This is a genomic window from Synechococcus sp. UW179A (assembly GCF_900473965.1).
Classification (GTDB): Bacteria; Cyanobacteriota; Cyanobacteriia; order PCC-6307; family Cyanobiaceae; genus Synechococcus_C.
Genome location: NZ_UCNJ01000024.1, coordinates 114,419 through 168,956 on the forward strand (window position 1 = coordinate 114,419; position 54,538 = coordinate 168,956).

61 protein-coding genes (2 of these 61 cut by a window edge) are annotated in these 54,538 nt (G+C 58.4%); 36 read left to right on the forward strand and 25 right to left on the reverse strand.

Annotated elements, in window-relative coordinates; genetic code table 11:
* The 5 genes from mnmE to DXY31_RS11255 form a co-directional block, all read left to right on the forward strand.
* Positions 1–740, forward strand: the 3' portion of a protein-coding gene (gene mnmE / locus DXY31_RS11235) for a tRNA uridine-5-carboxymethylaminomethyl(34) synthesis GTPase MnmE (RefSeq protein ID WP_114993856.1). 622 nt of this gene lie to the left of the window's left edge; the window shows 740 of its 1,362 coding nt (coding positions 623–1,362); the start codon falls outside the window, past its left edge; it ends in the stop codon at positions 738–740.
* Positions 741–813: 73 nt separating this feature from the next.
* Complete coding sequence (gene nadC / locus DXY31_RS11240; protein ID WP_114993929.1) at positions 814–1,692, forward strand: carboxylating nicotinate-nucleotide diphosphorylase; 879 nt, start codon at positions 814–816, stop codon at positions 1,690–1,692.
* Between the two features lie 30 nt (positions 1,693–1,722).
* Complete coding sequence (argS, locus tag DXY31_RS11245; protein WP_114993857.1) at positions 1,723–3,516, forward strand: arginine--tRNA ligase; 1,794 nt, start codon at positions 1,723–1,725, stop codon at positions 3,514–3,516.
* Positions 3,516–5,030 carry a hypothetical protein gene (locus tag DXY31_RS11250; protein WP_114993858.1) on the forward strand — a complete coding sequence of 505 codons (1,515 nt, stop codon included), beginning with the start codon at positions 3,516–3,518 and terminating at the stop codon, positions 5,028–5,030. The genes argS and DXY31_RS11250 overlap by 1 nt, the downstream gene beginning before the upstream one ends.
* A gap of 8 nt (positions 5,031–5,038) precedes the next feature.
* Positions 5,039–6,019, forward strand: a complete 981-nt coding sequence (locus DXY31_RS11255) for an asparaginase (protein ID WP_114993859.1) — start codon at positions 5,039–5,041, stop codon at positions 6,017–6,019.
* Between the two features lie 27 nt (positions 6,020–6,046).
* Here the strand turns inward: DXY31_RS11255 and DXY31_RS11260 are convergent, their stop codons facing one another.
* Complete coding sequence (locus tag DXY31_RS11260; RefSeq protein WP_114993930.1) at positions 6,047–7,744, reverse strand: protein adenylyltransferase SelO family protein; 1,698 nt, start codon at positions 7,742–7,744, stop codon at positions 6,047–6,049.
* A 108-nt stretch (positions 7,745–7,852) separates the two neighbouring features.
* On the opposite strand from DXY31_RS11260, the gene DXY31_RS11265 reads away from it, so the two are divergent.
* Entirely contained in the window at positions 7,853–8,956 is a 1,104-nt protein-coding gene (locus DXY31_RS11265) for a histidinol-phosphate transaminase (protein ID WP_114993860.1), read from the forward strand.
* A gap of 8 nt (positions 8,957–8,964) precedes the next feature.
* Here DXY31_RS11265 and DXY31_RS11270 read toward each other — a convergent pair whose 3' ends face one another.
* The 7 genes from DXY31_RS11270 to DXY31_RS17050 all read right to left on the reverse strand — a co-directional run bounded on the left by DXY31_RS11270 (position 8,965) and on the right by DXY31_RS17050 (position 12,836).
* Complete coding sequence (locus tag DXY31_RS11270; RefSeq protein WP_114993861.1) at positions 8,965–9,708, reverse strand: MBL fold metallo-hydrolase; 744 nt, start codon at positions 9,706–9,708, stop codon at positions 8,965–8,967.
* A 26-nt stretch (positions 9,709–9,734) separates the two neighbouring features.
* A complete protein-coding gene (locus tag DXY31_RS11275; RefSeq protein ID WP_114993862.1) occupies positions 9,735–10,343 on the reverse strand; it encodes an aminodeoxychorismate/anthranilate synthase component II in 609 nt (202 codons plus the stop codon).
* 3 nt (positions 10,344–10,346) lie between these two features.
* Complete coding sequence (locus DXY31_RS11280; RefSeq protein ID WP_114993863.1) at positions 10,347–10,820, reverse strand: diacylglycerol kinase family protein; 474 nt, start codon at positions 10,818–10,820, stop codon at positions 10,347–10,349.
* The gene (gene ybeY / locus DXY31_RS11285; RefSeq protein WP_114993864.1) at positions 10,798–11,394 is read right to left on the reverse strand and encodes an rRNA maturation RNase YbeY; all 597 of its coding nucleotides are present in this window, start codon (positions 11,392–11,394) and stop codon (positions 10,798–10,800) included. Before ybeY ends, DXY31_RS11280 begins: the two co-directional genes overlap by 23 nt.
* Positions 11,391–11,591 (reverse strand): DUF3285 domain-containing protein, encoded by a 201-nt coding sequence (locus DXY31_RS11290; RefSeq protein ID WP_114993865.1) that lies wholly within the window; start codon positions 11,589–11,591, stop codon positions 11,391–11,393. Before DXY31_RS11290 ends, ybeY begins: the two co-directional genes overlap by 4 nt.
* A gap of 2 nt (positions 11,592–11,593) precedes the next feature.
* Positions 11,594–12,722, reverse strand: a protein-coding gene (gene prfB / locus DXY31_RS11295; protein WP_114993931.1) for a peptide chain release factor 2 whose coding sequence is annotated in 2 segments (ribosomal slippage) — positions 11,594–12,646 and positions 12,648–12,722 — 1,128 coding nt in all. Because the reading frame shifts where the segments join, the coding sequence is not laid out codon by codon here.
* Positions 12,645–12,836: a hypothetical protein gene (locus tag DXY31_RS17050; RefSeq protein WP_066909156.1), complete on the reverse strand. Its 192-nt coding sequence runs from the start codon at positions 12,834–12,836 to the stop codon at positions 12,645–12,647. The genes prfB and DXY31_RS17050 overlap by 78 nt, the downstream gene beginning before the upstream one ends.
* A gap of 28 nt (positions 12,837–12,864) precedes the next feature.
* On the opposite strand from DXY31_RS17050, the gene grxC reads away from it, so the two are divergent.
* The 4 genes from grxC (at position 12,865) to DXY31_RS11315 (ending at position 18,206) form a co-directional block, all read left to right on the forward strand.
* On the forward strand, positions 12,865–13,119 hold the full coding sequence (gene grxC, locus DXY31_RS11300) for a glutaredoxin 3 (protein ID WP_114993866.1): 255 nt from the start codon (positions 12,865–12,867) through the stop codon (positions 13,117–13,119).
* 23 nt (positions 13,120–13,142) lie between these two features.
* Positions 13,143–14,066 (forward strand): glutathione synthase, encoded by a 924-nt coding sequence (gene gshB / locus DXY31_RS11305; RefSeq protein ID WP_114993867.1) that lies wholly within the window; start codon positions 13,143–13,145, stop codon positions 14,064–14,066.
* Complete coding sequence (locus DXY31_RS11310) at positions 14,045–16,111, forward strand: S9 family peptidase (protein WP_244279725.1); 2,067 nt, start codon at positions 14,045–14,047, stop codon at positions 16,109–16,111. The genes gshB and DXY31_RS11310 overlap by 22 nt, the downstream gene beginning before the upstream one ends.
* Positions 16,112–16,274: 163 nt before the next feature.
* Positions 16,275–18,206: a S9 family peptidase gene (locus tag DXY31_RS11315; protein WP_244279727.1), complete on the forward strand. Its 1,932-nt coding sequence runs from the start codon at positions 16,275–16,277 to the stop codon at positions 18,204–18,206.
* Here the strand turns inward: DXY31_RS11315 and DXY31_RS11320 are convergent.
* On the reverse strand, positions 18,192–19,598 hold the full coding sequence (locus tag DXY31_RS11320) for an isochorismate synthase MenF (protein ID WP_114993869.1): 1,407 nt from the start codon (positions 19,596–19,598) through the stop codon (positions 18,192–18,194). The two genes, DXY31_RS11315 and DXY31_RS11320, sit on opposite strands and share 15 nt — an antisense overlap.
* Before the next feature lie 69 nt (positions 19,599–19,667).
* On the opposite strand from DXY31_RS11320, the gene menA reads away from it, so the two are divergent.
* The 4 genes from menA to DXY31_RS11340 all read left to right on the forward strand — a co-directional run bounded on the left by menA (position 19,668) and on the right by DXY31_RS11340 (position 24,069).
* Entirely contained in the window at positions 19,668–20,633 is a 966-nt protein-coding gene (menA, locus tag DXY31_RS11325) for a 2-carboxy-1,4-naphthoquinone phytyltransferase (protein ID WP_114993870.1), read from the forward strand.
* A 4-nt stretch (positions 20,634–20,637) separates the two neighbouring features.
* Positions 20,638–21,615, forward strand: a complete 978-nt coding sequence (gene menC, locus DXY31_RS11330) for an o-succinylbenzoate synthase (protein ID WP_114993871.1) — start codon at positions 20,638–20,640, stop codon at positions 21,613–21,615.
* A complete protein-coding gene (locus DXY31_RS11335; protein WP_114993872.1) occupies positions 21,615–22,880 on the forward strand; it encodes an AMP-binding protein in 1,266 nt (421 codons plus the stop codon). Before menC ends, DXY31_RS11335 begins: the two co-directional genes overlap by 1 nt.
* Before the next feature lie 526 nt (positions 22,881–23,406).
* Positions 23,407–24,069, forward strand: a complete 663-nt coding sequence (locus tag DXY31_RS11340; RefSeq protein ID WP_114993873.1) for a phycobilisome rod-core linker polypeptide — start codon at positions 23,407–23,409, stop codon at positions 24,067–24,069.
* Positions 24,070–24,074: 5 nt separating this feature from the next.
* Here the strand turns inward: DXY31_RS11340 and DXY31_RS11345 are convergent, their stop codons facing one another.
* The 3 genes from DXY31_RS11345 to DXY31_RS11355 all read right to left on the reverse strand — a co-directional run bounded on the left by DXY31_RS11345 (position 24,075) and on the right by DXY31_RS11355 (position 25,392).
* A complete protein-coding gene (locus DXY31_RS11345; protein WP_114993874.1) occupies positions 24,075–24,455 on the reverse strand; it encodes a ferredoxin in 381 nt (126 codons plus the stop codon).
* 148 nt (positions 24,456–24,603) lie between these two features.
* Positions 24,604–24,738: a photosystem II protein Y gene (locus DXY31_RS11350; RefSeq protein ID WP_114993875.1), complete on the reverse strand. Its 135-nt coding sequence runs from the start codon at positions 24,736–24,738 to the stop codon at positions 24,604–24,606.
* 198 nt (positions 24,739–24,936) lie between these two features.
* Complete coding sequence (locus DXY31_RS11355; protein ID WP_114993876.1) at positions 24,937–25,392, reverse strand: thioesterase family protein; 456 nt, start codon at positions 25,390–25,392, stop codon at positions 24,937–24,939.
* Positions 25,393–25,522: 130 nt separating this feature from the next.
* Between DXY31_RS11355 and DXY31_RS17845 the strand changes: the two genes are divergently transcribed.
* A complete protein-coding gene (locus DXY31_RS17845) occupies positions 25,523–25,804 on the forward strand; it encodes a DUF6790 family protein (protein ID WP_114993877.1) in 282 nt (93 codons plus the stop codon).
* A gap of 116 nt (positions 25,805–25,920) precedes the next feature.
* Here the strand turns inward: DXY31_RS17845 and DXY31_RS11365 are convergent, their stop codons facing one another.
* Positions 25,921–27,105 (reverse strand): NAD(P)H-quinone oxidoreductase subunit H, encoded by a 1,185-nt coding sequence (locus DXY31_RS11365; protein WP_114993878.1) that lies wholly within the window; start codon positions 27,103–27,105, stop codon positions 25,921–25,923.
* 44 nt (positions 27,106–27,149) lie between these two features.
* Between DXY31_RS11365 and rsmH the strand changes: the two genes are divergently transcribed.
* Positions 27,150–28,082 (forward strand): 16S rRNA (cytosine(1402)-N(4))-methyltransferase RsmH, encoded by a 933-nt coding sequence (gene rsmH, locus DXY31_RS11370; RefSeq protein ID WP_114993879.1) that lies wholly within the window; start codon positions 27,150–27,152, stop codon positions 28,080–28,082.
* Positions 28,079–28,627 (forward strand): DUF456 domain-containing protein, encoded by a 549-nt coding sequence (locus DXY31_RS11375; RefSeq protein WP_114993880.1) that lies wholly within the window; start codon positions 28,079–28,081, stop codon positions 28,625–28,627. The genes rsmH and DXY31_RS11375 overlap by 4 nt, the downstream gene beginning before the upstream one ends.
* Here DXY31_RS11375 and DXY31_RS11380 read toward each other — a convergent pair whose 3' ends face one another.
* Positions 28,628–29,398, reverse strand: coding sequence for a hypothetical protein (locus DXY31_RS11380; protein ID WP_114993881.1), 771 nt, complete (start codon positions 29,396–29,398; stop codon positions 28,628–28,630).
* A gap of 77 nt (positions 29,399–29,475) precedes the next feature.
* Positions 29,476–30,615 (reverse strand): cysteine desulfurase family protein, encoded by a 1,140-nt coding sequence (locus tag DXY31_RS11385; RefSeq protein ID WP_256359628.1) that lies wholly within the window; start codon positions 30,613–30,615, stop codon positions 29,476–29,478.
* 61 nt (positions 30,616–30,676) lie between these two features.
* Here DXY31_RS11385 and DXY31_RS11390 point away from each other — a divergent pair, with 61 nt between their 5' ends.
* The 4 genes from DXY31_RS11390 (at position 30,677) to DXY31_RS11405 (ending at position 33,581) form a co-directional block, all read left to right on the forward strand.
* Positions 30,677–31,192, forward strand: coding sequence for a hypothetical protein (locus tag DXY31_RS11390; protein ID WP_114993933.1), 516 nt, complete (start codon positions 30,677–30,679; stop codon positions 31,190–31,192).
* A gap of 123 nt (positions 31,193–31,315) precedes the next feature.
* A complete protein-coding gene (locus DXY31_RS11395; protein ID WP_114993934.1) occupies positions 31,316–31,993 on the forward strand; it encodes a response regulator transcription factor in 678 nt (225 codons plus the stop codon).
* Positions 31,990–32,949, forward strand: coding sequence for an RNA pseudouridine synthase (locus DXY31_RS11400; RefSeq protein ID WP_244279729.1), 960 nt, complete (start codon positions 31,990–31,992; stop codon positions 32,947–32,949). The genes DXY31_RS11395 and DXY31_RS11400 overlap by 4 nt, the downstream gene beginning before the upstream one ends.
* A gap of 56 nt (positions 32,950–33,005) precedes the next feature.
* Positions 33,006–33,581, forward strand: a complete 576-nt coding sequence (locus DXY31_RS11405) for a hypothetical protein (protein ID WP_137024973.1) — start codon at positions 33,006–33,008, stop codon at positions 33,579–33,581.
* A 34-nt stretch (positions 33,582–33,615) separates the two neighbouring features.
* Here the strand turns inward: DXY31_RS11405 and bchM are convergent, their stop codons facing one another.
* Together bchM and DXY31_RS11415 are read right to left on the reverse strand one after the other, a co-directional pair.
* Positions 33,616–34,329, reverse strand: a complete 714-nt coding sequence (gene bchM, locus DXY31_RS11410; protein WP_114993884.1) for a magnesium protoporphyrin IX methyltransferase — start codon at positions 34,327–34,329, stop codon at positions 33,616–33,618.
* A 24-nt stretch (positions 34,330–34,353) separates the two neighbouring features.
* The gene (locus tag DXY31_RS11415) at positions 34,354–35,508 is read right to left on the reverse strand and encodes an N-acetylglucosamine-6-phosphate deacetylase (RefSeq protein ID WP_114993885.1); all 1,155 of its coding nucleotides are present in this window, start codon (positions 35,506–35,508) and stop codon (positions 34,354–34,356) included.
* 66 nt (positions 35,509–35,574) lie between these two features.
* Between DXY31_RS11415 and purE the strand changes: the two genes are divergently transcribed.
* From purE to DXY31_RS11430, 3 genes are read left to right on the forward strand one after another with little or no spacing between them, the layout of a single operon-like run.
* A complete protein-coding gene (gene purE, locus DXY31_RS11420; RefSeq protein WP_371639386.1) occupies positions 35,575–36,129 on the forward strand; it encodes a 5-(carboxyamino)imidazole ribonucleotide mutase in 555 nt (184 codons plus the stop codon).
* Positions 36,129–36,749: an oxidoreductase gene (locus DXY31_RS11425; protein ID WP_114993886.1), complete on the forward strand. Its 621-nt coding sequence runs from the start codon at positions 36,129–36,131 to the stop codon at positions 36,747–36,749. Before purE ends, DXY31_RS11425 begins: the two co-directional genes overlap by 1 nt.
* Positions 36,750–36,768: 19 nt before the next feature.
* A complete protein-coding gene (locus DXY31_RS11430; protein WP_114993887.1) occupies positions 36,769–37,851 on the forward strand; it encodes an AI-2E family transporter in 1,083 nt (360 codons plus the stop codon).
* Here DXY31_RS11430 and cysC read toward each other — a convergent pair.
* Both cysC and DXY31_RS11440 read right to left on the reverse strand, forming a co-directional pair.
* Positions 37,832–38,479, reverse strand: a complete 648-nt coding sequence (gene cysC, locus DXY31_RS11435; protein ID WP_114993888.1) for an adenylyl-sulfate kinase — start codon at positions 38,477–38,479, stop codon at positions 37,832–37,834. The two genes, DXY31_RS11430 and cysC, sit on opposite strands and share 20 nt — an antisense overlap.
* A gap of 66 nt (positions 38,480–38,545) precedes the next feature.
* Positions 38,546–38,872, reverse strand: coding sequence for a translation initiation factor (locus DXY31_RS11440; protein ID WP_114993889.1), 327 nt, complete (start codon positions 38,870–38,872; stop codon positions 38,546–38,548).
* 38 nt (positions 38,873–38,910) lie between these two features.
* Between DXY31_RS11440 and DXY31_RS11445 the strand changes: the two genes are divergently transcribed.
* Positions 38,911–39,870: a class I SAM-dependent methyltransferase gene (locus tag DXY31_RS11445; RefSeq protein ID WP_114993890.1), complete on the forward strand. Its 960-nt coding sequence runs from the start codon at positions 38,911–38,913 to the stop codon at positions 39,868–39,870.
* A 39-nt stretch (positions 39,871–39,909) separates the two neighbouring features.
* Positions 39,910–41,160, forward strand: a complete 1,251-nt coding sequence (gene trpB / locus DXY31_RS11450; RefSeq protein WP_114993891.1) for a tryptophan synthase subunit beta — start codon at positions 39,910–39,912, stop codon at positions 41,158–41,160.
* A 16-nt stretch (positions 41,161–41,176) separates the two neighbouring features.
* On the opposite strand, the gene hrcA is transcribed toward trpB, so the two are convergent.
* Together hrcA and DXY31_RS11460 are read right to left on the reverse strand one after the other, a co-directional pair.
* The gene (hrcA, locus tag DXY31_RS11455; protein WP_114993937.1) at positions 41,177–42,169 is read right to left on the reverse strand and encodes a heat-inducible transcriptional repressor HrcA; all 993 of its coding nucleotides are present in this window, start codon (positions 42,167–42,169) and stop codon (positions 41,177–41,179) included.
* 138 nt (positions 42,170–42,307) lie between these two features.
* A complete protein-coding gene (locus tag DXY31_RS11460; protein ID WP_114993938.1) occupies positions 42,308–42,658 on the reverse strand; it encodes a rhodanese-like domain-containing protein in 351 nt (116 codons plus the stop codon).
* Positions 42,659–42,735: 77 nt separating this feature from the next.
* On the opposite strand from DXY31_RS11460, the gene DXY31_RS11465 reads away from it, so the two are divergent.
* The 9 genes from DXY31_RS11465 to DXY31_RS11505 are packed head-to-tail and all read left to right on the forward strand — an operon-like array spanning position 42,736 to position 50,383.
* Positions 42,736–44,373 (forward strand): DUF3352 domain-containing protein, encoded by a 1,638-nt coding sequence (locus DXY31_RS11465; protein ID WP_114993939.1) that lies wholly within the window; start codon positions 42,736–42,738, stop codon positions 44,371–44,373.
* A complete protein-coding gene (locus tag DXY31_RS11470) occupies positions 44,351–44,851 on the forward strand; it encodes a histidine phosphatase family protein (RefSeq protein ID WP_114993892.1) in 501 nt (166 codons plus the stop codon). Before DXY31_RS11465 ends, DXY31_RS11470 begins: the two co-directional genes overlap by 23 nt.
* A gap of 27 nt (positions 44,852–44,878) precedes the next feature.
* Entirely contained in the window at positions 44,879–46,069 is a 1,191-nt protein-coding gene (locus DXY31_RS11475) for a citrate synthase (protein WP_114993940.1), read from the forward strand.
* A 24-nt stretch (positions 46,070–46,093) separates the two neighbouring features.
* Entirely contained in the window at positions 46,094–47,248 is a 1,155-nt protein-coding gene (nuoH, locus tag DXY31_RS11480) for an NADH-quinone oxidoreductase subunit NuoH (protein ID WP_114993893.1), read from the forward strand.
* 56 nt (positions 47,249–47,304) lie between these two features.
* The gene (gene ndhI / locus DXY31_RS11485; protein ID WP_114993894.1) at positions 47,305–47,961 is read left to right on the forward strand and encodes an NAD(P)H-quinone oxidoreductase subunit I; all 657 of its coding nucleotides are present in this window, start codon (positions 47,305–47,307) and stop codon (positions 47,959–47,961) included.
* Positions 47,958–48,557 (forward strand): NADH-quinone oxidoreductase subunit J, encoded by a 600-nt coding sequence (locus DXY31_RS11490; protein WP_067096234.1) that lies wholly within the window; start codon positions 47,958–47,960, stop codon positions 48,555–48,557. The genes ndhI and DXY31_RS11490 overlap by 4 nt, the downstream gene beginning before the upstream one ends.
* 18 nt (positions 48,558–48,575) lie before the next feature.
* On the forward strand, positions 48,576–48,908 hold the full coding sequence (nuoK, locus tag DXY31_RS11495) for an NADH-quinone oxidoreductase subunit NuoK (RefSeq protein WP_114993895.1): 333 nt from the start codon (positions 48,576–48,578) through the stop codon (positions 48,906–48,908).
* A gap of 16 nt (positions 48,909–48,924) precedes the next feature.
* Complete coding sequence (locus tag DXY31_RS11500) at positions 48,925–49,866, forward strand: NAD(+) kinase (protein ID WP_114993896.1); 942 nt, start codon at positions 48,925–48,927, stop codon at positions 49,864–49,866.
* 10 nt (positions 49,867–49,876) lie between these two features.
* A complete protein-coding gene (locus DXY31_RS11505; RefSeq protein WP_114993897.1) occupies positions 49,877–50,383 on the forward strand; it encodes a CYTH domain-containing protein in 507 nt (168 codons plus the stop codon).
* A gap of 215 nt (positions 50,384–50,598) precedes the next feature.
* Here the strand turns inward: DXY31_RS11505 and DXY31_RS11515 are convergent, their stop codons facing one another.
* Positions 50,599–50,877: a LuxR C-terminal-related transcriptional regulator gene (locus DXY31_RS11515; RefSeq protein WP_066909057.1), complete on the reverse strand. Its 279-nt coding sequence runs from the start codon at positions 50,875–50,877 to the stop codon at positions 50,599–50,601.
* Positions 50,878–50,968: 91 nt separating this feature from the next.
* Here DXY31_RS11515 and DXY31_RS11520 point away from each other — a divergent pair, with 91 nt between their 5' ends.
* On the forward strand, positions 50,969–51,862 hold the full coding sequence (locus DXY31_RS11520; RefSeq protein WP_114993941.1) for a methylenetetrahydrofolate reductase: 894 nt from the start codon (positions 50,969–50,971) through the stop codon (positions 51,860–51,862).
* On the opposite strand, the gene DXY31_RS11525 is transcribed toward DXY31_RS11520, so the two are convergent.
* From DXY31_RS11525 to DXY31_RS11535, 3 genes are all read right to left on the reverse strand, one after another.
* Positions 51,843–53,021, reverse strand: a complete 1,179-nt coding sequence (locus DXY31_RS11525; protein WP_114993898.1) for an NDP-sugar synthase — start codon at positions 53,019–53,021, stop codon at positions 51,843–51,845. The two genes, DXY31_RS11520 and DXY31_RS11525, sit on opposite strands and share 20 nt — an antisense overlap.
* Before the next feature lie 44 nt (positions 53,022–53,065).
* Positions 53,066–53,965 carry a segregation/condensation protein A gene (locus tag DXY31_RS11530; protein ID WP_114993899.1) on the reverse strand — a complete coding sequence of 300 codons (900 nt, stop codon included), beginning with the start codon at positions 53,963–53,965 and terminating at the stop codon, positions 53,066–53,068.
* Between the two features lie 98 nt (positions 53,966–54,063).
* Positions 54,064–54,538, reverse strand: the 3' portion of a protein-coding gene (locus DXY31_RS11535) for an NAD(P)H-quinone oxidoreductase subunit 4 (RefSeq protein ID WP_114993900.1). 1,196 nt of this gene lie beyond the right edge of the window; 475 of the gene's 1,671 nt are visible here — the last part of the coding sequence; its start codon lies off the right edge, out of view; its stop codon occupies positions 54,064–54,066.

A 54,538-nucleotide genomic window follows, 5' to 3' on the forward strand; every position in this document is an offset into this window, starting at 1 on the left:
ACCAGCTGCTTCAACTGGTCGCCGATGGTGAGCGCAGTGTTGCTCTTCGCCAAGGATTGCGGGTGGCTCTTGTCGGCAGACCGAACGTGGGCAAGAGCTCACTGCTCAATCGGCTGAGTCGCCGTGAGCGAGCCATCGTGACCGATTTACCCGGCACAACGAGAGACTTGCTGGAAAGCGAAATTGTGTTGGAGGGCGTTCCGATCACGCTGCTCGATACCGCTGGCATCCGCAGCACCAGCGATGCGGTTGAGCAGCTGGGCATCGCACGCAGTCATGACGCCTTGGCCAGTGCCGACCTGGTCGTGCTTCTGTTTGATCTTGCTGACGGCTGGACCGCTGAGGATCAGGATCTGCGAGAGCAGATCCCCGCTGATGTGCCTTATCTGCTTGTGGGAAATAAGGCTGATCTCAGCGATGCTGCGTCTCCCGCTGATGTTCATCTGTCCGCCGTGACAGGGGTGGGGGAAGCGCAGCTGGTGCAGGCGCTTCTGGAGCGATGCGGCGCACTTAGCGATGGCTCCCTGTTGTTGGCGCTCAACCGGAGACAGGTTGACCTGGCACGGGTGGCGGCGGCGGCTCTTGATCGCAGTGAGCAGGTTGCCGCCGATGGACTGCCCTGGGATTTCTGGACGATTGATCTGCGTGAGGCCATTCGCAGCCTTGGCGAGATCACGGGGGAAGAGCTCACCGAATCAGTGTTGGATCGTATTTTTTCCCGCTTTTGCATCGGCAAATGAAGCGCTGCGGGTCAGGTTCGAATGTCGTGCCCGCATGATGGATCCAGTCGGTTGAGCGGGAGGTTCTGGAGTGATCAACGTTGAGCAGCCCCTAGCGACTCCCCGGCTTCAAGCGCAACTCCGGGACTGGCTGGCTGAGGATCTTGGCCGCGGCGATCTCACCGCGCCCGCCCTCGGACGTCGGCGTGCTCAGGCAAGTTGGATCGCCAAGCAGGACGGTGTGTTTTGCGGTGGCAGCCTTGCTCTGCGGTTGTTCCGCCTGTTGGATCCCGAGCTCGAGGCGGAGTGTCTTGTTGCCGAGGGTGCTGCAGTGCAAACCGGTGACAGCCTGCTCCGTCTCAATGGCCAGGCCAGTGCTCTTGTGGGTGCTGAACGGACGGCGCTGAATTTGGCGATGCGTCTCTCCGGTATCGCCACGGCTACGGCAGCACTGGTGAGAGAACTGCAGGGAAGCGGAGTGCGCCTGGCTGACACGCGCAAGACCACGCCGGGACTGCGTGAACTCGAGAAGTACGCCGTGCGTATGGGCGGAGGTCTCAATCACCGAATGGGCCTGGACGACGCAGCCATGCTCAAGGAGAACCATCTGGCCTGGGCGGGTGGCATAGAAGCTGCGATTGCAGCTGTGCGGGCCTCAGCTCCATGGCCGGCGAGGGTGATTGTGGAAGCCGAAACCGAGCAAGAAGCCTCGAAGGCCGTGATTGCTGGAGCCGATGGTGTGCTGCTGGATGAGTTCACGCCTGAGCTGCTGAGCAGCCTGGTGCCCAGATTGCGCCAGCTGGCCGTTGAGCGAACTGCCTCAGGGGCTGTGATTCTTGAAGCCTCCGGAATTCAGCCCGGTGATTTGCGCGCCTATGCCGCCACAGGAATCGATCTGATCTCCACCAGTGCTCCGGTTACGCGCAGCCGCTGGCTGGATCTGAGCATGCGTTTTGCACCCGCCGGGGGATGATCAGGGCTCGCCAAGCCCGTTGATCCCTTCATGCTGCGCATTGCCCACTCCCTGGATCAACAGTTGCGTGCGGCCATGGATAGTGCCTTCCCTGAGGCCGCCAACGAGTCGAGGCAGGCCGGGCGTCCGTTGGATCCCCAGCTTGTTGCTGCGAGCAAGCCCGAATTCGGGGACTTTCAGGCCAATGGTGCCCTGGCTTTGGCCAAACCACTCAGTCAGGCTCCGCGCCAGATTGCCGCGGCGATTGTGGAACAGCTGCAACACGACCCTGCGTTCACCGCGCTTTGCCTCGAACCCCAGATCGCAGGGCCTGGCTTCATCAACCTCACCATTCGATCGGAGTGTCTCGCTGCTGAGGTGGCATCTCGGCTCGGTGATGAGCGGCTTGGCGTTTCTCCTGTCAAGGATTCAGCGCCGGTGGTGGTGGACTTTTCCAGTCCCAACATTGCCAAGGAGATGCATGTGGGCCATCTGCGCTCCACGATCATCGGTGACTCTTTAGCCCGAGTGCTGGAGTTCCGTGGGCATCCAGTGCTGCGGCTCAACCATGTGGGCGACTGGGGCACCCAGTTCGGGATGCTGATCACCCATCTCAAGCAGGTGGCTCCCGAAGCACTCGACACTGCTGATGCCATTGACCTCGGCGACCTCGTCGCCTTTTACAGGGAAGCCAAGAAGCGTTTTGACGATGATGAAGTGTTTCAGACCACATCCCGCGAGGAAGTGGTGAAGCTGCAGGGAGGGGATCCTCTGTCGCTCAAAGCCTGGAGGCTCCTCTGTGACCAGTCGCGGCGCGAGTTTCAAAAGATTTACGACCGGCTCGACATCCGCCTCACCGAACGCGGTGAGTCGTTTTACAACCCCTTCCTGCCGTCGGTAATCGATGGGCTGAAGCAGGTCGGTCTGCTGGTCACCGACCACGGAGCAGAGTGCGTCTTCCTGGAAGGGGTCAGCGGCAAGGACGGCAAGCCGCTACCAGTGATCGTGCAAAAGAGTGATGGGGGCTTCAATTACGCCACAACCGACCTGGCGGCGATTCGTTACCGGTTCGCAGCGGCTCCTGATGGTGATGCAGCCCGACGGGTGATCTACGTGACTGATTCCGGACAGGCCAATCATTTTGCGGGAGTGTTCCAGGTGGCTGAGCGTTCCGGTTGGATTCCCGACGGCTCTCGCCTGGAGCATGTGCCCTTCGGATTGGTCCAGGGAGAAGACGGCAAGAAGCTCAAGACCCGGGCCGGTGACACCGTGCGTCTTCGCGATCTGCTCGATGAGGCGGTGGAGCGCGCTGAAGCGGACCTGCGTTCGCGCCTCAAGGAAGAAGAGCGCAGTGAACCTGAAGACTTCATCAACCACGTGGCCAGCACCGTTGGTCTGGCAGCGGTGAAATATGCCGATCTCAGTCAGAACCGGATCACCAATTACCAATTCTCGTTTGATCGGATGTTGGCCCTGCAGGGAAACACGGCCCCTTATCTGCTGTATGCACTGGTGCGAATCGCCGGAATCGCTCGTAAGGGTGGTGATCTGGATGTATCAACGGCTCAGCTGCAGTTCAGTGAGCCCCAGGAGTGGGCTCTGGTGCGTGAACTCCTCAAGTTCGATGCAGTGATTGCCGAGGTGGAGGAGGAGCTGCTTCCCAATCGTCTCTGCAGCTATCTATTTGAGCTCAGCCAGGTGTTCAATCGCTTCTATGACCAGGTACCGGTGCTCAAGGCAGAGCCAAAAGCGTTACCGTCAAGATTGGCACTATGCCGTTTAACCGCTGACACCTTGAAGGCGGGTCTGGGCTTGCTTGGGATTGCAACCCTGGAGCGGATGTGATGAGTCGCTGGTTGGCTCAACTCCGTCTGCACTCTTGGCCGCTTGCCCTTGGATTGCTGCTGTCGCTGGGGCTGCTCGTTGCCGAGCCAATCATTGTGGATTTCTTTCAGAAAGGCCACTACAACTGGGTTTCGCTGCACTCCTTGGCCATTGCCAAGCACAGCGATCTGGTGGGTGGGGGCGTGGGTTTTTCGTGTGCCGCGATTCGACCTGATGGCCAGCTCTGGTACGACTATTTCAATCGCTATCCATTGCCGTTTGCCCTGCTCAGTCACTGGGTTCTTGCTCCCTGGTCCGGCGATGCCGCCGCTTGGATGTATTCGGCTCGGCAGTGGATGAATCTGATCTTCATCGCAACGGGCGTGGCGTTGTGGTGGTGGTTGCGTGCCATGTGCTTTTCGCGTTCCGTTGCGATGGCAGCGCTTCTGCTCACCGGTGCTGCTCCAGTGGTGCTGCAGTACCGAAGCATGTTTCATTTCGATCAGCCGGCGCTGTTGGCTTATTCACTGCTGCTGCTGGTGGTGGTGCGCAAGCTGCTGGTGCCCCATCCCGATGTGCGTTGGTACTGGGGAATGCTGATGATTGCGGCCTTGTCTGGCCGTTCGGCCGTGGTCCTGATCTTTTCCCTGATTTTGCCGCTGACGTTGACCGTGTTCCGATCCCCCAAGCCGTCCGGTTCGATCTGGCTTGGTGTGCCACTCGCCTTCGGCTCGGTTTTGGTTGGAACCGCTTACAACGTGCTCTGGGAGATGCGACTCAACCAGGTCAGCTGGTCGCAGACCTCGGTGGTGCAGTCGGCATTCCGTCGTCTTGCTTTGAGTGGTGAAGGGTTTGAACCTCGTCACTTGGAGCGCACGCGTTGGTTAGGCGGAGCGCTTCCAAAAATGGCCTCCCATCTCAGTCAATATCTGTTGCCGCTTTTGACGGTGTTGGGGCTGCTGTTGTTGATCTGGTGTTTTGTGCGGTTGACCGCCCATTCGTTCCCAATAGGTGCTCCTCCAGCCGAAGGCTTGTGGTCCGTCAATTCCCCCCGTCAGCTCCTGCTCTGGAGCACAGGACTGACGTCACTGATCTGGGTGGTGGTGATGAAAAACCTATTTGTGTTTCATGTCTACGCCGGCATGGTGGTCCTGCCGTTCTTGCTGTTTTGCATGGCCGTTGTGCTGGAGCATATGGTCGTACTCACGTCTGGATGGGCTGAAATCAGCGCCCGGTCTCTGAATCAAGCACTGGTGTGTGCTTCCGTTTCGGTGTTTCTTCTGGTTCTTGTTCTGGGTCCCTCTGCGGCGCAGCGTCCTGATCAGGAGCGCAGGCTTGTGCTGGAGGGGTTTTTCAAGGAATTGGCTGAGTACCAAGCGTTATCCCCAGCTCTGCCTCTGGTGGTGAAAAACAATGATTGGTTCCCTCGGTCGCCCTATGCCCAGTGCGCGCTGCTTGATGGTCCGTTCCTGTTTGAGCCACCGAAACAAGGCACCCCAACACCTCAGCCACCGTCGTTTCCCTCCAAACTCTGAATGAACTCGTGACCGCTCTACCGAAGCTGCTGCTGCTCGCCACCGGGGGCACCATCGCCGGACGAGCGAGTGACGTGACTTCCTTGAATCACTACTCAGCAGGTGTCATCACTGCTGAGGAGTTATTGCAATCGCTGCCCCAGCTGAAGCGGCTTGCTGCAATTGAGGTGGAGCAGATTGCCAATGTTGATAGTGCGGATCTGACCTTCGCCCATTGGCAACGGCTGGTGACCCGGTTACGTGATGTCCTTGCTGCTGATTCCGATCTTGCTGGAGTGGTGATCACCCATGGCACCAACACGCTGGAGGAAACGGCCTGGCTGCTGCAGTTGCTGATCGATGACCCGCGGCCGGTGGTGCTGGTGGGGGCGATGCGGCCGGCAACGGCACTGAGTGCTGATGGCCCTCTCAATTTGTTTCAGGCCATGCAGGTGGCCAAAGCGCCGGAGTCCCGAGGGCACGGGGTGCTTGTGGTGATGGATGGCTGGATCCATGCAGCTCGCGAGGTCACCAAGGTCGCAACTCAGGGGGTTGGTGCCTTTGAAAGCTCTGGTATCGGCCCCTTGGGTTGGGTGGACGATGCGGGAGTGCACCTGCCTCAATCGCAGTCAGCCCGCCCTGCTCCATTCTCAGGCCTTCAGCTTGCCGAGGCCTGGCCCCAGGTGGCGATTCTGCATGGTTGTGTTGAGCCTCCGTCGGCCCTGATTCCTGCCCTGCTTTCGGCGGGTGTCCGGGGTCTTGTGTTCACGGGCACCGGGGCTGGCCAGCTGTCGGCGCTCGAACGCTGTGCTCTTGAAGACTGGCCAGGTCCACTGCCGCTCATGCTCAGGGCGAATCGCTGTGGTTCCGGGCCGGTGCATCGTGATGAGAAATTTGCCCGTCTTGGCCTTTTGCCCGCCGGGCGGCTCAGTCCCCCGAAAGCGCGAGTGCTGTTGCTGCTGGCTCTGATGGCTGGTTTGGACAGAGCCCAACTCTCCAACTTGATCTGAAGGCTGCATGCCTTGGTTGACCGCGGCTCATGAGGAACAGCTGTAGTGCGAGATGCCTCCGGCGTTGAAGAATTCCTCAGGTTTCAGTTGGTCGTAGCGGGCCGCTAATTCCACGGGCAAGGATTCATAGGGCTTGGCAAAGACCCTCTGCAGCTCATGCACCAGGCTGTAATCACCATGGGCTGCTTGTTCATAGGCCGGTGCAATCAGCCATTCACGCCATGTGATGGCGGGATTGGCGAGCTGCATGGATCTGGATGTCTCGCTCAGGTCGCTGTTGCGTTCCAGTTGACCTCGCCACTGTTGCAACCAATTCATCCAGCGTTGATCAATCTGCTGATCGCTGGGTCGATAAAAGCTCCGCTTCAGGGGTGCCACATGTTCAGGGATGGCTGAGAGTTCTCGGAACACCATCGTGTAGTCCGCTGCTGAGTCGACGCATAACTGCAGTAGATCTTCCACCAGCTCTGGGCAGTGGTCGCTGAGGCCAAGCTTGCGTTGCCACATGCTGTCGAGAGCCTCCTGCATCGCGGCTTTGAAACCCTCCTCAAGACTCTCGAGGCGAGTCATGACCTCCGGGTGATCATGCAGCAACGGCTTCAGGGCTGACACGAACATCTGATAGTTCTTGCTTGCAGCCACCGGCTGATTGAAGAAGGCGAAATGCATTCCGCCGCCGGTCCAGGGCTGAAAGCGTGGGTCGAACAGTTCGCAGAATCCGAAGGGTCCGTAATCAAGGGTGAAGCCTCCTGCCGCGCAGTTGTCACTGTTGAAGTTGCCCTGGCAATAGCCCACACGGATCCAGTCGGCGACCAGTGCCGTCAGGCGCCCGCGGAACAACTTGGCCAGCTTTACAACCTGTTCGCTGAAGGGCAGTGAGGTCTCAATCTCCGCCTGGTAGTTCCGCTCGATCAGGTGCTGCACGATCATCTGAAGCTCATTGAATGCCTTGGGATGGCTGTTTCTGCGGAAGCGTCTGGCGAACAGCTCCAGCTGCCCCACCCGCAGAAAAGAGGGTGCAACACGGGTGGTTATCGCTGCAGGGTTCTCGACCAGCACATCGGGATCCATGGATCGAGATTGATCCGAATACCAGGGGCGACGCACACTCTCGGCATGGGAGACGTACAGCGTCAGGGAGCGTGATGTGGGAACTCCGAGTGCATGCATAAACTCCTGGGCCAGAAATTCGCGCACACTGGAGCGCAGCACTGCTCGCCCATCAGCACCTCTGCAATAGGGCGTCGGTCCGCCGCCCTTCAGTTGCATCTCCCAGCGGCGCCCTTCGAAAAGACCTTCAAACACGGAGACGGCACGACCATCGCCGTAGCCGTTGCCATTGCCGAATGGACATTGCTGATCGTATTCGGTGCCATAGATCGACAAGGCATAGCCTGTGGCCCACCCATAAGGAAGCATCGCTCCGCGGTTCACGCTGATATCGCCGGAGAACAACCGTCGGAAGCTGTCATCCACGGCCAACCCGTGGTTGAGTCCCAGCTCATCGAACAACGCTTCGCTGTGTGCCACGTATTCCGGAGCTGGCAGAGGCGTTGGTGTGACCGGCACATAGTGCCCAGATTTCACCTGACGTGCCTGGTGATCGTGCCCGTTGACCCTGGCTTCGGGGTCCGGTTTGAGTTGGCTTAGCAAGGAGTAATCGACGTGTTCAGCAAACTCGGCGAAGGTGTCGGTTGAGGAGGATGCGCTCGAGCTGACTGGCATCACATCGGTCACTGCAGTGTTCCCATCATCGGCCTGAATCCACCAGTGTTGGGATGAGAGGGATGTCGATAGCTTGTTGGTTGGCCTTCGTTGGCAAGGTTGATTGGCATGACCGCAGCGACTCCTTCGCCCTTAGCACGCCCTGAGGTTGAGCGCCTCAGGGGTTACAGCGCACCACTGGAGGGACGCCGTGGTTTGCTCCGGCTTGATTTCAACGAGAACACCGTTGGTCCCAGTCCGGCAGTTGCTGAGGTGCTGAGGGATTTTCCGGTTGATCAGATTGCTGTTTATCCCGAATACGACGGACTGCGCGAGGCGGTGATTAGCAATTTGCAGACCTCACCTGCGGGGCTAGCGCATCCTTTGTTGCCGCAGCAGGTGGGTCTGTTCAACGGTGTGGATGCTGCGATTCACGCGGTGATTCACGCCTATGGCGGTCCAGGAGACACCCTGCTTACGACAAGTCCCACCTTCGGCTATTACGCCCCCTGTGCGGCGATGCAGGGAATGGTCCTTCAAGCGGTGCCCCATGCTCTGCCTGGTTTTCGCTTTCCGCTGCAGCAGATTCGCGACGCTCTTGAGCGCCGGCCACGCATTCTGATGCTCTGCAATCCCAACAATCCCACCGGGACTCGGCTCTCTGCAGAGCATGTGCTGCAGCTGGCATCGTCCGCGCCCAACACGCTGGTGGTGGTGGATGAGCTCTACGAAGCCTTCACGGGCGACAGCGTGCTGCCAACGGTGGATTTTGGGCGGCATGGAAATCTGCTGGTGCTGCGTTCCCTCGCCAAGACTTCCGGACTTGCAGGTTTGCGGATCGGTTTTGCATTCGGCCATGCCGATGTGGTTGATCGGGTCTGCCGGATGACCGGTCCTTACGACGTCAACAGCCTTGCTGTGACTGCTGCATTCGCCGCATTGTCAGACCAGTCGTACACCGACAACTATGTGGCCGAAGTGATACGCGCACGTCGCTATTTGGTTAACGAGCTGACGCAATCCGGTGCCGTTTTTCACTGCGACGGCGGTAATTATCTGCTGATATGGCCATCGTCTTCGGCTCAGCAGGTAGAGCAGCAATTGAGGGATGAGGGCATCTTGGTGCGCTCGATGGCCGGCAAGCCGCAGCTCGAAGGATCTCTGCGCGTCAGCATTGGAACCCTGACTCAGATGCAGAAGTTCTGGGCAAGTTACCGACAGCTTGACTCTTGAGCAGATCGTTAGCGCATCACCTCGATCACTGTGCTGTCGTTCAGGCTTCCTGGCAGCGAGAGGGTGGGGCCAACCTGGCGAACTTGTGTACCGCTCATCGCGTCTAAGAAGGGCTGTATTCCGCCTTGGTCACATCCGCTCGGAGCTTCTCCATTCACGTATTGCACGGGAATCACCCGGCGTGGATTCAGCTGTCTGACCACCTCAGCAGCTTCCTCACCGTTGTAAACCTTGCCGCCGCCGCCGACGCCGATGATCAGCACATCAGGGCGACCCAGCAGCACCCTGTCCTCACCGCTGATAGGGGCTGCTGTTCCTCCCAAATGGGCAAAGTTCAGGCCTCCCTGCTGCCAGCGCCAGATTGTGGCGTTGCCGAAACGGCGTCCACCCATGCGGTCATGCGGAGCGGAAAATCCCTCTAGGTCCATACCGCCAACGCGATAGGAGCCCGGCTTGGACAGGTAGGTCCCGCCACCGATTCGTGCTCCCTCATCCGGTAGCTCGGAGCTGGCCAGGGTCACGTTGGCACTGACGCGCGGTTCACTGAGTCCAGTGGCGCAGCCCACGGCCCGGAAGGGGTTTACAAGCACCGACTGGCCGCCGCCACGAATCAGCAGAGCACTGTGCCCGTAGCTGGTGATCGAGACGCCTGCAGCCTGCGCGGTGGTGCTGTTGATTCCGGCCAGGAGGGTTGATGCGGCCAGGGTGGCGATGGCCCGCCCAGGACCCTGGCGTTTCAGGAAGACTGTCATGGGGGAATGCCTGCTGGCAGAGGAAGCTAGCAGTGCTGAATGCGCCCTTCTGCCAGTCGAAGGAAGTTAGCCAGCAGGTTATGACCGGCCTCCGTCAACACGCTCTCTGGGTGGAACTGCACGCCTTGGAGATGGGGGTGCTCACGGTGACGCAGTCCCATCACGGTGCCATCCTCCAGCCATGCAGTGACTTCCAGGCAGTCGGGAAGACTGCTGCGATCAGCAATCAAGCTGTGATATCTGGTGGCGGTGAGTGGCTGAGGCAGGCCAGCGAAGACGCCTTCGCCTCGATGCAGCACTGGAGAGGTTTTGCCATGCATCAGTTGCGCGGCCCGAACTACTTTTCCTCCATAGGCCTGAGCAAGAGCTTGATGGCCAAGGCAAACTCCCAGGGTGGGAATGCTTGGGGACAACTCCTTCAGCACACTCAGACAAACTCCCGCCTGATCAGGATCTCCGGGTCCAGGAGATAAGAGGATGGCATCGGGACTGAGGTCACGGATCTGGGCAACACTGAGCGCATCGTTGCGTTCCACGCGCAGGTCTTCTGCCAGAGGATGCTGAGCCGCTAACTCTCCGAAATACTGCACCAGGTTGAAGGTGAAGCTGTCGTAGTTGTCGATGACCAGGAGCATCGTTCAAAGCCCAAGGCGAAGAATCAGGGGGGGTAGCACCAGCAGCAGGGCAATCACTAGAGAGCTGATGGCCGCTACCAGAACCGCTGCCGCTGCGCAGTCTTTGGCAATCTTGGCCAGAGGGTGGAAGCGACGCCCGATGGCAAGATCAACGACAGATTCGATCGCGGTATTAAGCAGTTCAAGCACCAGCACGGCAGCCACGGTCAGGACCAAAACGGCCAGCTGAATCGCTGGCAACTTCAGCCACAGTCCCAGGAAGAAAACGATGCTGCCGATCCCCAGGTGGATGCGGAAGTTGCGTTGGCTGATGAAGCCGTAACCCAGCCCCTGAGCGGCGTAGCGGAAGCTAGAAGGCAGGTCGCCGGCGATTTTCCAGGCTCCTCTGTGGGCAGCGTGGTGGGCACGGCGGGTGCTGCGCTGGCTGATCTCCTCGGTCAACGGAGTTCCATCGTCAGGTTTCCTCAGTGATTTCATCTGCTGATTCACAGTTGATCTCACCGTGGGATTGAACGATACCGGCCATGGCAACCAGTTGCTCTTGGCATTGCAGCATGGCTTCAAGCCTCGACTCATCGGGATGGTCCCATCCCAGCAAGTGCAGCAGGCCATGGCTCACCAACCAGCAGAGCTCTCGTTCCAAGCTGTGCTCTTGTTCGAGAGCCTGACGTTCTGCAGTCGGTACCGACACGATGATGTCTCCCAGTTCAAGGCTGGGGCAGTTGTCCAGCGGCATGTCAGCTTCCAGTGCTGAAAAGGACAAGACATCGGTGGCCGTGGGCTTATTGCGCCAGCGTGCGTTCAGATCAGTGATCTGAGCATCATCCACAAACTGCAGGCCCAGGCAGATCTCCTCACAGCTCTGAAGTTCCGCTGGGGCGCTGTCGCCACCGTCAGCGATCAGGTGTTGCAGCCAGAGGCGCAGGGTTGATTCCCACACATCTCCCTGGCTGAGTCGCTCCTGGGCTCCAATCCCTTTCCCGGCCTGGATCAGTTGCTCTTCAGCTGGCGTGAAGGCCAGGTCAATCGCAACAGCCCGCGTGCTGCTCACTGGGGCAGTGTTGGACGCCCCAGCCAGGCGACCACAAGGATGAAACCGATGAACCCCGCGGCCGTGAGGCCGAGATGAAACAGGCTCTTGCTGCCCTTGCGGACCATGTTGCGCATGGCCTGTTTGACGAAGCTGGGAGGAGGCGTGGTCGCTGCGCTGTCCTTCGAAGTCTCGATGCCCTCTGGCTTTGAGCTCATGGTCAGCTGTCCTCGTCCTGTCCGGGGCTGTCCACACCTTGACGCAGCAGCGACTGAATGAAGGGGTCGAGATCGCCGTTCATCACACCCTGAACATCGTTGGTTTCCTCTTGGGTGCGCAGGTCCTTGACCATCTGATAAGGGTGAAACACATAATTGCGGATCTGATTGCCCCAGGCGGCCTCCACGATGTCTCCGCGGATGTCGGCGATCTCTGCAGCTCTTTGTTCCTGAGCGATCACCAGCAGCTTCGCCTTGAGCAGGGCCATGGCCTTTTCCTTGTTCTGGAGCTGGGAGCGTTCCTGGGTGCAGCGCACAGCTAATCCTGTGGGAACGTGCAGGATGCGCACAGCGGTTTCCACTTTGTTGACGTTCTGTCCACCGGCTCCGCCGGAGCGGCTGGTGGTCACCTCGAGGTCCTTCTCGGGAATGTCGATGTCGACTTCCTCCTCGAGTTTCGGCATCACCTCGATGCCTGCAAAACTGGTCTGACGCTTGTCGTTGGCATTGAAGGGCGAGATCCGCACCAGGCGATGGGTGCCCTTCTCATTGCGCAGATAGCCGTAGGCGTAGCGGCCCTCGATCTCGATCGTGGCGCTCTTGATGCCTGCTTCCTCACCTTCGCTGAGTTCGTCAACCGTGACCTTCATGTCATGGTCCTCGGCCCAGCGCGTGTACATCCGCAGCAGCATCTGAGCCCAGTCCTGGGCATCGGTGCCACCCGCTCCGGCATTGATGGAGAGGACGGCTCCCTCCTTGTCGTATTCACCGCTGAGCAGGCGTTCCAGCTCCCACCGATCCAGCTCCTTGCGCAGCTGATCAAGGCCTGCCTGGGCCTCCGCAAGCATCTCGTCGTCCGGTTCAAGCTCATACAGCTCAAGAGTGGCCTGGGCATCGCCCACGGCCCCTTGCCATGTGGTCAGCTGCAGCAGCTGGGCCTTCACTTCATCGAGGCGGCGCATCTGCTTCTGAGCGTTCTGCTGGTCATCCCAGAAATCTGGCTGGGCGGCAAGCTGCTCGAGATCCTGTTGTCTTGCGTTCAGTGCAGGGACGTCAAAGACAGTCCTGGGCATTGCCCAGGCGGTCAGTGAGCTCGGAGAGATCGCGCTTGAAGTCGGTGAGATCGAGCAACGGAGTGCGTTGAACGGAATTTGCGACCCTATCAGTGCGGAATCCAGGCCTGATCGTGGGCCGAGGCGGGAGAGGGAGCGAATGGCCATCGCGATGAAGCGGACTGCCCTGCATAGGATTCAGGATCCATGTTGAGGGCACCATGCCGAGCGTCGAGATCTACACCTGGCGCACCTGCCCCTTCTGTATCCGGGCCAAGCAGCTGTTGGATCGCAAGGGTGTGGCTTACACCGAGCATTCCGTCGATGGCGATGAGCCCGGCCGTGATGCCATGGCCACCCGCGGCGACGGCCGGCGCAGCGTTCCGCAGATCTTCATCGATGAGCGTCATATCGGTGGCTGTGATGACCTGCACGCCCTTGAGCGCGCGGGTGAACTCGATCCGCTGCTCTCCTGAGCCCCCTCTCGCGCCCGCTGTTCATGCGTCATCTGTTCGTGCTGGATCCGTTGGATCGGATCAATCCAGCCAAGGATTCCACTGCTGCATTGATGCAGGCCGCCAGTCGAGCGGCGCTGGAGGTTTGGGTCTGCACTCCTGCGGATCTCATCGCTCTGGGTGATGAACCTCTGGCGATGGCCATGCCGGTTCAACCTGAGCCTTGGATCACTGCCGGGGAGCCTGAAAGGCTGCCGCTGGCCACATTCCAGGTGATCTGGATGCGGAAGGATCCACCGGTTGATGAGGCCTATCTCTATGCCACCCATCTTCTTGATGTCGCAGAGCGGGCCGGTGTTCGTGTTCTCAACCGCCCCGACTCGCTGCGCACTTGGAATGAAAAGCTCGGGGCTCTGCGTTTCAGTCGATGGATGGCTCCCACCCTTGTCTCCGGGAGGGTGAGTGAGCTCAAGTCCTTCGCCCAAGCGCACAGCGACATAGTGCTCAAACCTCTGGGAGGCCGTGCAGGGCTGGGGGTGATCCGTGTGTCCTCCCAGGCGCCAGGCCTGAAGGCCCTATTGGAGTTGGTCACGGAGCAGGAACGACTGCCTGTGATGGCTCAGTGTTTTCTTCCTTCGGTGAGCGAGGGCGACAAGCGCATCCTGTTGGTGGATGGTGAGCCGCTCGGTGCCATCAACCGCAGGCCAGCCGCTGGAGAATTCCGCAGCAATCTGGCGGTTGGTGGTCAGGCTGAAGCCACCGAGCTCACTGAGCGTGAACGACAGATCTGTGCGGCCCTTGCGCCCGCTCTGAGGGCCGAGGGTCTGTTCTTTGTCGGCATCGATGTGATCGGCGGCATGCTCAGCGAGATCAACGTCACCAGTCCCACCGGTATTCGTGAGGTGGAAAGGTTGATGGATCAGCCCCTGGCCGATCAGGTCATCGCATGTCTGCGCGACCTGCTCTGAGCAATCAACATTGGGGTCTGACGATCAGGAAAGGTTTTGCCGAAGAGAGGTCTGCGCTGGGGAACGGTGTGAAGATTGCCGGTCAGTCGATGGATGCCTGCCCCACTCCGCCGCTGATTCCGCGTGAGGTGTTGTTTGGCAATCCGGAGATCATCGGGGTGTCACTCAGTCCCGATGGACGTCGGATCTCTTATCTGGCTCCAAACGAGGGTGTGCTCAATCTCTGGGTTCAGGAGCTCGATGGGGATGCTCCTGCTCGCGTGATCACCCGTCAGCGGGACCGTCCCCAGAGATCAGCGTTCTGGACGGCCGATGGTCGTTATCTGATCTCCTCTCGCGATGGAAATGGTGATGAGAACACCGTTTTGATGAGGATCGACCCTTTTACAGGCCACAAAAAGGATTTAACACCTGTGAGCAAGGTGAAGGCTTTCTTGATCGGAGCTGATCGTGAGGCCCCTTCCGAGCTTGTTGTGGGACTCAATGACCGTGATCCTCGCTATCACGATCTGTACGTGATCGATGTTGACAGCGGAGACAGGCGTTTGCTCTATCGCTCGGCCGATGACGGGAGTCAGGTCAGTGTTGAGTGGCTGAAGGGTGCGTGGCAGCCGGTACTGCGTTCCCAGATCCTCCCGGACGGCAGCAGCAGCTTTGAGTTGCGCCTGCCGGGTGACACCAACTGGCGGCCGTTCATTCAGTTTAATTTCGAAGACACGATCAGCAATTCCGGGCCCAGCGGGTTCACGCGTGATGGCCGTTGGCTGTATGGACAGCTCAGCAGCGGTGAAGATCTCCCCAGGCTGGTGCGTTGGAGTTGTGATCATCTTCGGTCGTGCGGTCTCGACTGCACTCCGGAGGTGGTGCATCGGTCGTCAGCTGGTGCCTTCGCTGTCGAACTCAATGATCTCGAAACGGGGGTTCCCACCGTTCTGAAGGAGGTTGATCTTCGTTCCCGAAGAGTGGTGTTGGATGCGTCCGTCCAAGCTGACATGGACAGGCTCGAGCGGTTGGCTGGTCCCAACGACTTCAGAGTTGTCGATCGCGACCTCGGCAACCGCCGCTGGTTAGTCGCCATCGGTTCGGATCAGCAGGGGACGCAATACTGGCTCTGGGATCGGGAACAGGATGAGATCCGCAAGCTTTTCTCAGTGCAGCCCCGCCTGGACGCCTACGAGCTGGTGTCCATGGAGAGTTTTGATCTCAAGGCTCGGGACGGACGTCGATTGCCTGTTTACCTGAGCAGAACTCCGATTGGCGGGTCAGGGCCGCAACCTCTGGTGCTGCTGGTCCACGGAGGCCCTCAGGCCAGGGATTACTGGGGGTTCAATCCGATTCATCAGCTGCTGGCCAATCGCGGTTATCACGCCCTGAGCGTGAATTACAGAGGATCCACCGGGTTCGGCAAGTCCCATCTTCTGGCAGGAGAGGGCGAGTGGTACTGCCGGATGCAGGATGATCTGGTCGACGCCGTGCGCTGGGCGGTCGCTGAGGGCATCGCCGATCCCGATCATCTTGTAATCATGGGGGCTTCCTATGGGGGCTACGCGGCCCTCTCAGGCCTCACCCGTGATTCCGAGCTCTTTGCCGCCGCCATAGCGGAATTCGGTCCTTCCAATGTGCGTACATTTCTGGATTCGTCACCGCCGTATTGGCAATCAACAACGCTTGTTTTCTTCAAGCGCATGATCGGGGTGGGAAAAGTGAATCTTGATGCCATCTCCCCGATTCAGCACGTGGACCGGATTCAGCGTCCGCTGCTGCTCGGTCATGGCGCCAACGACCCTCGCGTCAAGCTCAGCGAAAGCGAAACAATTGCAGCAGCGATGAAGGAGCGACAGCTTCCGATTGACTTCGTGGTCTTTCCTGATGAAGGGCACGGACTGGTGAATCCGCTCAATGCCTTGGCGATGTACGCGCTGGTGGAAGCTTTCCTCAGGAACCATGTCGGAGGAAGGGCGGAGCCCTTTGGCTCGTCTGTTGATCAGTCTTCCCTGGAGTGGCGAATGCGCTCCTTACCGTCTCCTGAGATCAGATCCAGCTGATCAGCCCCTTGCCGATCAGGTCATCGCTCGTCTGCGCGACCTGCTTTGAACGGTCAACATTGGGGTGTGATGATCAGGAAAGGTTTTGCTGAAAAGAGGACTGCGTTGGGGAACAGCTCTGTTGATGGGTCTGGTGGGAAGTCTAACGATCTCAGGTCACGCTATGAATGCCAGCACAACAACGCCGCTGATTCCGCGTGAGGTGTTGTTCGGTAACCCTGAGATCGCCGGGGTTGAACTCAGCCCTGATGGCACCCGCATCGCCTACCTTGCTCCTTACCGAGGAGTCCTCAACCTCTGGGTCCGTGATCTGGATGGGCGTGAACAGCCCCGTCTGCTGACCCGGAAGACGGATCGGCCGCAACAGAGTGCCGGATGGACGCCCGATGGGCGATTTCTGATCTCTAGCAGAGATGCACAAGGGGATGAAAACACTGTGCTGGTCCGAATTGACCCAAGCACAGGGGATACGGTTGATCTCACGCCACCATCTGGTGTCTTGGCGATTGTCAGTGCTTCAGATCGCGATGTGCCGGGCGAATTGGTGGTTGGCCTCAATGATCGGGATCCTCGCTATCACGATCTTTATGTGCTCGATATTGCAAGTGGAGAGCGCAAACTGCTTTACCAAGTTGATGACGGTCGACCCGTTGGAGTGGATCGCCTCAATGGTAAGTGGCATCCCTATTTGCGCACCGAAGCATTGGCCAATGGAGGCCAGGCCTATGAGCTTCGCTTGCCTGGTGAGAAGCAGTGGCGCCCCTTTCTCAAATTCGATTTCGAAGATGCTCGCTTGTCTGGGCCAGCAGGTTTCACCCGTGATGGTCAGTGGCTGTATGGGCAACTGAGCACGGGCGAAGACAAACCTCGCCTTGTGCGTTGGAGTCGTCAGGAGCTGGAGCGCTGCACGACCGACTGTCGTTTTGAAGTCGTGCACCGTGCAACAAGTGGATCGTTAGGCATCGCGTTGAGTCAGATCGAGACTGGCGAACCCGCGGTGCTGGTCGAAACGGATCTGCGCAGTCAGCGTTTCCTTTTGGATCCTTCGCTGCGCTCCGATTACGACGCCTTAGAACGTTTAGCGGGCTCTAATGAGTTCTCGGTTATCGATCGCGACAGAAAGGATCGGCTCTGGCTGGTTGTGGTCGCTTCCGATCGTCAGGGCGAGCAAATCTGGCTCTGGGATCGGGATCGCCGTCAGCATCAACTGTTGTTTTCAGTTCAGCCAAAACTGGACGATTACGCCCTGGCGTCGATGGAAAGCCTCGACCTCAAGGCTCGTGATGGCAGGCGGCTTCCCGCTTATCTAACGCGCACTCCTCTTGCAAGTGATGGGCCGCAGCCCCTTGTTCTGGTCGTGCATGGTGGTCCTCAGGCAAGAGATTATTGGGGTTTAAATCGCACCCATCAGTGGCTTGCCAATCGTGGCTATCACGTGATGAGTGTGAACTATCGCGGCAGTACTGGTTTCGGAAAAGGGCACCTGCTGGCAGGAGAAGGTGAGTGGTATGCCCGGATGCAGGATGATCTGGTGGACGCCGTTCGCTGGGCGGTAGATCAGGGCATTGCTGACCCTGACAAATTGGTGATCAAGGGCGGGTCCTATGGCGGCTATGCCGCTTTGGCAGGATTGACACGTGATCCAACGCTGTTTGCCGCAGCGGTTTCAGAAGTCGGACCCTCCAATCTCCGCACGTTGTTGGCATCGATTCCTCCTTATTGGGAAGCCGTTCGCATCAATTTTGAACGCATGATTGGTGTCGGCAGTGTGGACCTCGATGCCATTTCTCCGATCAATCATGTGGATCAGATTCAACGCCCCCTTCTGTTGGGTCACGGTGCCAATGATCCGCGGGTGAGCTTGCAGGAGAGTGAATCCATCGCCGCTGCAATGACGTCTCGCAAACTACCGATCGATTTTGTTGTGTTTCCGGATGAGGGGCATGGCTGGGCCAATCCCCGTAATGCGTTGGCCTGGGCAGCGTTAGAGGAGCACTTTCTTCAACAACACATCGGCGGGCGTGTGGAGCCCTTCGGTGATGTGCTCAACCAGTCATCCATGGATTGGCGACTGCGCTCCTTACCGACCCCCTGACACCAGATCCAGCTGATCGGCAAGGACGGTGAGCTTGAGCCCCACTTCCTGGAGCTCCCGTTCGGCCACCGAGCCGCGCACCAGTCCAGCTCCGGCCGTGAGGTCGAGCTGGGTTCCGCGGGCATGGCCGCAGCGGATGGCCACACGCAGTTCCGCATCCCCAGAGCTGTCGATCCAGCCGATCGGTGCTGCATAGCCATCGCGATCGAATGGCTCAAGGCTGCGCAACCAGTTCATGGCCTCTCGTCTGGGCAGGCCTGCCACAGCCGGGGTGGGATGGAGCACTCCAGCCAGAGCAAGGGGGGATTGGCCTGGAGCTGGAGTCGTGATCGGGGTGTGCAAATGGATCAGTTGGCCGTGTCTGGCCAGTTGTGGACTTCGCGGACGCCGTGGCTGCAGTCCCTGGGCGCTGAGATGCTCAGTGATCGCCTGCACCACCAGTTCATGCTCGCGGCGGTCTTTGTCGGAGTTGAGCAGGGAGGTGGCGTGGTCGTTGCGACCGGCAGTGCCGGCAAGCGCATCGCAACGCAGTTGCCCGTTGCGCAGGCTCAGCAGTCTCTCAGGCGAGGCGCCAAAGAAGCTGTCTTGCTGGTTGCGCTGCCAGAGGAACCGGCAGCTGCCTGCCTGCTGGTGGCGCAGCCGTTTCAGCAACAGCACCGGGTCCAGAGTTGAGGTCAGGCTCACCGAGTGGCGCACGGCCAGAACAAGCTTGTGCAGTTCACCACCATTTACCAGTTCCAGACCGCGCTGAAGCGCCGTGGTGTAGCGCCGCTCCCAGTCGCCGGGAGTGATCCTGCCGCTCAGGTTGCCTGAGACCTTGCCGGGCCAACTCCTCCAAGACTGCAGCTTTTCCGCCATCAACCAGAGCGACTCTGTGAGTGAGCGCACATCACTCGCCTGTTGAGCGATGCCGTGCAGACGCAGCCAGCCTTGCCGTCCATGACGACTCAGTTGCCAGCGGGGCAGAACGGCCTGAACCGAGGGCATGCTCCCCTGGGGCTGGAGTTCACCGGTCTGCTCAAAAAAGGAGAAGGCCAGCAGGATGCGGGAGCGGGCCTGAGCTGGTGCCTCGGGCGTGCCCTCGAGGATGCGTCCGAGCGTGATGTCACTGAACCGTTGTGCCAGCTCGAAACGTCGGGGACCTGATAGCTCCAGGTGATGGCAGCGGCCCGCGGCTGCAAGACAGAGGCCTGGCGCTCCATCCCAGAGAAAGCGGAACGGGTCTGCATCCTCGAGATCAGCGAGCTGGAGCAGTGGATCCAGCCCCTGCAGAGGTATTGCTAATCCAAAAACTCCGTCGTCTGCCTGGCGCTGATCCCACACGATTAGTGCACGCTCCAGCAAATCGCTGAAGTGCACAGCAGGTGAACAGTCGTGGGGCGCGGCCGACATCTTGACGGCAAGACGGTGGATTACTGCTCAAATGTATGAGTCTTGAAGCGGGCTCCACGAGTCCAGTCCATGCCAGATCGACAGGCTGTTGTAACCCTTCACTCCCGCGCTAACGACCGCCGGCGTCTTTGGAAGGCAGCGATCAAGTGGCCGATGTACTCCGTTGCGGTGATGCCCGTGCTGCTTGCGACTGGATGGCGCCTGGGGTCAGGCTTGCCGGTGCGCTGGGCCCAGGGCTTCGTTTTTCTGCTGGCAGCGGTGCTGTTGTTGATCTGGGAGAACCTCAGCAACGACCTCTTTGATGCCGAGACCGGGGTGGATGACCAGGGCAAGCCCCATTCTGTTGTGGCGCTGGTCGGAAGGGCTCGTCCTGTTCAGCAGCTGGCCATGCTTGCGTTGCTGATGGGACTGATCCTGATGCTGTGGATTGCGCTGAGGAGCAGTCTTGCGGTGCTGGTGCTGGTGCTGGTGAGCTGTGGTCTCGGGTACCTCTACCAGGGACCTCCCTTCCGTCTTGGGTACCAGGGGCTGGGTGAACCACTGTGTTGGCTCGCTTTTGGCCCTTTCGCTACGGCAGCTGCGTTGTTGGTTATCGCCCCTTCAACGGATGTGGTGCCCTGGGGAACCGCCTTGCTCCTCGGCTCCGGCCCTGCTCTGGCAACCACGTTGGTGTTGTTCTGCTCGCATTTTCATCAGGTCGAGCAGGATGCTGCACACGGAAAGAAGTCTCCTGTTGTGCGCCTGGGGACTGCGCGGGCGGCGTCTCTGGTGCCGTGGTTCGTTGCTGGGACCCTCGCCCTGGAGTGGGCCCCCGTGCTGCATGGCGACTGGCCACCTACCGCACTTCTCGGAGCCCTGGGGTTACCTGCGGCCTCAGCGTTGATTCGCTTGCTTCGCTGGCATCATCAGCAGCCTGAACGCATCACTGGCAGCAAGTTCCTTGCATTGCGATTCCAGGCACTGAACGGCCTCGGTCTCAGCATCGGTCTGGGCCTTGGGCCATGGTTTGGCTCCCCTGTTCTGCTGCCGGGTTAAGTGAATGGCGCTGCAACTGGCGATCCGCTCTTATGCCTATTCCCTGTCGCGTCCGCTGAGAACCGCTTCAGGCGCTTGGCAGCAGCGTGAGGGTTGGTTGCTGCGTCTGACCTGTGGGATCTCCGGCCGCGTGGGATGGGGGGAGGTGGCTCCGCTCGATCCCGCACACCGTCCGGCCTGTGAGCGGGCTTTGTCGCGATGGCAGAACTCTGTGAATACGGAGTGCAAACGGGACCAGCTGGAGGCACTTCTGCCCAAGCTGCCGGTTGAAGTCGCCTTTGCGCTCGGCGCTGCGCTGGCCGAGCTGGATGGCCTTGTTCAGGCATGGCTTCCTGCTCCGAGCTCGGCGTGTCTGTTGCCCGCTGGTCCGGCCATGCTTTCGATGCTGGACCAGCTGCTGGCGACTCATCCAGTCGGGGATCCCATCACTGTGAAGTGGAAGGTGGCCGCAATAGACGCGGATCTGGAATGGTCATTGCTCTCCAGACTTCTGGACCGTCTCCCACCGGAGGCGCGTCTGCGCCTGGACGCCAATGCAGGCTGGGAGCGGTCTGAGGCGGATCGATGGGCTGGAGTGCTGGAGGGTGATCCGCGTTTGGATTGGCTGGAGCAGCCACTGGCAGTGGACGATCTTCAAGGCCTGAGGGATATGGCGAAGCGTGTTCCTGTCGCCCTGGATGAGTCGCTGCTAAAGCAACCTGCTTTGCGGGAGCAGTGGCAGGGTTGGCAGGTGCGGCGACCCCTGCTGGAGGGAGATCCGCGACCTCTGCTGCGCCAGTTGCAGGAAGGCCGGCCGCGGCTGATGCTCAGTACCGTTTTCGAAACCGGTATCGGCTTTCGCTGGCTGGCGTTAATGGCAGGGCTTCAGCAGCGAGGCCCTACTCCCGTGGCTCCCGGACTGGCTCCAGGTTGGTGTCATCAAGGTCCCCTGTTCAGCTGTGATCCTGCGCAGGTGTGGGCTGCCGCTGAGTTGGGCTGCTGATGGTGGGCCTGAGGGATCTCCACTGTGACCCTGTTCAGCCTGGTGAGGCTGCTGCTGCCCTCGAGGTGGCCCTGGCTGATCCGGTGTGGGTGCGTCTGCTCGGTTCCGGAGTTCAGCCGGAGCCTCAAGTCCTGGATGCTGATGGTCTGGATTGGCCTCCTGGACCAGGGCTGGTGCTCTCAACAGGTGGCAGCAGCGGCGGACGACAGCTCTGCCTCCAACCCTTGTCGAATTTGGATTGCTCTGCTCAGGCCTGCGGGTCGTGGCTGAAGACGATCGGCTTGGATCCAGCCTCAACTCTGGCTTGGAATCCTCTGCCGTTTCAGCACGTGAGCGGTCTAATGCCCTGGTGGCGTGCGCGTCAGTGGGGCGCAGATCACGCCTGGATCCCGTCCGCTCTAATTAAACAGCCGGCGCAACTTCTCAAACACAGCCGTTGCCATCCAGGTTGGCAACAGCGGCCGATGGTGCTGTCGCTGGTGCCCACCCAACTAAGGCGGCTGCTGGCTGATCCCTGTGGACGTTCCTGGTTGGCAGAGATGGCGGTGATCTGGGTTGGTGGTGCAGCATTGCCAGTTGATCTGGCCGATCAATCGCGCGACTTGGGCATCAGGCTTGCCCCCTGTTACGGCGCGACGGAGACAGCCGCCATGGTGACGGCCCAGGCGCCGCTTGATTTTCTGGCGGGGATGGGTGGTTGTGGTCGACCCCTTGACGATGTGCGTCTTCGACTGAATCAGCAGGGAGCTCTGGCGGTGCACTGCAACCGGCTGGCTGTGGCCAGGCTGGATGAGGCAGGAGTCCTCTACGCGCTGTCGGATGGGAACGGTTGGTGGCAATCAGCTGATCTGGCGGAACTTGAAGGCTCACCAACTGATCCCCAGCTGCATCTCTTGGGACGAATCGATGACGCCATCCAGTCCGGTGGCGTCACGGTGTTTCCTTCCCAACTGGAGCAAAGACTGCTGATGGAGGCTCGCAAGCAAGGGCTACCCCTCGATGCCGTGCTGTTGCTGGGGGTGGTCAACCGTGAATGGGGACAACGACTGGTGGCTCTTGTTCGTTGGTCGTCGCTGGACGAGCCGTCGGACGGTTGGGACCGCTTGCGCAGATTGGTGTCCGACTGGCCTGCACCAGAACGCCCTCTGCATTGGGTTCGGTGCCAGGAACTGCAATGCTCTGAGGCAGGGAAGTGGGAGCGTCCACGTTGGCAGAACTGGTTGATAACTCAACACTCAGCTCAGCGATTAACTCAGCAGTTCTGAATCTGTGCCGCAGTGATTCATTCCATATTCATTTCCAATGCTTTGCTCTGGGATGTACTTCCTTCCTGCTTGGTTGCATTCTCAATCTTGAGGCAGATCTGTTTCGTTTTTTCCATTGGAGACTGGGAGGTTTGTGAGGTTGGGAGAAGTGGTGTGCTCAACCGAATGACCGATGAATCTGTCTGTTGCGCCGTTTGACGTAATGGCGAGAATCCCCCAGGTCTGGATAGTGATCTGCTCGATTGCCTTTGACTGATGCCTTGGCCCTGCTCGCTGGATCTGCCTTAAAAAAGAAACCAGCAAAAGGCAACGTTCTCTTTGCCACAAGCGCGCGTATCAAATTAATTTCAACACCCTGTTTTGGTGCCTGAATTGTGAATTAGTTCGCGGTTTGTCCCTCTGGTATATCGGCAAACTCTTAGGGTAATTTTCTGAGTTTTGTTGGGTTTCTTCGTTGTCAGTTCCTCTTCGGCCCTTTCGACCTGCCTCTCAAAATATTCGTGTGAGCACAATTGCTGCTCCCTCCATGGAAGGGGACGTTGTTGATAATGCTGGGGATGTTATTAATCGTTGTTATCGTCAGATCTATTTTCATGCAATGAGTAGCGATAGAGATCGCTATCTTGAGTCGCAGCTTAGAAATGGTTCAATTACAGTAAGGGATTTCATTCGTGGTCTATTGCTTTCGGACCGATTTTTGCGTGGTTATGTCGCTTGTAATAGCAATTATCGCCTTGTCGAGCAGGTTATCGGCAGGGCTTTGGGTCGCAAGGTAAGGGATAACACCGAAAAATTAACTTATTCAATTGTTATCGCCGAGAAAGGATTTGAGACTTTTGTTGATCTGGTCCTCAACAGTGAGGAGTACATGCAGAGGTTTGGTTACGACACTGTTCCTCTTGAGATCTCAAGAGTTTTGCCGGGTCGAGCTGTCGGTGAAGCCCCTGTTTATCAGGAATTCCCTCGATACTCTTATGACTGGCAGGAAAAGCTAACTTCAAACGACATGATGATGTCGATTGAAGATCACCTGAATTTCGGCCCTACGAAGTCGTTCGCAGAGAAAGTGCTGTATGAGCGACCCTCTGATAAGGCGTTCCGTTACATCATTCCATCCTTCGTCATCCTTTCGGGATTGATTGTTGTTGGAATTGTGAAAGTCTTTACAAGTATCTTTGTGGTGGGCTGAGCTTTTTAATAAGCGGCTTTCGCCATTTCTTCTTTTTTCTTTTCAATTAATTCTTCAAAGCTGATCCAGTGAATGCAGTCTACGGGGCAGGTGTCAATGGCTTCGTTGATCACCATTGTTGAATCACCGTCTTGGCGAATTGCTCTGCACTTTCCCGTTTCCTGATCCATCAGAAAGGTATTGGTTGCCACGTGGGCGCAATATCGACATCCGACACAAACTTTTTCATCGACCCAGATTGCCTGTAATCTCAGTTCGCCGCCAAGACACGGTTCTAGGCCTGACGGTGACGTGATGTCGTGAGACGGTGCAGTAAATGCGGCCGAGGTGTCAAATGTCGTCTCAGCGTCTGAGGATGCTGTAAATGCCGCAGAGGTGTCGAACATTGTGAATAGCTGGTATCACTTGCGAATCGAGAAGCCTGGCAATCTCTGCTCAGTGTTGAGGCTTGAGACTTTTAAAATGCTGTAGGACAACTCCAATTGTTAAAGAGGTGATGAGAGGTGTAATTGAATGGAGTGGTGAGGAGATTGTTCAGGATGTTTGGTTGATTTTGTATTGCTTGATCGCAACTTGTAGTTGACCAATGGCGGCTCTGCCAATGTTGAAAGTTGCCCAGCTCAAGGCAAGAAGAATGGGCAATGCCACAATCAGAATTCTTAGATCCATCGGCATATGAAAATGACCCACAAATTAGCTTTGGTGCAAATTTTTTCAGTGTTCTATGACGGCTGCCTGCGTTGCAGATGCCTGATCTATGGGCGAATTCTTGAACCTGTCGATGTCACAATTGTGTCGCCACTGGATTTCAGGGCGCTGTTGTAAATCTGACCTTGTTATGCGCGGTAGGACGACTCAGTCGTGGGTTCAGAGTTCTTCGATTTGTCCGATCTGTGCAGCCTCGAGCCAGCGTGAAATTGCGTCGGGCAATGGACAGCGTCGCCGAGTTTGCACATTGATGGCCAATTGTCTGATCAGGCCAGTGGCGACTTCCTGTTTGTTCAGCAGAAAGTGACTGCGAACTTCAAAACACCCCTGATCAATTCGTTGTGGAGTCAGCCTTACGAGAAGTTGATCTCCCCCATGCACCGCTTTTTTGAAGCTGGCACTGCAATGCACTACAGGGAGTGCAGTGTCTGGCCAATGTTCCTGGTCGCGGCATCCAGGAAACACTGTTTGGGCCTCAATTCCATACAGTTCCAGGCTCTCTTCCCATGCCTCATGGCACCAGCGCAACAGCTGATGAAAATGCATGACGCCAGCAGCATCCGTGTCGCCGAAGCGCACGGTTCTGCTGAGGTTGAGCCAGGAGTGCTTCGCCATCAGTGGACGATCTGGTCGCCTTGGGCGGCGTAGCTCAGCTTTATGTCAGTGAGTGGTCGGAGCTGATCAAAGGATTGGTGCATGTTTTGTTGACTGATCTCGGCATGTAGACGCTGCTTTTGGCTGGTTGATGGGCGCCTTGCAGATACGGCAGCAATGGGCTTTCAACTGTTGTGCGGAAGCTTTTCCGCATGGGATCGCGTTCTGGGTGTTGGGTGCGGGCGGTTTCTATGGGTTCATCATGCACCTTGTTTTCGGGTCGTTCTTGGCAAAGCAGATCAGCTGGTCAAACAGTCCATTTCAGAATCCATTGGCCTGCGCCCTCACGATCGGGACTGTCGATTTCAGCAGCGTCCTGTATCGCAAGCGTGAAAACAATCTCAAGAGCATGGACGCTTGCACCAGTTGCTAATTGGCTGAAGGATTGGCCGAGTGGTGTCGCTTGTCGTCGACCGGATTAATGCTCCTTGCAGCGCTGGAACCGTGTTCTGTTGCGCTGCCCCTATCCCACGCCGGCGGTTGAGCTGATCAACGATCGACAGATCCCATGATCACATCGATGGAGCCGAGGATCGCCATGATGTCGGCGACCTTGTGTCCCTTGAGGATGTGGGGAAGGATCTGCAGGTTGTTGCTGTCTGCGGCACGGATCTTGAAGCGCCAGGGTGTCACGTCGTTGTTCCCCTGAATGAAGACTCCGATCTCGCCTTTCCCGGATTCCAGTCGGGTGTAAAGCTCGCCATTGGGAATTTTGAATGTGGGTGCCACCTTCTTGGCCACGTACTGGTAGTCGAAGCCGGCGAAATCGCTGTCTTTGCCCTCGGCCATGCGTTTGGCTTCGAGGTTCTCTGTTGGGCCACCGGGAATCATGTCGCAGGCTTGGCGAAGAATCTTGAGGGACTGGCGCATTTCTTCGACACGAACCCTGTAACGGGCGAAGCAGTCGCCCTCTTTCTCCCAGACCACATTCCAGTCGAAGTCGTCGTAACACTCGTAATGGTCAACCTTGCGCAGGTCCCACGGCACTCCGGAGGCTCTCAGCATCGGACCAGAAAGGCTCCAGTTGATAGCTTCTTCCTTGCCGATCACCCCCAGACCTTCAATACGTCGACGGAAAATCGGGTTATTGGTGATCAACTTTTCATATTCATCGATCTTGGGGCCGAACCAGTCACAGAAATCGCGACATTTTTCCAGCCAACCCCAAGGCAGATCGGCTGCTACACCCCCGATGCGGAAGTAGTTGTTATTGATCAGGCGCTGACCCGTGGCCGCCTCCCAAAGGTCATAAATCATCTCCCGTTCACGGAAGATATAGAAAAACGGGGTCTGGGCTCCGACATCAGCGAGGAAGGGCCCTAGCCAGAGCAAATGATTGGCAATGCGGTTGAGTTCCAACATCAACACCCGGATATAACTGGCTCGCTTGGGAATAGGAATATTCGCAAGCCTTTCAGGAGCGTTCACGACAATCGCTTCGTAGAACATGCCTGCCGCGTAATCCATCCGGCTCACGTAGGGCACGAACATGACGTTCGTTCTGTTTTCGGCGATCTTCTCCATGCCGCGATGGAGGTAGCCGATCACAGGCTCGCAATCCACCACATCCTCTCCATCAAGAGTCACCACAAGGCGCAATACGCCGTGCATTGAGGGGTGGTGGGGGCCAAAGTTGACCACCATCGGCTCCGTGCGCGTTTCCAGCTGCGTCATGGGGCCGTGGCAAAACATTTGTATCGGGATCTTAGGAAGGACCCATGCCCGAACTGCCATCCAGCTCCGCCCAGGGCTTCATGCATGTGCCGGTTCTGGCCGAACCGTTGATGCAAACGCTGGCCGCGGAGCTCAAGGAACAGCGTCAATCAGGAGTGTTCATTGATGCGACGCTGGGCGGCGGCGGCCACAGCGGCCTGTTGCTGGATCGCTATCCGCAGTTGCGTCTGGTGGGTCTCGATCACGATCAAACCGCCCGTTCTGCAGCAGCCGAGCGGCTTGAGCACCATGGCGATCGCGTCACAATCGTGGCGACCAATTTCGCTGATTACACCCCTCCTCATACGGTTTCATTGGTCCTGGCCGACCTTGGGGTGAGCAGCCCTCAGCTGGACTTGGCGCAGCGGGGATTCAGCTTTCGGCTGGATGGTCCCCTCGACATGCGGATGAATCCAGCCGGGGGAGGAGAAACTGCTGCTGAACTGATTGCAAGGCTGGATGAATCAGCCTTGGCGGATCTGATCTATGCCTATGGCGAAGAACGCTTGTCACGGCGGATTGCACGCAGGATCAAAGCTGATCTGGATGCCAGCGGCGCCTATCCCGGTACGGCGGCGCTGGCTTATGCAGTTGCTGGCTGTTATCCACCTAAGGCCCGCCGTGGTCGTATTCATCCCGCCACGCGCACCTTTCAGGCCCTGCGGGTCGCGGTCAATGATGAGCTTGCGGTTCTAGACCGCTTGTTGCAACAAGCCCCTAACTGGCTCCAGCCCGATGGTCTGCTGGCGATCATCAGTTTCCATTCGCTTGAAGACCGGCGAGTGAAGACGGCCTTTCGCTCAGATGAGCGCCTGCAGCGCGTGACTCGGAAGCCACTGATAGCTGACGAGGCTGAGCAGCAGATCAATCCGCGCAGTCGCAGCGCAAAGTTACGCATTGCCCGACGCCGCCCGACCGAGACGAGGTCTGGGGTATGAGCTGGATCACGACTTCCGATGGGGTGTGGTGGATTGCCCTGCTGGTTCAGCTGCTGGCGATTCCAGGCACATTTTTACCCCTTCTTCCAGGTCTCATTTGGTTGCCGGTGGGAGCCCTTGTCTGGATGGGAGCTGTTGGCTGGTCTCAGGCCTGGCCTGAGTTCATCCTGGCGACGGTTCTTTTCGGATTGGGTCTCATCGCTGATCTGCTGGCTCTGGGACTCGCATCTGCACGTCTCAAGGCCAGTCGCTGGTCTGCGGCGGGAGCTGGAGTGGGCTTGCTTGTGGGAGTGCTGGGTTTGCTGCCGGCACTGCCGTTCGGTGGGCCTCTTCTGGGGGCCTTGTTTGGTCCATGGCTGGGAGCAACCCTGGTTGAAACCTGGTTCACAACAAAGCCACCCCGAAATCTGGGGTGGCTTAAGGCGTTGCGCCAGGGATCAGTCGTTGGTCTGGCGGTGGTGGCTGGTCTATTAATCAGCAAGATTGCTCAGTTTTTGATGGCTCTGTTCGGTCTTGCCGGTTTCGTGATTCTCAGTTTCCATTAATTAGTTGTTATTCATCAAACCCGTCTGATCTTCGCTCCCGAACAGTTGGCGATAGGCAGCAGTGGAGATGCAGATTAGGACGGGCACGACGACAAATAATCCTCCGTAATGAAATGCGGCGGCGATTGCATTAATGATCGTTTCGACGATGAAAAACCAAAGAACTGTCCACCAGGAAGGATCAACAACGGAACGCCCTTTCTGAATGGCTTCAAAGGAGCCATTGTTTTGAACCAGAGCGATAAAGGGGAGGAACTTCTGATTGATAGAGAGGTATATGAAGAAAACAAGGGCAATGATTAGGGGGATAATGGCCAGAGTCTGGTTGATTTGTACAAGCCCAAACCCAACAAGAGAGCAGATCAAGCCGATCACGACAAAGAGGACGAAAAGTTCAATCGCTCTGATGAATAAACGGCCTGTGGCTTCGCCATCCCAGCGTGTAAAAGTCTTGAAATCGGGTTTGACTCCTTCAAGGCATTGCCAGGAGCCTCGGATGATTCCCACAACCCCCCAAAGAATCACAATGATGTAGCCAACAAGGCCCACGACCAGAAGCATCCCAGCACCTACAGGATGAATATCAGGGATGCCAGGAACAGACGCGATTCGTGCTGAGCCAAATGCTGCCAAAGCTGCGAAAGGCAGGGCGATGACAGCAACAAGTGCTTGAAAGAGCAGGAAAGTCCAGGGGGCCTTTGCGAAGGCATTCCACCCGTCTTCGATGGCTTGAAGCACGTGTAGCCGCTGGTTGGCCGGTGTCTCAGTCATGAATCATTCTGGAACTTGCGCGGAAGGTAGCTTCCCTGACACTTTTTTCCAGAGGTTGTGTCACGCCTCTTTTGGTTTCAGTGCTGGGTCAATCCCTTGATTGCGGATGTGATCACCTCGATTGCTCCGTCAATGTCCCTGGCTGTTGTGTCGCGTCCCAGGCTCAGTCGCAATGATCCTTCTGCCTCGATACGGCTTCGGCCAATGGATCGCAGAACGTGAGATGGCTCGCCACGACTGCAGGCAGAACCGCTGCTGCAGGCCAGCCGGGGCCGCAGAGCCCGGTGCAGGCGGCTGCCCGAGACGTTCGGAATAGTGATGTTGAGGTTATGGGCCAGTCGAGGTTGCAGCGCGCCGTTGAGCTGGATTGTTGGATTCTCATCTTTGAGACCTTTCCAAAGCTGATCCCTCAGGGCCTGGAGCCGAGCCTGACGCTCCTCCAGGTCTTCTATTGACAACTCAGCTGCGGCAGCCATGCCCATGATCAGCGGCACTGGCAATGTTCCCGCCCGCAGCCCCTGCTCCTGTCCTCCACCCCACTGGAGCGGTTGCAGTTGTGTTTCACCTCTGACCACCAGGGCACCGATGCCTTTCGGGCCGTTGAATTTGTGTGCGCTGAGACTGATCAGTGCACAGCCCAGCTCTTCGGCATTCAGCTGAAGGTGTCCGTAGGCCTGGGCAGCATCAGTGTGCATGGTGATGCCATGGCTGCTGCAGACAGCGCTGAGCTCGCGGATCGGTTGGATCACGCCGATCTCGTTGTTAGCCACCATCACGCTGATCAGCTGGGTCTTGGGCTGAATGGCCTGTTCCAGCTGTTTCTCCGTGATTAGGCCGTTCTTTTGTGGATTCAACAAGCTGATTTGAAATCCCTCCTGCTTCAGCTGCAGCAGAGGGTCGAGCACCGCATGATGCTCAGTGGCCACACTGATCAGATGGCCTGGTCCACCGTCGGACAGCGCGCGAGCCCTGGCGTGGCCTAGCAGCGCCAGGTTGTTGGCTTCGGTAGCGCCACTGGTGAAGATCAGTTCTTCGGATCTGATTCCCAGACTGCCCGCAAGGCGTTCTCTCGCTGAGCCGATTGCAGCGGCGGCTGTCAGTCCTAGCCGATGCTGCCGGCTCGATGGATTGCCCCACTGCTCGCGCCACCAGGGCTCCATCGCCTCGATCACAGAGGAATGACAGGGTGTGGTGGCCTGGTGATCGAGGTTGATCACAACTTCACTGCGCTCAAGTGGGTGTATGGGGTCAGCATGGTGTGACTCTCAGATTGTCGCGATGAACTCCATCCGTTGGATCTTCAGTTTGGGTCTGGTTGCGTCAGCTGCTTTTCAGCCAGCTGTAGCTGAGGCCGTGAATCGGGAACAGCTGCTTGAGCAGATGAAGGCGATGCGCCCGGTTGATCTGGTGGTGCTGGATCAGAGCGAGGGGGCCGTGGAGTACACCCTGGGGATCTTTGCGGTCTCGGGGGACCCTGCTGATCCTGAGATACGCAGGTTCAAGCTTTGGCAGGAATCCGCCGACAATCTGGTGATTCCCAGCGAATCGGTGAACTGCAGTCGCGAGGAGCCGCTGCGGGTCACGAGGGACAGCGAAGCAATTTACGTGCGCAAACTCAATCCAGGTGGGGCCAGGCGTGCGTCCACTCGCGAAGACCATTTGGTGTGGTGGGCAGCCTGTCATCCCGAGCTTGCTGGCCAGGATCCAGCAGGTCTCGCGGACAAGGCCAGAGAGCTCGGTTATTCCACTGAGTTGATCGAATCCCAGGAAGTGTTGCGGTTGCCTGCGCCCTGACGCCCCTAGATTCCGGCCAGATGAGGTCAGGCCTTGACAACCTCCCAGCCCGAACAACCCTCTCAGCCCGAGCAGCCCTCTCATACTGAACAGCCAAACCAGTCGGAACAGCCAACGGTTCGCTTGCTGCTTGTGGATGATGAACCTGGCCTGCGATCAGCCGTGCAGGCCTACCTCGAGGATGAGGGGTTTGATGTCACGACGGCTGTTGATGGTGAGGATGGATTCTCCAAGGCGCAGCAGATGCTGCCGGACGTGGTGATCAGCGACGTGATGATGCCCCGGTTGGATGGCTATGGGCTGCTCAACAAGCTCAGAGCTGATGAGCGTCTGGGCGGTACTCCCGTGATCTTCCTCACCGCCAAGGGCATGACGGCGGATCGCACCCAGGGCTATCTGGCGGGTGTTGACGATTACATCCCCAAACCCTTTGACCCGGATGAGCTGGTCGCGCGCGTGAGCAACGTGGCCCAGCGTCAGCAGCGACTGTTACAGGAAGCAGCCCGCTTCGCTGATGCCGACATGGGGCAAATGGCTAAACAAATTACTGAGATTCGCTCTCTGCTCGCCCAGGCGGAGGCATTGCCCTCCAGCGACCCTGTGCAGCACAATTTCACGCCCAGGGAATCCAGTGTTCTGCAACTGGTGGCGGAAGGATTGATGAACAAGGAAATCGCTCGCCAGCTGGAGACATCAATTCGCAATGTCGAGAAGTACGTGAGCAGGTTGTTTATCAAAACCGGCACATCCAGCCGTACTGAGCTGGTGCGTTACGCCTTGCAGCATCGCCTGGTGGAGTGACGGGCCAAGAGGCGGAGCTTTTGCCTGAAGGTTGGCGTGCAGCCGCACTCAATCAGGGTTGGACGTACAAGGACATCACGCACCGAGACGATCAAGGCACGCTGATCAGCGTGCTGATGGCTCAGCGTTACGCCCACTCCTCCAAAGAGGTCTGGCTTCGCCGAATCGCAGCGGGAGAAATCCAACTCGACGGGAAGCTTCTGCTCAAGGATCGACCGCTGCCCGCCAAGGCAGAGCTGATCTGGTGCCGCCCACCATGGATCGAGCCAGCCATCCCTGATTGCTGGTCGGTGGAACATGACGACGGGGATCTGCTGGTGATCAACAAACCCTCAGGACTGCCTGTGATGCCTGGGGGAGGCTTTCTGCAACACACGCTTGCGACGCTTTTGGATCAGCGCAGTCGCCTGCTGGGTGAGCCCCTGGCTGCCAAGCCCGTGCATCGCCTGGGCCGCTTCACCTCCGGACTGCAGGTTTGTGCCCGCCAGCCGACCACCAGAGCCGCTCTCACGCGATCTTTTCAGCCTGCTTCAGGAACCCGCAAGCTTTATCAGGCCTGGTCTCAGCGTGTCGTGGGGCTCGAGTTTGGGACGTCTCTTGCGGTGAACACGGATGTGGTCGAGCGGCCCCATGCCTTGCTGGGTTGGGTCTGGGGACCGCTGCCCCAATCGGATGGGTTAATCCGGCGACGACTGAAAGCCCACAGTGAACTGAAGCTGCTGGAACGATCTCCGCAGGGCGACCGTCTGCAGGTGGCGATTACAACGGGGCGTCCTCACCAGATTCGCATTCATCTCGCGCAACTGGGATCTCCCCTGCTCGGTGATCCGCTCTACCTGAATGATCAGCGCATTAGTGATGTGGCCATTCCTGGAGACGGGGGCTATCGCCTTCATGCCTGGCGTCTATTGCTGAATGATCTGCATCTTTGCTGTGAGCCGCCATCAACGTTCTGATGCAGCTCAGATTCACCATGCGTTGTCAGCATCGAGTCAGTTCAGAGGTTGATGCCATGCCGAGGCCGGTTTTCGCTGTCGTTTTTGGGTCGCTGCTGTACCTGCTGGCGGGCTGTTCCACCGGCGGTTCCGGGGTCGATCAACGGCAGACCAAACAGCTCAAGGTGTTGTTCTGCAATGTGAAATCAGGCACCTTCATCGATGCCAATCGTGATGCAGTCCTGTCGGTGGGTGATTCGGTCAGCTACAGACTGGCTGTGGCCCGGCTGAGTGGAGCTGTGCAGGGCTGTGAAAAACCGAATGGTTCGTTTTATGGGCTTGAAGAGGTAGTCGAACGACGAGTCCTTGATGGCGAAACCGTGTTCCTGACCCATGCTCAGGGAACCCTGACCTTCAAGGACGGCAACATCCAGACCCGTTCTCTTGGCTCTCTTCAGCTGAGCGCCCTTGGGACGCCAAGCCAGGAATCAGGATCAATGAAGCTCCCGCTTGGAGATCTCTTCCCCAGCAATCACGGTGCGACCCTGATAGGTCAGGGGGGCGCTTTCAGTGGCTATGTGGGGTCGGCTGACTTTGTTAGTGACACCCCCCCCTACGCGCTGCTCAAGCTGCACAGTCAGTTCGGGTCCTGATGGGCTTTGAACCGTGGCCTGCTCGGGGTGTTGTTTAGGCCTTGTGAAACTCGATCAGCCTCGAGAAGTAGAAGGGCGCTTTGTTGAGGCTGCGCCGCACGGGTTTGAAACCGCTTGCTTCCGCGGCAGCCACAATTCCTTTCTCCTTGAGGGTGTAGGCGCGGGTGGTTTTGCTAGGGCCTGGGAACAACTGGCCGATGCCCTTCAGAGCAGCCAGGAGCGGCGTGTAGGGCGCGAAGCTCACGATCAGACGTTGCTCGGTGAGAGAGCAGAGGTGCCTCACCATCTCTTCCGCAGCCTCCTGGGGGTAGTGAATGAACACATCCAGACAGCACACGGTGTGGAACGAGCCGCTGAGACTTTCAAGATCGCTGGCCGCGAAATTGAGCTTGGACATGTCTAGGCCTGCATCGCGCGCCCTGCGCTCCGCTTCCTCGGCCATCGCTTCAGAGATGTCGCTGGCATGGATGAAGCCGGCTCCCATGCTCGCTAGGGGGATGCTCAGACTGCCGACGCCGCAACCGGCATCACAGAAACTCACGTTGTGGAACTGACCACTCGCCTCGATCCAGGCCAGCACCTCATCAACGGTTTTCTGGTGCCCGATTCTGATGTTGCGCTGGACCTTATTGACGTCATTGCTGTCGCTGTAAATCCGGTTCCAGCGATCGAAGCCTGTCGTCTCGAAATAGCCCTTCACCTCCTTTTTCTCGGCCTGCTTGTCATTCAGCAGTTGCTCGGGGGCCATTAATTCACTCGCAGCCGCGGAATCTTAAGCAGCCTGCCGCCAAGCCAGCTTGCGTTCCAAAGCGTTCCATTCCCAGCGCAGCAGCTCGCTTAGCACCTCTCCAATCAGAAAGCGGTCTTGAAGACTCTCTGGGAGCACGTCTCTTGGCGCCATGGTGGCGGCCCAGATCGCACCATCCGCATCACCGCTCCAGCTGGCCAGACGGCACGTTCCTTCGAGCAACGGCAGGGTCACACCGGCCAAGGTGCCGTCTTCAAGTCGGCAGGTGCCGTTTTTCACTAAGAGCACGCGCTCGTCCCAGCGATGTTCACCATCAGCTAGTCCGTAGGGGGCCAGGGCATCACTCACCAGCACCAGCTGATCGCCCGCCATCCGCTGCAGTAGAACCGCAGTGGTGGGATGCACATGCACTCCGTCGGCAATCAGCCCAAGAGCAATGTCGCCGCGCCGACAGGCTTCCCCCAATGGTCCCGGAGCGCGGTGGTGCAGTCCTGGCATGGCATTGAAAGCATGCGTGATCATCTCGACGCCCTGTCTGAACGCCAGGGCTGCCTGATCGGCATCTGCTGTGCTGTGACCCAGAGCCACATGAATGCCGAGCTCTTTCAGCTGGCTGATCAACTCCTGAGCGCCCGGTTGTTCCGGCGCCAGGGTGATCAGGCTGATGTCGGTTTCAAACCCGGCGATCCGTGCCTTCAGAGCCGAGACGCTGGGAGCGGCGATGTGCTCGAGCGGGTGTGCACCCCGCCGGGCTTCCGCTAAGAACGGCCCCTCAAGGTGGGCTCCCAATAACTGGCAGCGGCCGGCTTGATGCCGCTCACGGGCCTGCCGGAGCACGGTCAGGGATTGGCGTAAAGGGGCCACCGCACAGGTGACCAGGGTGGGAGCGATTGCCTCGACGCCATCGCGCCAAAGCAGCTCCAGCAATTGCAAGAGCCTTGGCAGATCCTGTTGCGTGAGTTCCGTGAAGGCCAGGCCAAGCCCACCATTGATTTGCAGATCGATCCCCCGACGACTGAGCCTGTCCCCATGCCAGCTGTCTCCGGCCATCGCTCCACCGGCCGGCATGGGACCGGCGGCTGTGATCAGGTTGTGATCATTCAGGGTGAGCCAGGACAGACCGCCAGGGTCGTTGCTTCCGGGGCGTCGAGGCAGACGCACATCGGTGATCCGACGCATGCGGTATGGCCGGCCTCAGGCCGGTGCGGGACGATGGCAGTCTCGCTGTCCTTTCGGTTCTTGCCTGTGGCCGAGTTGCCATCCCCCCCCGTTGATCCAGGCGCCGCGCCCAGGGTCGCCGTCATCATGGGCAGTGATTCCGACCTTCCCAGCCTTCAGCCTGCCGTGGTGGTGTTGGAAGAATTAGGTCTAGCGGTGGAGGTGCGGGTGCTGTCGGCGCACCGCACGCCGTTGGAGATGGTTAGCTTCGCCCAGCAGGCTCGCCAGCGTGGGCTGGCTGTGATTGTGGCAGGAGCGGGCGGTGCTGCCCATCTGCCCGGAATGGTGGCCGCACTCACCACCTTGCCTGTGATCGGGGTGCCGGTGCGGAGCAAAACACTGTCCGGTGTCGACTCATTGCATTCGATTGTGCAGATGCCCGGTGGTATTCCGGTGGCCACGGTGGCGATCGGCGGTGGTTTGAATGCGGGCTTGCTGGCTGCACAGATTCTCGCTGTCGAGGGTGGTGAGCTGGCGGAACGCCTTGAGGCCTATCGCCAACAGCTGCATGACACTGTCGTTGAGAAGGATGCCCGTCTCAAGGATCTGGGCAGTCGTGACTATCTCAATCAAATGAATTGATGCCAGCAGAATCTCGGTCGACCATTCGCTCGACGGTTTTGACAACGCTTTTTCCAGCAGCGCTGTTGTATTTGCTTGCGTTGACCTGGAGTGCTGCTGAGGGCATCAGCTCTACGAAGGTGTTGCGTGATCTGGCTCAGGACTGCGATGCCCCATTGGGCCAGGGATTTTTATCGAGCGTTGGCTATCTGCTTTGGATGGCTGCTGCTGCAATTGCATTATTTGCAGCAGCTACTGGTCAAATCAAAGGATCCCTTGTGAATCGCCAGTTTGCATTTTGCGGGGGTGGTTTTTCGCTGTGGCTCTGTCTTGATGACATGTTTCTGGTCCATGATCGTTACCTTGGACAGTCGTTTCTCTACGTCACTTACAGCGTCTTCACAGTGTTGCTCCTCCTCTGCTTCCGTAAACCTTTGAAGAAGTTTGCTGGCGACACATTCCTGCTCTCAGTGGTTTTGCTGGGGTCTTCGGTCTTGATTGACGCTTTCCAAGGAATCTTCCCGGCTTCCTATGAAACCGTTCAATTGTTTGAGGAGGGAGCAAAATTCCTGGGTATTGCTGCCTGGCTTGCTTTTTGGTGCCATTACGTCAATGCCACATCAAAACTGAGCTCAATTTGATCTGCACCTCCTGCAATCCATGACGTCCTGGCCAGCCTGGATTCGCTGGGGTTTGGTGCTGCCGTTGCTGACCCTCAACCTGTTCGTGATCCGTCAGCTTCTCTTGCCGTTGGCTCCGTTCCCGGGCCTGTTTCTCACCGCGGCGTTGATTGCATTCCTGCTGGATATTCCCTGTCGCTGGCTCACCGGTCGAGGGATGCGCCGCTGGGTGGCGATCGTGTTCGTCACTCTCGGCACGATCGGGGCACTGGTCTTCGCTGCGCTGACCCTAGTGCCGCTGCTGATTGAGCAGCTTGGTCAGTTGATCAATGCTCTGCCCGGACTGCTCCTGGCGGCTCAGGAGTGGGTCAACCGTCTTCAGGAGTGGGCATCAATGCGTGGACTGCCTACTGAGTTTGGAGACCTCAGCAGTGATCTGCTCTCCCGTGCAAGCACTGTGGCCAGTCAGCTCAGTCAGAGCTTGCTGAGCATCCTTGGGGCCACACTCGGCACCACGATCAACACGTTGATCGTGCTTGTTTTGGCAGTGTTCTTCTTGATCGGAAGCGACTCGATCACGAAGGGCCTGGCTCGCTGGCTGCCTGATCAATGGCGTGGGTTGGTGACCAGCACCCTGGTTCGCACCTTCCGTGGTTACTTCGGCGGTCAAGTGATCCTGGCGCTGATCCTGACGCTGGGTCAGATCGTGGTCTTCACCCTTCTTGAGATCCCCTATGGAGTGCTGTTTGCAGTACTGATCGGTTTCACAACCCTGATCCCCTATGCCAGCGCTTTGACCATCGTCGCTGTGAGCGGCTTACTCGCTTTTCAGAATCCAAGTGCAGGCCTCGAGACTCTGGTGGCCGCGATCGTGGTGGGTCAGATCGTCGATCAGGTCATTCAGCCGCGTCTGATGGGAAGCATCGTGGGGCTGCAGCCAGCCTGGCTGCTGATTGCCTTGCCCCTGGGAGCGAAGGCCGGAGACCTTTACGGCCTCGGAGATCTGTTGGGTCTGCTTCTGGCAGTGCCTGTCGCCAGCTGCCTCAAGACGTTTGTGGATGCCTGGGCAGAGAATCAGGGCATCCACGCGGTCGTCAGTGACGTCAGTGCTGGGCCGGAATGATTTGCCTGGAGATCAGCTCGTTCACAACCTGATCCACGCAGTTGGCGAGGTCTGCTGCGCCGGTGTCGACAGAGAGTTCCGGGGTCTCTGGTGCTTCATAGGGGCTTGAGATCCCCGTGAATTCTTTGATTTCGCCCGCACGTGCCTTCGCATAGAGACCTTTGGTATCGCGCTGTTCGCACACGTTCAGATCAGCGGCACAGAAGATTTCGATGAAATCACCTTCGTTCACCAGGTTGCGTGCCTTGTCGCGGTCAGCACGGAACGGCGAGACGAATGCCGTCAAAACGATGGCACCGGAATCCAGAAAGAGTTTGGATACCTCACCGATGCGGCGGATGTTCTCCTCACGGTCGGCATCGGAAAAACCCAGGTCCTTGCAGAGGCCATGGCGAATGTTGTCGCCGTCGAGCACGTAGGTGGTCAGGCCCCGCTCGAACAGGGCCTGATTGACCGCATTGGCGAGTGTGCTCTTTCCTGCACCGCTCAGGCCTGTGAACCAGAGGATGGCGCTGCGGTGTCCCCGTTGTTCAGCGCGGGCTGCTCGGTCAACCGATGCCTGATGCCAGGCGATGTTGGTGGACGCACCCTGGTTGGTGAGCTTGCCGTAGCTGGACGAAGCGGTCATGGGGATCCGGCGGTCTCGGGCCGCCATTGTCCCTCAGCTTGTATCTCTACCAAGTCTGCATTGGCCTCAGCCCCCAGCTCGCTTGGGTCGGTACCCCTCTTTGTTGAGCAGTTCCAGCGCCATCTCCACCTGATCGCCTTGAAGTTCGATCAGGCCGTCTTTTGCGGTGCCACCGCTGCCGATGCGTGTCTTGAGTTTCTTCAGGAGTGCTTTGAGGCCTTCTTGGTTGAGCTCCAGACCGCGGATCACTGTCACTGTCTTGCCGCCCTTTCCACCTCGGGTCGGCTGCACTCGAACCATCTGCTGGGCTTTCGCGGTCGGTTGCTTCCCTGGGCCGCTCGGCCGCTGCAGACTGTCTGTGTTGCTGAATTCCTGCCACCCACCTTTCGCCATCGCTTCTGCGCATCCGACACCATCCTGCCGTTCTCGTGATGACCGACTCTGCGTCTACGCCTCGATGGGCTGACTCAAGCCAGGGCCTTGGTCGCTGGATCGAACGTCTGATCGGCATCGATCTGCTGAGACGTCCCCTGTTCTTCCAGGCACGACAGCTGATTATCCGAACCGCGGAACGCAACGGCATTCCCTGGAGAGTCCGACGCCGGGAACTGCAGCAGGCTGCAGCACCATTGTTGTCGAGCAGCATCACTCCCGGCCTTGTGCCGCCGGACTACTACGTGGCGCGTTTTCACGCCTATGAACAGGGCAATCTCTGCTGGCAGGCTGCTGCCGAAGCGGAGCAAGCTACCGATGCTATGGCTCTGCGCATCTGGCCGGAAGAATCGCTTGCCCCATCAGTGGCCCAGGCACGTCTGAGGGATGAGATCCACCGAGCTTTGGCGCCGCTCCTAAACGGATCCATTGATCAGGTGCTCGATCTTGGCTGTTCAGTGGGAGTGAGCACGTTGTATCTCGCACGCTGGTTGCGTGAGCGGGCTGAGCAGCGCCAAGAGTCCGCACCGCGGATTCAGGGATTGGATCTTTCTCCCGAAATGCTTGCGGTCGCCCGAGTGCGTGATCGGGAGGGACTGGTCGATGGCTGGTTGCATGCAACGGCTGAGAACACAGGTCTGCTGGATTCGTCCTTTGACTTGATCAGCCTCCAATTCGTTTGCCATGAACTGCCTCAGGATGCGACCCACGCCGTTCTGATGGAAGCTGCCCGATTGCTGCGGCCAGGCGGTGCTTTGTTGATGGTTGACCAGGATCCCGCCTCTTCCGTTCTTCAGCGCCTACCGGCGGTGGTCGCCACATTGCTGAAAAGCACCGAGCCCTATATCGAGCAGTACTTCAGCCTCGATATGGCTGCAGCTCTGCGGGCAGCAGGGTTCCGGAATCTTCAAATCAGTGCTTGTGATCCACGGCATCGCGTGATTGCCTGCTTACGCTGAGCCAACGCTTCAAAGGCCGCGTGCGCGGTCAGCTGCACCTTGACCAGCACCCTGCCACCCAAGCCCACCGCTCAGGATCTGGCCGTCAGCTCCAGACCTGCCTCCTCTGGTCGTTTCGGCCGTTTCGGTGGTCAGTACGTGCCTGAGACTCTGATGCCTGCTCTGGCTGAGCTCGAGAAGGCCGCCGCTGAGGCCTGGAAAGATCAGGCTTTCACATCGGAGCTCAACCGCCTGCTGCGCAACTACGTGGGCAGGGCTACTCCTCTTTATGAAGCCGAGCGACTCACTGCCCATTACCGCCGCAGTGACGGCGGACCCAGGATCTGGTTGAAACGTGAGGACCTCAATCACACCGGTGCTCACAAAATCAACAACGCACTCGGCCAAGCGCTGCTGGCCTTGCGAATGGGCAAAAAGCGGATCATCGCCGAGACAGGAGCTGGTCAGCACGGGGTTGCGACGGCCACGGTCTGCGCGCGCTTCGGTTTGGAGTGTGTGGTGTACATGGGTGCTGAAGACATGCGCCGTCAGGCTCTGAATGTGTTCCGCATGCGTCTTCTAGGTGCCAGCGTTCAGCCTGTGACCGCCGGCACGGCCACGCTTAAGGACGCCACCAGTGAGGCCATTCGTGACTGGGTCACGAATGTGGAGAGCACCCATTACATCCTCGGATCAGTTGCGGGTCCCCATCCCTATCCGATGCTGGTCCGCGACTTCCATGCGGTGATTGGCGAGGAAGCCAAGGACCAATGCCAGCAAGCCTTCGGCCGTTTGCCAGACGTGCTGATGGCCTGCGTTGGTGGCGGGTCCAACGCCATGGGGCTGTTTCATCCCTTTGTGGAGTGCAGCGGTGTGCGTCTGATTGGAGTTGAGGCTGCTGGTGATGGCGTCGCCACAGGCCGCCATGCCGCCACGATGACCGAAGGCAGGGTCGGAGTGCTTCACGGTGCCATGAGCCTGTTGCTGCAGGATCAGGACGGTCAGGTGCAGGAAGCTCATTCGATCAGTGCCGGACTTGACTACCCCGGAGTCGGACCTGAACACAGTTATCTGCGCGAAATCGGTAGGGCCGAGTACGGCGCCGTCACTGATGCGGAAGCGCTCCAGGCGCTGCAACTTGTGAGCCGATTGGAGGGCATCATTCCTGCCCTTGAAACAGCCCATGCATTCGCCTGGCTTGAGACCCTTTGTCCAACCCTGGCGGATGGCACTGAAGTGGTGCTGAACTGCTCTGGGCGTGGTGATAAAGATGTGAACACGGTCGCTGAGCAGCTTGGCGACGCACTCTGAAAATTCAGAGCACGGCTCAGCTGAGCAAGCGCTCCAGGGTGACTGCAACGGAGTTCACGGCTGCTCGGGCGGTTGCGTAGGCCATACGCATCGGCCCGATTAAGGCAACCTGCCCCACACCTCCGTCACCGCTGCGATAACTGGCATGGATTACTGAGCAGCGGCTGAGCGCTGTCTGCGGATGCTCCTGGCCAATCCACACTCGCCCGTCTGACCAGGCAGGCGCAGGAACAAATGCTGCCGGATCGCTGTCCATCAGGTCGAGAAGAGGCCTCACCCTGGCGCTGTCACTGAATTCGGGTTCGGCTACCAGTCTCGACACTCCATGCACCAGAGGTGCCTGCTCGATCGGGCGGTGGAAGGGATTGCCGTTCTCCAGAGCATCCTTGAGTGCCTTCCCACAGGGCTGCAGCTGCTGTGGAAGAAAGCTCCAGTTCAGTTTCCCGGCCTGCAACAGCTGGTCGGAGGTCCAGCGTTCCAGGGCTTCAACCTGACTAGCACTGCCGTGGGGCAGCCGCAGATTGAGGTGATGGGCCTGGCTGGAATCGCTCACGAGCATCACCAGCAGGCGGTCTTCACTGCGGACCAGGCGAATAGTTCTGAGCTGGCTCTGGGATCGTTGCGGCGGGCTGATCAGGCTCATCAGACCTGTGAAATCGGTCAGCCTGCGTGCCAGCTGCAGCAGCAGGTCATCCAGTGCCGCCCAGCGCAGGCTCAGCTGGGTCAATTCCCGCTCTAAGTGATGGGCACCCGCACCGGGCTCGGGCAGTAGGCAGTCCACATAGTGTCGGTAGCCCTGGGGGCTGGGCACCCGGCCTGCTGAAGTGTGTGGCTGGGTTAGGAGTCCACGCTGTTCCAGTGCTCCCATGGCCGAACGAACCGTGGCTGAGCTGGCCTTGATTCCGAATCGCTGCACCAAAGCGCGACTGCCCACCGGTTCGATGGTGTCGACGTAATGGTGGACCGTGGCTTGAAGAACCTCCTGCTGTCGTCGGGGCAGCGGCTTCACGGGGAGCACCTTGCGGGATGTGATCCTACGAAGAGCCCGAAATGGTGATTGGTTCCTGTCATGAATGCACGCTGTTCGGCTGACTGGCGCTGCGAGCAGTGGCGCTGCGAGCAGTGGCGCGGCGATCAGTAGCGGCGATCAGTAGCGCGGCACTTCGGAATCCACCATGAGGCTCCAGGCGTCAATGCCACCCTCAAGGTTCCAAACGTCCAGTGACGGTCGATTCTCGAGCAGCCAGCAACCGAAATTCCAGCTGCGTACACCGGCATGGCATAGCACCACGATCGAGCCACCCTGCGGCAGCTCCTCATCGATGGTCCCTATCCAGTTTTCAGCATCACTGAGGGGTAGATGCCTGACCGGATGCGGAAATGGAGCGATCGCCAACTCTTGTTGCTCCCGCACATCCACAACGGTCAAATCGGCGTTCTGGCGCAGCCAGTCGTTCAGTTCGCTGGCTTTGAGGGGTTTTGGGGTCGGTCCATTCATGGCTTCAGTCTGGCTTCGGGCTGGCATAGCTCCATGGATGGATAGAAGATGAGCACCATGTGCTTCACCGCCTGTTCATGAAAGGGCGCTCGTTCCTGCTGGCTCTTGTCGCCGTGGCCATGGTGCTGCTCACGCTTGCACTGGGATTCTGGTGGGCCATGGCTCGTCAGAGTCCGCTGCGGATCATGGACCGCTCACTTGAGTTGCCCCGGGCTGCCCGTTTCATGCCCACTGATGCAGCCCTGACCCTGCACTGGTTGGTCGACCCCCGTCAGGTGCCTTCTTATGCCCAGGCCGTTGCACCAGTTCGCCAACGTCGACTCGTGAATGAAAGCACCCGTCAGCTCAGAGATGGTGCTTTTGCTCTAGCCGGACTTGACTTCGGCACTGAGCTGGCCGGCTGGATTGGGCCCGAGGTCAGCTTTGCCGTGCTTGACGCTCCTGCTCAGCAGTCCGGTGAACAACCCAAGGAGGGCTGGGTCCTGGCACTGTCGAGCCGCGATGAAGATGGTGCCAAGCGCTTTCTGCAGCGCTTCTGGCAGACCCGAAGCCTGGCAGGCACTGATCTGCAGATCTCCCGCTACCGCGGTATGGGGCTGATTAGCGGACGTGGTGCCCTGCTGGGAAGGGACCCCCAACCGATCGCTACCGCCTTGATTGATGACGATCTGCTGTTGCTGGCCTCAGGGCGAGGCGTGCTTGAACAGGCGCTTGATGTCTCTCAGCTAGACAGTCAACATCAGCTTGGAAACCCTGTCCTCGCATCTGATCTCCAGAGCTTCGGTCGCGGTGCCGCTGTTCTCATTGCCAACCCTGGTGCCATGGACCGCTGGCTGGGGGTCCCCTCAGCGATCACGGCTCGAGAAGACCTGCAGGTGCTGGTGGCAGCACTAACACCGCGGGGCTCTGATCTAGCGCTTGATGCCGTGGTCCACTTTCGTGAGCCTCGGATTCCTGTGGAATCTCAGACCACGGACAGCAATGCGTTGCTGAACGATGCCGGCGGCGATGCAGAGACAGTCGCTCTGCTGACCAATCCTGCGGCTCTGCTGGCTGCCGATGCCAACGAGCCCCTGGCCCAGTGGATCGCGCCCCTGCTGCGGAAGTCGATCGAATCCGCTCCGACCGGCGCCGCGGCTGCGGTCGTCGAACTCGATGAGGGGCCCATGCTCTGGCAGCAGGGTCAGCAGGGCTGGGTGCTGGGGACCTGGCCTAATCGTCCCGATCCCGAAATGGTGGATGGGCGGCTTCAGGAGCTCGGTTTGACAGGTTCCACCCTCGACAGCGAAGGCCAGTCTGTTCAGGTCTGGACCCGCCTTGCCCGTCAGCGTCGTCGCGGGGAGGAGTCGCTTCAGGCTGAGCTTGCTGTCGCTCTGGAACGCCATACCGGTGTGAACTGGTGGGCAGAGACATTGGATGGTTTGCGCCGTCGCGGCGAGAGTGGTGATCTGATTCAGCGAAAGCTGCAGCTACAGGAGCTCGAGTCCTCGAGCCAGTCAGTGCTGGCTCAGCAACTGGCCCTCGCTGCGGCCCCTAGTCGTTTGTATCTGGGTCAGTGGCGACCCTGGGAGTTGGTGCAGGGAGTGGCAGGTCGATCACTACTGCCGGCTGTTCAAGGCCTGTCCATCGCCGCTGGGGCTGACCAGAACGCCGCCTCCGTGCAGGATGAACGTGTGAGCAGCCTGCGTCTGCGTGCGCGACTCCAGCTCGGTTGATCTTCTTCTCCTGCGCCATGGCATTGCCGCAGAACGTGTGTCGGGCCGTGATCATCCCGATCGCGCTCTGACTGATCGCGGCGTGCGGCGAACTTTGGAAGTGGTCCGTCAATTGCGGATGCTGGATGTGAAAGCAGAGGCGCTGTTTAGCAGTCCCTACCGTCGAGCCAGGCAGACCGCTGAGCTGGCGATCCAGGCTGGGCTGGCGCAGTCGGTCTGTCTGGATTCAGCCTTGCAGCCAGGCGGTGACCCGTGGCCTTTGGTCTTCCGCTTGTCCGGCTGTTGCTTGTTGGTCGGCCATGAGCCGGATCTGAGCACTCTTGCGGCGACCCTGATCGGAGCACCCTTAGGAAGCCTGCGCCTGCGTAAGGCAGGGTGCTGCCATCTCAGCTGGCCGGCTCACCTAAGCGATCCTCGCGGGCAGGCTGAACTGCAGGCATTGCTCAGGCCTCGTCTTTTGCTTCCTCGCTCCGTTTAAGTTGCCCTTGTGCTGAAGCGGAGGTTGGTGAGTCAAAACGATGGTGCCGAAATCCGTCATGAGCGAACCGGTTTGGTCTTCCGCCCCGGACTTGAGGGGGTGCCTGCCACCCAGTCGTCGATCTGTGACATCGATGGTCATGCGGGGTGCTTGTCCTATCGCGGCTATCCCGTCAACGAGCTGGCCACCCACTGCAGCTTTCTAGAAACTACTTATTTACTGATCTGGGGGGAATTGCCGACTCCTCAGCAGTTGCGAGACTTTGAGGACGAAGTGCAGATGCACCGACGCGTGAGTTTCCGCGTCAGGGACATGATGAAGTGCTTCCCATCCGATGGGCATCCGATGGATGCACTGCAGTCCAGTGCTGCGTCTCTCGGTTTGTTTTATTCCCGTCGTGCCATCGACGACCCTCAGTACATCTATGACGCGGTCGTGCGGTTGATCGCCAAGATCCCAACAATGGTCGCCGCCTTTCAGCTGATCCGCAAAGGCCAGGACCCCATCCAGCCCAGGGATGATCTGGCCTATTCCGCCAACTTTCTGTACATGCTCATGGAGCGTGAGCCGGATCCCATGGCCTCAAGGATCTTTGATCAGTGCCTGATCCTGCATGCGGAACACAGTCTCAACGCCAGTACCTTCAGTGCGCGTGTCACCGCCAGCACACTCACCGATCCTTATGCGGTTGTCGCCTCCGCTGTGGGCACTCTTGCTGGCCCTCTTCATGGCGGAGCCAACGAAGACGTCCTGGCGATGCTTGAGGAGATCGGTACGCCAGATCTAGCCGCTGGCTATCTCGATGACGCTACGGCCAGCAAGCGCAAGATCATGGGATTCGGTCACCGTGAATACCGCGTCAAGGATCCTCGTGCTGTGATTCTTCAGGCTCTTGCGGAAGAGATGTTCAAGCGATTCGGTCACGATGAGATGTACGACGTGGCCAGAGCTCTGGAGGCAGCGGCGGAAACCCGTCTCGGCCCTAAAGGGATTTATCCCAATGTGGATTTCTATTCCGGACTTGTGTACCGCAAGTTGGGTATTCCCAGAGATCTGTTCACTCCGGTCTTTGCCATTGCAAGAGTTGCTGGCTGGCTTGCTCACTGGCGAGAACAGCTTGGCGCTAATCGGATCTTCCGACCATCTCAGATCTACACAGGCAGTGATCTGCGCCAATGGACCCCACTTGAGGCCCGTGTTCCAACCATTACCACTTAAGTTACATCCATCACACCCTTGCTCATGGTGACTTTCCTCGCCACCAGCGCACCGGCTCTGGTCAGTCCAGGCCTTGATCTTGAACGAAGTTTCAGTCAGGCTCTTGAAGGCTTCGGTCTGTCAGAGCAGGCCGCTCGACTGATCTGGCTTCCACTACCCATGCTTTTGGTGCTGGTAGCGGCAGTGGTTGGGGTTCTGGTCACCGTTTGGCTTGAGCGCAAGATCTCGGCAGCAGTTCAGCAGCGCATTGGACCTGAGTATGCGGGCGCGCTCGGCGTTCTTCAGCCTCTGGCTGATGGCCTTAAGTTGCTGGTGAAGGAAGACATCATTCCCGCTAGGGCGGACAGTTTGTTGTTCACTCTCGGCCCGATTCTGGTTGTCGTTCCGGTGATTCTGTCCTGGTTAATCGTCCCCTTCGGCCAAAACCTGCTGATCAGCAATGTAGGAGTGGGCATTTTTCTTTGGATCTCCCTCAGCAGCGTTCAGCCGATCGGTCTGCTGATGAGTGGATACGCCTCCAACAACAAATATTCTCTGATTGGCGGTCTCAGGGCAGCTGCACAGTCCATCAGCTACGAGATTCCTCTCGCTCTCGCCGTTCTTGCGGTGGTGATGATGAGCAATTCTCTCAGCACTGTCGACATTGTCGATCAGCAAACCGGAGCTGGCATCCTTAGCTGGAATATTTGGCGTCAACCTGTTGGCTTTCTGATTTTCTGGATCTGCGCCCTGGCGGAATGTGAACGACTTCCTTTCGACCTCCCCGAAGCGGAAGAGGAGTTGGTTGCCGGCTACCAGACCGAATACGCCGGAATGAAGTTCGCTCTCTTTTACCTCGGTAGCTACATCAATCTTGTGCTGTCAGCTCTGCTGGTTTCAGTGCTTTATCTCGGGGGCTGGGGCTTCCCCTTGCCGGTGGAATGGCTGGCCGGTTGGTTGGGTCAGTCCGTCGACGCACCTTTGGTTCAGGTGATCACGGGCACAACAGGCATCGTGATGACCGTTATGAAGGCCTATCTGCTTGTTTTCATCGCAATCCTTTTGCGATGGTCCACGCCGAGGGTGCGGATCGACCAGCTGCTGGATCTCGGCTGGAAGTTCCTGTTGCCATTGGCTCTGGTCAACCTGCTTGTGACCGCAGCCCTGAAACTTGCCTTCCCGGTAGCCTTCGGGGGTTAGGTTTAATTACCTAGGATCTTGTTTCATCGGTCTCTCCGTCTCCCCTTCCTCAGGCCATGTTCGGTTTTCTCAAACAGGTTGGTGACTACACCAGAGATGCCGTGGACGCCGCGCGCAATCTCACGCAGGGTCTGGCTGTCACCTTCGACCACATGAAGCGCCGTCCTGTGACGGTGCAGTACCCCTACGAAAAGCTGATCCCTTCTGAGAGGTACCGGGGACGGATCCATTACGAGTTCGACAAATGCATTGCCTGCGAAGTTTGCGTGCGTGTCTGCCCGATCAATCTTCCCGTGGTGGATTGGGTGATGAACAAAGCCACCAAAAAGAAAGAGCTGCGGAATTACTCGATTGATTTCGGGGTCTGCATCTTCTGCGGAAACTGCGTTGAGTATTGCCCCACCAATTGCCTCTCGATGACGGAGGAGTATGAGTTGGCGGCATTTGACCGTCACAGCCTCAATTACGACAACGTCGCCCTTGGGCGTCTCCCTACCAGCGTGACCACAGACCCATCAGTTCTGCCGTTGCGCGAACTTGCTTACCTTCCTGCTGGAGAGCTGGATCCCCATGTTGTCGATCCCGATCGTCCTCGTGCCGGTCAGCGACCCGAACAGGTGTTGGCGGCCATGAAGTCAGCCGCAGCTGTGTCAACAGTGGATGCGGGAGAATCGACCACAGTGACCACTGATCCTAAGGAGAGTGCCGAATGACGATCGCAGCATCAACGCAGCTGATCTGCTTTCTGGTGCTCAGCTCTGTGGTTGTGCTGGGAGCCCTCGGAGTGGTTTTGCTCAGCAATATTGTCTATTCCGCCTTCCTGCTTGGTGGCGTGTTCCTAGCGGTGGCTGGTTTGTATTTGCTGCTCAATGCCAGTTTCGTGGCTGCAGCCCAGGTGCTGGTTTACGTCGGTGCTGTGAACGTGCTGATCCTGTTCGCGATCATGCTCGTCAACAAAAAGGAAGACCTTGCTCCGATTCCAGGGTTGACCTTGCGCCGCCTGCTTTCAGGTGGGGTCTGCGCCGGCCTTTTCGCCTTGTTAACAAGAGTTGTTCTCACGACCCCGTGGGCTGAAGGGCCTGAGCCGATCGGAGAAGACGCCACGGTTCGAATCGGTGAGCATCTCTTTACCGATTATTTGCTTCCTTTTGAGTTGGCCTCAGTCCTGCTGCTTATGGCGATGATCGGAGCCATTGTTCTGGCTCGACGAGATGTTCAGGCCGTTGATCCAGGAACTGGCGAAATTGCCGATCAAGGCCTGATTGAAAAGGCCCGGACTCCTCTCCTGGTTGATCAACCACCTTCCTAACCTCACCTGCTTCTTCTCATGCTCTCCGAGCTGCTGTCCGGTTCCGTTCCTCTCGAGGCTTATCTGCTAATCGCTGCAGTTCTTTTTTGCACTGGCGTCTGGGGGCTGATCAACAGTCGTAATGCTGTGAGGGTGCTGATGAGTATTGAGCTGATGCTCAATGGTGTGAACATCAATTTGATGGCGTTCTCGTCCTATGTCGATGGCCAGTTGATCCGTGGTCAGATCTTTTCAGTGTTTGTGATCACCGTGGCTGCTGCAGAAGCGGCAGTTGGTCTGGCCATTCTTTTGTCGCTCTATCGCAATCGCGTCACAGTGGACATGGAACGCTTCAATCTTCTGCGCTGGTAGGGCCGGCGCCCTCATCATGCTGCTGCAACGGGTCTGGTTGATCTACAGAGCTGAAAGCCCTCTGGCTCTTAAAGAGGCCAAGGCCTGCGCCAAGACGCTGGAGTCACTTGGCGTGACTGTTTCCGTGGCGATGAGCGGTCTCAGTGCCGATCCCTTTCCAGGTCTTCTCGCGTCGGAACCGGAACTTCCTGATCTAGCGGTGGTGCTTGGAGGCGATGGCACAGTTCTCGGCGCTGCAAGGCATCTGGCTGTATATGACGTGCCAATTCTCTGTTTCAACGTTGGCGGTCATCTCGGCTTCCTCACCCATGAACCAGGGCTGATTCGGCGCGATGGTTTGTGGCGACGCCTGCAGGATGATCATTTCGCGATGGAACGCCGCATGATGCTGGAGGCTGTCGTGAATCGCGCGGATGACCTCCACTGTTCTGTGTCTGGAGAAGGAGGCCAGACCGAGGATGACACTGAGCGTCACTGGGCTCTGAATGATCTGTATCTGCGTCCCTGTCAGGAAGATCTTGCGCCCACCTGCACCCTGGAACTGGAGATTGATGGGGAAGTGGTCGATCAAGTGCGGGGTGATGGTCTGATCCTGGCGACACCAACCGGTTCAACCGGCTATGCCATGGCAGCAGGAGGACCCATTCTTCACCCAGGAATTGACGCCATCATCGTGAGCCCCATCTGTCCGATGAGTCTGTCCAGTCGTCCGGTGGTGCTTCCACCGAGGTCGAGATTGGTGATCTGGCCCCTTGGAGACGGCTATCGACCGGTGAAGCTTTGGAAAGATGGCGCCAGTGGGCCGGTGCTCTGCCCTGGTGAATGCTGCGTGATTCAAAGGGCTCCTCACCATGCGCTGATGGTTCAGCTAGAGCAGTCGCCTTCCTACTACCGAACTCTTTCACGCAAGTTGCACTGGGCTGGGAGCCTGGTGGACACCATTCCCTCGCCCAACTGACAGCTCAGAGATGCCCCTTGAGATCGAACGCCGTTTCTTGGTGACAGGATCTGGCTGGCGTGCCCATGCTGGGGAGCCACAGCACCTCAGGCAGGGTTATCTGGCTTCGAGTGAGCAAGGTTTCACAGTGCGGGTGCGGCTTCGGGCGGACGGGGAAGCCTGGCTCACTATGAAGGCACCGGCGGAGGGAATCGCCCGTCATGAGTTCGAATACGAACTGCCGTCTGCCGATTCCGAAGCCCTCTGGACTCTTGCACCCAATCGACTCATCAAAACCCGTTTTGTCTTGTCGCTTCCTGGCGGCGAGTGGGTGGTTGATTGCTTTGAAGGAGCTAATGCACCGCTTGTGTTGGCTGAGGTAGAGCTCAGTGATGCTTCAGATGCCTTTGATCTTCCTGCGTGGTGTGGTCAGGAGGTCACAGGCGAAAGCCTCTGGAGCAATGCAGCACTGGCTCATCAGCCGATTTCAAGCTGGTCTCTGGAGGTGAGAGCGCGGCATGGCCTGGTGCGGAATTGAGACAATCGCCTACCCCCCTTGCAGGAGTCTTTTGTTTTCCTTTAGATTTGGGTTGGGAATCGGGAAGTGACTGGTGCACGGCCTCTACGACCATGACGGAATTCTGCGGTTCATTGGATTGGATCGGGAGGCCTGTGTCGCGTATGCCGAGCTGTTCGACCTTTCGCTGGCTAGGTGCTCCCTGATGGATCTGCCTGTGCCTCTGCCGCTGGCGGTCAGGACGCGTCAACGGATGATTCCGGGAGCAGGCAACAGTTGAAGCCATCGCGGCAGATTTTTCCGTGATCCATTGCCCAGTTGAGCAGAGCAACTCTGTTCTTCGACCCAGTCTTGGTGAACACGTTGCTCACGTGATTGTCGACTGTCCGTTTGCTGATGGTGAGCCGCTCTGCAATTTCCTGGTTGGTCAATCCCTCTGCCACCAGTTCGATGATTTCAACCTCCCGTGTCGAGAGTGAGATGTTCGAGGACCCATGTCCATCGCCATTCACCATGCTGGACACCGACGATTCTTCCTTACCCATCCTAGGCATTCATTCCTGAACGGCGATCTTCCATAGTGGCCAACAGAAGCATTTGAAGGGTTTGGGTTCAGCGCTGCAGCGCAGTCTTGAGGCTGGTGTCGTCACAGTCACAGCTGAGGTGATGCCGCCCCGGGGGGGAGATCCCAGTCATACCCTTGCTATGGCCAATCTCCTGCGGGACTGGGTTCAGGCCATCAATGTCACTGACGGCAGCCGCGCTGTGATGCGCATGAGCAGTCTGGCGGTGTGCCGCTTGCTTTTGGACGCCGGTCTTGAGCCTGTGCTGCAGATGGCTGGACGTGATCGCAATCGCATTGGGATTCAGGCAGATCTGCTTGGTGCCCATGCACTCGGTATCCGTAATTTGCTCTGTCTCACTGGGGATTCAGTGAAGGCCGGTGATCAACCTTCCGTTCGCCCGGTGCATGAATTGGAGTCGGTGCGGCTGCTGCAACAAGTGAGCGCTTTCAATCGGGGTGAGGACCCTGTTAAGGAGTGCCTGCCCGATGGCCCCACCTCTTTGTTTGCAGGAGCTGCCGCTGATCCTCACTGTGCCAGCTGGTCGGGGCTCAAGCGCAGGCTTGAGCGTAAACGCGAAGCAGGTGCTCGTTTCGTTCAGACCCAGATGGTGATGGATCCGCAGGTACTGGAGCGTTTTTGCCGAGACATGGCTGCTCCGATGGAGCTGCCTGTTCTGGCAGGGGTGTTTCTGCTCAAGTCGGCTAGGAATGCCAGCTTTATTAATCAGAAGGTTCCTGGAGCCAACATCCCAGACAGCCTGATCGCGCGATTGGATGCCTCCTCAGACCCTGTGGCCGAAGGCATCGCCATCGCGGCTGAGCAGGTCAGGCAATTTGCCGGGATTGCTCAGGGCGTTCACGTGATGGCCGTGAGAGCGGAAGAGCGGATTCCTGAGGTGCTTGAGCGAGCTGGGCTCAGCTCGCAGCAGTCGTGAGATCAGTGCCAAGCAGTTCGGCCATCGCTTTCTGCTGAGGGGAGGGCTCAACCAGATCTTGGCGCCTCGCATCGGTGATCAACCAGTCGAGAGCAGCTTCCTGAAGATCAAAATGGTCGCCATTTTTGCCGACGCAGTAACGGCCGAACACCAACTTCTCGACGAGCTGGACGCCTGCACCGATGCGTGAGTAGTCGAAGATGATCGAATTGTCGATTGTTGCACCTTCGCAGATGTGGCAGCTGGGTCCGATCATCGTCGGTCCAATGAGCGTTGCTCCGTCCTCGATCTTGGTCATGCCACCGACATAGATCGGGCCCTGTACGTTGATCTGGTCCCAGTTAGCCGCCACATTCAGGCCGGTGTAGACACCAGGACGGACTTCTTTGCCAGGAATGCCTACTTGGCGAACATCACCCTGAAGCACACTTCGGATCGCACGCCAGTAATCGGGAACCTTGCCAATGTCGACCCATTCGAACTCCATGGGTAGGGCATAAAAAGGTGCACCGATCTCAACAAGCCTGGGAAAGAGATCCGAGCCGATGTCGAAGGATTCACCCGAGGGGATGTGTTCGAAAATCTCTGGTTCGAAGAGATAGATGCCTGTGTTGATGGTGTCGCTCAGGGCTTCGTCCACCTTCGGCTTTTCCTGGAAGGCCTGAATGCGTCCCTCCGCATCACTCACGACGACGCCATAGCTGCTCACTTGTTCCTTCGGCACACTCTTGGTGATCAGGCTGGCGAGAGCACCCTTCTCCCGGTGTCGTCTCACCGCTTCGGTGAGATCAAGGTCGATGAGTGCATCGCCACACAACACCACAAAGGTGTCGTCGAAGAACGTTTGGAAATCCTGGATTTTTTTCAGCCCGCCAGCTGAGCCCAGAGCGTCACCGATCAGTTCCCCATCTTCGATTCGGCCTTCGAAGCTATAGGCGATTTCCACGCCAAATCGCTGGCCGTCTCGAAAGTAGTTCTCGATCTCCTCGGCCAGATGGGACACATTGACCATCACCTCGGCGAAACCATGCTCCTTGAGCAGTTCCAGTAGGAATTCCATCACTGGCTTCTGCAGGATCGGAATCATCGGTTTAGGGATCACATGCGTGATCGGCTGAACCCTTGTTCCCTTGCCCGCGGCCAGGATCATCGCCTTCATCGGCGTTACAGGCTTAGTACGGATAAGCCAACATAAGGGTGTGGTTAAGCGGCCACGGCCCCCTCGGCCGGCATGACAGCTGGCACGTCCAGGCTGGTCAGAGGCATCTGGGCCATCGTTCCTGGTGCAAGCAGGCGTTTGAGTCGGATCGGACCGTGCAGTGAGTCCATCTGCTCCAGTTCCACCTGGCCTTGTGAAGACAGAAATAGAAGTGCCCAGAACACGCCCACGCGGTCTTTATCCAGGTCGTCATCGGCAATGTCGTTCCACTGAGTGACTAGGTGTTCGAAATTGACCCATTGCAGAGCTGCTTCCCAGCTGTTCAGGAAGACACCCATGGCTGCAGTGGTTTCAGGCAGTTTCTCTCTGTGAGCGAGGGCCGCCACCTGAGCAATCGCTTCCTTATTGGAGTAGCGCTTCTGACGCTGACGCCGGCGCATTTCCAGTTCGTCTGATTCGAGCTGTTCCGCGATCGATTCCAGTTGTTCGATCAGTTCCCCAAGCGTGACCGGACGACGGAGTGGTGGTGGTGCCACCGGTCGGCGTTGCAGGTGCCGCTCGGGGTGACGAGGAATGTCGAAACTTGGATCTAGCCAGCCCTGGTCAGCGAAATCCGCGTCAAACATCTCCTCCACGTCTGGTTGTGGCGGGAACGTGCTGGCTTCAAGAACTTCTGCCTTCAGGCCCACCAGCACCGACGCTGCCAGGAAGGCTTCACTGCTATCGGCCAGGTCACGTTCATAGCTTCCACCACGTCGCTTTAGGGCTTCCTCAACCTGGCGAGGAACTTCGATTCGCTGTTTGAGCTGATCCAGAAAGCCATCGACCACAGCGATGACATCCACATCCCATGGATCGAGATCACCCTGCTGAGCAGCATCCTGAAGTAAGCGAATGGCGAGCCTGGCGCCGGCATCAGCTCTCTGACTCAGCCCGGCATCCATCTCAGCCCGTGGCCATCTTCAGGAAAAATACCGGTGATGGATTGATCGGGCCAGCCCCTCGGGGCCCCAGCTCCCAAGTTTCCCGGCCGCGCCAAGGATCAGGAACCGTTGTGAGAAATCAGCTGCGGCGCCTTCAGCATGGCTGGAGCCAGACTGCCACTGCGTATCAGAGGTGCAGTCGGTCGGCTGATCACCTCCATGGCTGCAACATCTCGGTCAACCAGCGCTTCGATCGCAGTGCGGTAGCTGTCAGTCATCAAGCGTGGGTAAAGACCGATCCCAATGATCGGCACGAGCAGGCTGCCGATGATGTAGATCTCGCGCGGCTCCGCATCCACCAGGTTCGTGTTGGTGGTGAGCTGAGCGTTTTCTTTGCCGAAGAAAATTTCCCTCAACATCGAGAGCAGATAGATCGGGGTCAGGATCACACCGATTGCGGCTAGTCCGTCGATCACGATCCGGAAGCTGAGCGTGTACGCCTCGTCGGTGGCGAAGCCGGTGAACACCATCAATTCACTCACAAACCCGCTCATGCCAGGCAGTGCGAGCGATGCCAGGCAGCAGACAGTCCAC

Excerpts from the sequence above, each read along its gene's own strand:
- ndhI (WP_114993894.1), top strand. The coding sequence starts at position 47,305 with ATGTTCGGTTTTCTCAAACAGGTTGGTGACTACACCAGAGATGCCGTG.
- DXY31_RS11425 (WP_114993886.1), top strand. The coding sequence starts at position 36,129 with ATGCCAGCAGAATCTCGGTCGACCATTCGCTCGACGGTTTTGACAACG.
- DXY31_RS11460 (WP_114993938.1), bottom strand. The coding sequence starts at position 42,658 with ATGAATGGACCGACCCCAAAACCCCTCAAAGCCAGCGAACTGAACGAC.
- grxC (WP_114993866.1), top strand. The coding sequence starts at position 12,865 with ATGCCGAGCGTCGAGATCTACACCTGGCGCACCTGCCCCTTCTGTATC.
- DXY31_RS11260 (WP_114993930.1), bottom strand. The coding sequence starts at position 7,744 with ATGCCAGTCAGCTCGAGCGCATCCTCCTCAACCGACACCTTCGCCGAG.
- DXY31_RS11250 (WP_114993858.1), top strand. The coding sequence starts at position 3,516 with ATGAGTCGCTGGTTGGCTCAACTCCGTCTGCACTCTTGGCCGCTTGCC.
- cysC (WP_114993888.1), bottom strand. The coding sequence starts at position 38,479 with ATGACCGCTTCGTCCAGCTACGGCAAGCTCACCAACCAGGGTGCGTCC.
- DXY31_RS11390 (WP_114993933.1), top strand. The coding sequence starts at position 30,677 with ATGAACTCCATCCGTTGGATCTTCAGTTTGGGTCTGGTTGCGTCAGCT.
- DXY31_RS17050 (WP_066909156.1), bottom strand. The coding sequence starts at position 12,836 with ATGCAGGGCAGTCCGCTTCATCGCGATGGCCATTCGCTCCCTCTCCCG.
- DXY31_RS11490 (WP_067096234.1), top strand. The coding sequence starts at position 47,958 with ATGACGATCGCAGCATCAACGCAGCTGATCTGCTTTCTGGTGCTCAGC.
- DXY31_RS11500 (WP_114993896.1), top strand. The coding sequence starts at position 48,925 with ATGCTGCTGCAACGGGTCTGGTTGATCTACAGAGCTGAAAGCCCTCTG.
- argS (WP_114993857.1), top strand. The coding sequence starts at position 1,723 with ATGCTGCGCATTGCCCACTCCCTGGATCAACAGTTGCGTGCGGCCATG.
- DXY31_RS11320 (WP_114993869.1), bottom strand. The coding sequence starts at position 19,598 with ATGTCGGCCGCGCCCCACGACTGTTCACCTGCTGTGCACTTCAGCGAT.
- bchM (WP_114993884.1), bottom strand. The coding sequence starts at position 34,329 with ATGGCCCCCGAGCAACTGCTGAATGACAAGCAGGCCGAGAAAAAGGAG.
- DXY31_RS11275 (WP_114993862.1), bottom strand. The coding sequence starts at position 10,343 with ATGCTCCTGGTCATCGACAACTACGACAGCTTCACCTTCAACCTGGTG.
- DXY31_RS11315 (WP_244279727.1), top strand. The coding sequence starts at position 16,275 with ATGAATGCCAGCACAACAACGCCGCTGATTCCGCGTGAGGTGTTGTTC.
- DXY31_RS11375 (WP_114993880.1), top strand. The coding sequence starts at position 28,079 with ATGAGCTGGATCACGACTTCCGATGGGGTGTGGTGGATTGCCCTGCTG.
- DXY31_RS17845 (WP_114993877.1), top strand. The coding sequence starts at position 25,523 with ATGGGCGCCTTGCAGATACGGCAGCAATGGGCTTTCAACTGTTGTGCG.
- DXY31_RS11310 (WP_244279725.1), top strand. The coding sequence starts at position 14,045 with ATGTCTGCGCGACCTGCTCTGAGCAATCAACATTGGGGTCTGACGATC.
- DXY31_RS11430 (WP_114993887.1), top strand. The coding sequence starts at position 36,769 with ATGACGTCCTGGCCAGCCTGGATTCGCTGGGGTTTGGTGCTGCCGTTG.
- DXY31_RS11280 (WP_114993863.1), bottom strand. The coding sequence starts at position 10,820 with ATGAAATCACTGAGGAAACCTGACGATGGAACTCCGTTGACCGAGGAG.
- nuoH (WP_114993893.1), top strand. The coding sequence starts at position 46,094 with ATGGTGACTTTCCTCGCCACCAGCGCACCGGCTCTGGTCAGTCCAGGC.
- DXY31_RS11270 (WP_114993861.1), bottom strand. The coding sequence starts at position 9,708 with ATGACAGTCTTCCTGAAACGCCAGGGTCCTGGGCGGGCCATCGCCACC.
- DXY31_RS11465 (WP_114993939.1), top strand. The coding sequence starts at position 42,736 with ATGAAAGGGCGCTCGTTCCTGCTGGCTCTTGTCGCCGTGGCCATGGTG.
- DXY31_RS11405 (WP_137024973.1), top strand. The coding sequence starts at position 33,006 with ATGCCGAGGCCGGTTTTCGCTGTCGTTTTTGGGTCGCTGCTGTACCTG.
- menC (WP_114993871.1), top strand. The coding sequence starts at position 20,638 with ATGGCGCTGCAACTGGCGATCCGCTCTTATGCCTATTCCCTGTCGCGT.
- DXY31_RS11505 (WP_114993897.1), top strand. The coding sequence starts at position 49,877 with ATGCCCCTTGAGATCGAACGCCGTTTCTTGGTGACAGGATCTGGCTGG.
- DXY31_RS11345 (WP_114993874.1), bottom strand. The coding sequence starts at position 24,455 with ATGTTCGACACCTCTGCGGCATTTACAGCATCCTCAGACGCTGAGACG.
- gshB (WP_114993867.1), top strand. The coding sequence starts at position 13,143 with ATGCGTCATCTGTTCGTGCTGGATCCGTTGGATCGGATCAATCCAGCC.
- menA (WP_114993870.1), top strand. The coding sequence starts at position 19,668 with ATGCCAGATCGACAGGCTGTTGTAACCCTTCACTCCCGCGCTAACGAC.
- DXY31_RS11355 (WP_114993876.1), bottom strand. The coding sequence starts at position 25,392 with ATGGCGAAGCACTCCTGGCTCAACCTCAGCAGAACCGTGCGCTTCGGC.
- DXY31_RS11445 (WP_114993890.1), top strand. The coding sequence starts at position 38,911 with ATGACCGACTCTGCGTCTACGCCTCGATGGGCTGACTCAAGCCAGGGC.
- DXY31_RS11380 (WP_114993881.1), bottom strand. The coding sequence starts at position 29,398 with ATGACTGAGACACCGGCCAACCAGCGGCTACACGTGCTTCAAGCCATC.
- DXY31_RS11335 (WP_114993872.1), top strand. The coding sequence starts at position 21,615 with ATGGTGGGCCTGAGGGATCTCCACTGTGACCCTGTTCAGCCTGGTGAG.
- DXY31_RS11365 (WP_114993878.1), bottom strand. The coding sequence starts at position 27,105 with ATGACGCAGCTGGAAACGCGCACGGAGCCGATGGTGGTCAACTTTGGC.
- DXY31_RS11350 (WP_114993875.1), bottom strand. The coding sequence starts at position 24,738 with ATGGATCTAAGAATTCTGATTGTGGCATTGCCCATTCTTCTTGCCTTG.
- nuoK (WP_114993895.1), top strand. The coding sequence starts at position 48,576 with ATGCTCTCCGAGCTGCTGTCCGGTTCCGTTCCTCTCGAGGCTTATCTG.
- rsmH (WP_114993879.1), top strand. The coding sequence starts at position 27,150 with ATGCCCGAACTGCCATCCAGCTCCGCCCAGGGCTTCATGCATGTGCCG.
- DXY31_RS11415 (WP_114993885.1), bottom strand. The coding sequence starts at position 35,508 with ATGCGTCGGATCACCGATGTGCGTCTGCCTCGACGCCCCGGAAGCAAC.
- DXY31_RS11515 (WP_066909057.1), bottom strand. The coding sequence starts at position 50,877 with ATGGTGAATGGCGATGGACATGGGTCCTCGAACATCTCACTCTCGACA.
- DXY31_RS11340 (WP_114993873.1), top strand. The coding sequence starts at position 23,407 with ATGGAAGGGGACGTTGTTGATAATGCTGGGGATGTTATTAATCGTTGT.
- DXY31_RS11265 (WP_114993860.1), top strand. The coding sequence starts at position 7,853 with ATGACCGCAGCGACTCCTTCGCCCTTAGCACGCCCTGAGGTTGAGCGC.
- DXY31_RS11290 (WP_114993865.1), bottom strand. The coding sequence starts at position 11,591 with ATGAGCTCAAAGCCAGAGGGCATCGAGACTTCGAAGGACAGCGCAGCG.
- DXY31_RS11530 (WP_114993899.1), bottom strand. The coding sequence starts at position 53,965 with ATGGATGCCGGGCTGAGTCAGAGAGCTGATGCCGGCGCCAGGCTCGCC.
- DXY31_RS11440 (WP_114993889.1), bottom strand. The coding sequence starts at position 38,872 with ATGGCGAAAGGTGGGTGGCAGGAATTCAGCAACACAGACAGTCTGCAG.
- DXY31_RS11525 (WP_114993898.1), bottom strand. The coding sequence starts at position 53,021 with ATGAAGGCGATGATCCTGGCCGCGGGCAAGGGAACAAGGGTTCAGCCG.